This window comes from Amantichitinum ursilacus (genome assembly GCF_001294205.1).
Lineage (GTDB): Bacteria > Pseudomonadota > Gammaproteobacteria > Burkholderiales > Chitinibacteraceae > Amantichitinum > Amantichitinum ursilacus.
Window position 1 is genome coordinate 115,344 of the sequence record NZ_LAQT01000001.1, and the last position, 57,671, is coordinate 173,014.

The 57,671-nt window shown below is 60.2% G+C and carries 50 protein-coding genes (2 of these 50 cut by a window edge); 24 read left to right on the forward strand and 26 right to left on the reverse strand.

Annotated elements, in window-relative coordinates; genetic code table 11:
• The 3 genes from ileS to flgA all read right to left on the reverse strand — a co-directional run.
• Window positions 1-440, reverse strand: partial view of an isoleucine--tRNA ligase gene (gene ileS, locus WG78_RS00505; RefSeq protein WP_053935828.1) — the 5' portion only. 2,425 nt of this gene lie to the left of the window's left edge; 440 of the gene's 2,865 nt are visible here — the first part of the coding sequence; it begins with the start codon at window positions 438-440; its stop codon lies off the left edge, out of view.
• Between the two features lie 77 nt (window positions 441-517).
• Entirely contained in the window at window positions 518-1,453 is a 936-nt protein-coding gene (locus WG78_RS00510) for a bifunctional riboflavin kinase/FAD synthetase (protein ID WP_053935829.1), read from the reverse strand.
• 140 nt (window positions 1,454-1,593) lie between these two features.
• Window positions 1,594-2,310: a flagellar basal body P-ring formation chaperone FlgA gene (gene flgA, locus WG78_RS00515; RefSeq protein ID WP_053935830.1), complete on the reverse strand. Its 717-nt coding sequence runs from the start codon at window positions 2,308-2,310 to the stop codon at window positions 1,594-1,596.
• Window positions 2,311-2,594: 284 nt separating this feature from the next.
• On the opposite strand from flgA, the gene WG78_RS00520 reads away from it, so the two are divergent.
• Window positions 2,595-4,169: a DNA recombination protein RmuC gene (locus WG78_RS00520; RefSeq protein ID WP_083458658.1), complete on the forward strand. Its 1,575-nt coding sequence runs from the start codon at window positions 2,595-2,597 to the stop codon at window positions 4,167-4,169.
• Between the two features lie 99 nt (window positions 4,170-4,268).
• On the opposite strand, the gene WG78_RS00525 is transcribed toward WG78_RS00520, so the two are convergent.
• From WG78_RS00525 to WG78_RS00580, 12 genes are all read right to left on the reverse strand, one after another.
• Complete coding sequence (locus WG78_RS00525; RefSeq protein ID WP_053935831.1) at window positions 4,269-5,303, reverse strand: alpha/beta fold hydrolase; 1,035 nt, start codon at window positions 5,301-5,303, stop codon at window positions 4,269-4,271.
• A gap of 105 nt (window positions 5,304-5,408) precedes the next feature.
• Entirely contained in the window at window positions 5,409-5,828 is a 420-nt protein-coding gene (gene yiaA / locus WG78_RS00530; protein WP_053935832.1) for an inner membrane protein YiaA, read from the reverse strand.
• 149 nt (window positions 5,829-5,977) lie between these two features.
• Window positions 5,978-7,204 (reverse strand): EAL domain-containing response regulator, encoded by a 1,227-nt coding sequence (locus WG78_RS00535; RefSeq protein ID WP_053935833.1) that lies wholly within the window; start codon window positions 7,202-7,204, stop codon window positions 5,978-5,980.
• On the reverse strand, window positions 7,201-8,343 hold the full coding sequence (locus tag WG78_RS00540; protein WP_053935834.1) for a protein-glutamate methylesterase/protein-glutamine glutaminase: 1,143 nt from the start codon (window positions 8,341-8,343) through the stop codon (window positions 7,201-7,203). The genes WG78_RS00535 and WG78_RS00540 overlap by 4 nt, the downstream gene beginning before the upstream one ends.
• Window positions 8,344-8,376: 33 nt before the next feature.
• On the reverse strand, window positions 8,377-8,874 hold the full coding sequence (locus WG78_RS00545; protein WP_083458659.1) for a chemotaxis protein CheD: 498 nt from the start codon (window positions 8,872-8,874) through the stop codon (window positions 8,377-8,379).
• Window positions 8,867-9,682 (reverse strand): CheR family methyltransferase, encoded by an 816-nt coding sequence (locus tag WG78_RS00550; RefSeq protein ID WP_053935836.1) that lies wholly within the window; start codon window positions 9,680-9,682, stop codon window positions 8,867-8,869. Before WG78_RS00550 ends, WG78_RS00545 begins: the two co-directional genes overlap by 8 nt.
• 15 nt (window positions 9,683-9,697) lie before the next feature.
• Window positions 9,698-10,240: a chemotaxis protein CheW gene (locus tag WG78_RS00555; RefSeq protein WP_053935837.1), complete on the reverse strand. Its 543-nt coding sequence runs from the start codon at window positions 10,238-10,240 to the stop codon at window positions 9,698-9,700.
• Window positions 10,241-10,248: 8 nt separating this feature from the next.
• Window positions 10,249-11,937 (reverse strand): methyl-accepting chemotaxis protein, encoded by a 1,689-nt coding sequence (locus WG78_RS00560; RefSeq protein WP_053935838.1) that lies wholly within the window; start codon window positions 11,935-11,937, stop codon window positions 10,249-10,251.
• Window positions 11,938-11,961: 24 nt separating this feature from the next.
• Window positions 11,962-14,121: a chemotaxis protein CheA gene (locus WG78_RS00565; protein ID WP_053935839.1), complete on the reverse strand. Its 2,160-nt coding sequence runs from the start codon at window positions 14,119-14,121 to the stop codon at window positions 11,962-11,964.
• 13 nt (window positions 14,122-14,134) lie between these two features.
• Complete coding sequence (locus WG78_RS00570; protein WP_053935840.1) at window positions 14,135-14,452, reverse strand: STAS domain-containing protein; 318 nt, start codon at window positions 14,450-14,452, stop codon at window positions 14,135-14,137.
• 20 nt (window positions 14,453-14,472) lie between these two features.
• Window positions 14,473-14,841 carry a response regulator gene (locus WG78_RS00575; RefSeq protein WP_053935841.1) on the reverse strand — a complete coding sequence of 123 codons (369 nt, stop codon included), beginning with the start codon at window positions 14,839-14,841 and terminating at the stop codon, window positions 14,473-14,475.
• Between the two features lie 44 nt (window positions 14,842-14,885).
• Entirely contained in the window at window positions 14,886-16,010 is a 1,125-nt protein-coding gene (locus WG78_RS00580; RefSeq protein ID WP_053935842.1) for a methyl-accepting chemotaxis protein, read from the reverse strand.
• A gap of 220 nt (window positions 16,011-16,230) precedes the next feature.
• Between WG78_RS00580 and astA the strand changes: the two genes are divergently transcribed.
• The 4 genes from astA to astE all read left to right on the forward strand — a co-directional run bounded on the left by astA (window position 16,231) and on the right by astE (window position 21,307).
• Window positions 16,231-17,247, forward strand: a complete 1,017-nt coding sequence (gene astA, locus WG78_RS00585; RefSeq protein ID WP_053935843.1) for an arginine N-succinyltransferase — start codon at window positions 16,231-16,233, stop codon at window positions 17,245-17,247.
• Between the two features lie 131 nt (window positions 17,248-17,378).
• Window positions 17,379-18,836 (forward strand): succinylglutamate-semialdehyde dehydrogenase, encoded by a 1,458-nt coding sequence (gene astD, locus WG78_RS00590; protein ID WP_053935844.1) that lies wholly within the window; start codon window positions 17,379-17,381, stop codon window positions 18,834-18,836.
• Window positions 18,837-18,871: 35 nt separating this feature from the next.
• On the forward strand, window positions 18,872-20,212 hold the full coding sequence (gene astB / locus WG78_RS00595; protein ID WP_053935845.1) for an N-succinylarginine dihydrolase: 1,341 nt from the start codon (window positions 18,872-18,874) through the stop codon (window positions 20,210-20,212).
• Window positions 20,213-20,296: 84 nt separating this feature from the next.
• Window positions 20,297-21,307, forward strand: a complete 1,011-nt coding sequence (gene astE / locus WG78_RS00600; RefSeq protein WP_053935846.1) for a succinylglutamate desuccinylase — start codon at window positions 20,297-20,299, stop codon at window positions 21,305-21,307.
• A gap of 754 nt (window positions 21,308-22,061) precedes the next feature.
• Here the strand turns inward: astE and WG78_RS00605 are convergent.
• Entirely contained in the window at window positions 22,062-23,003 is a 942-nt protein-coding gene (locus tag WG78_RS00605) for a C40 family peptidase (protein WP_053935847.1), read from the reverse strand.
• 356 nt (window positions 23,004-23,359) lie between these two features.
• Between WG78_RS00605 and WG78_RS00610 the strand changes: the two genes are divergently transcribed.
• From WG78_RS00610 to WG78_RS00620, 4 genes are all read left to right on the forward strand, one after another.
• Window positions 23,360-25,045: an ABC1 kinase family protein gene (locus WG78_RS00610; RefSeq protein WP_053935848.1), complete on the forward strand. Its 1,686-nt coding sequence runs from the start codon at window positions 23,360-23,362 to the stop codon at window positions 25,043-25,045.
• 103 nt (window positions 25,046-25,148) lie between these two features.
• Window positions 25,149-26,027 carry a DMT family transporter gene (locus WG78_RS00615; protein WP_053935849.1) on the forward strand — a complete coding sequence of 293 codons (879 nt, stop codon included), beginning with the start codon at window positions 25,149-25,151 and terminating at the stop codon, window positions 26,025-26,027.
• 59 nt (window positions 26,028-26,086) lie between these two features.
• Entirely contained in the window at window positions 26,087-26,263 is a 177-nt protein-coding gene (locus WG78_RS22605; protein WP_161805041.1) for a hypothetical protein, read from the forward strand.
• A 207-nt stretch (window positions 26,264-26,470) separates the two neighbouring features.
• Window positions 26,471-28,282: a M61 family metallopeptidase gene (locus WG78_RS00620; RefSeq protein WP_053935850.1), complete on the forward strand. Its 1,812-nt coding sequence runs from the start codon at window positions 26,471-26,473 to the stop codon at window positions 28,280-28,282.
• A 54-nt stretch (window positions 28,283-28,336) separates the two neighbouring features.
• On the opposite strand, the gene trmL is transcribed toward WG78_RS00620, so the two are convergent.
• Window positions 28,337-28,804 carry a tRNA (uridine(34)/cytosine(34)/5-carboxymethylaminomethyluridine(34)-2'-O)-methyltransferase TrmL gene (trmL, locus tag WG78_RS00625; RefSeq protein WP_053935851.1) on the reverse strand — a complete coding sequence of 156 codons (468 nt, stop codon included), beginning with the start codon at window positions 28,802-28,804 and terminating at the stop codon, window positions 28,337-28,339.
• A gap of 142 nt (window positions 28,805-28,946) precedes the next feature.
• On the opposite strand from trmL, the gene purU reads away from it, so the two are divergent.
• The 8 genes from purU to gspK are packed head-to-tail and all read left to right on the forward strand — an operon-like array spanning window position 28,947 to window position 34,476.
• Window positions 28,947-29,798, forward strand: coding sequence for a formyltetrahydrofolate deformylase (purU, locus tag WG78_RS00630; protein ID WP_053935852.1), 852 nt, complete (start codon window positions 28,947-28,949; stop codon window positions 29,796-29,798).
• 7 nt (window positions 29,799-29,805) lie between these two features.
• Window positions 29,806-30,381 (forward strand): hypothetical protein, encoded by a 576-nt coding sequence (locus tag WG78_RS00635; protein ID WP_053935853.1) that lies wholly within the window; start codon window positions 29,806-29,808, stop codon window positions 30,379-30,381.
• The gene (gspF, locus tag WG78_RS00640; protein WP_053935854.1) at window positions 30,378-31,583 is read left to right on the forward strand and encodes a type II secretion system inner membrane protein GspF; all 1,206 of its coding nucleotides are present in this window, start codon (window positions 30,378-30,380) and stop codon (window positions 31,581-31,583) included. The genes WG78_RS00635 and gspF overlap by 4 nt, the downstream gene beginning before the upstream one ends.
• A gap of 5 nt (window positions 31,584-31,588) precedes the next feature.
• On the forward strand, window positions 31,589-32,044 hold the full coding sequence (gene gspG, locus WG78_RS00645) for a type II secretion system major pseudopilin GspG (RefSeq protein ID WP_053935855.1): 456 nt from the start codon (window positions 31,589-31,591) through the stop codon (window positions 32,042-32,044).
• A gap of 7 nt (window positions 32,045-32,051) precedes the next feature.
• Entirely contained in the window at window positions 32,052-32,558 is a 507-nt protein-coding gene (gene gspH / locus WG78_RS00650; RefSeq protein ID WP_053935856.1) for a type II secretion system minor pseudopilin GspH, read from the forward strand.
• Window positions 32,551-32,955, forward strand: a complete 405-nt coding sequence (gene gspI, locus WG78_RS00655; RefSeq protein WP_053935857.1) for a type II secretion system minor pseudopilin GspI — start codon at window positions 32,551-32,553, stop codon at window positions 32,953-32,955. The genes gspH and gspI overlap by 8 nt, the downstream gene beginning before the upstream one ends.
• Entirely contained in the window at window positions 32,933-33,529 is a 597-nt protein-coding gene (gene gspJ, locus WG78_RS00660; RefSeq protein WP_053935858.1) for a type II secretion system minor pseudopilin GspJ, read from the forward strand. The genes gspI and gspJ overlap by 23 nt, the downstream gene beginning before the upstream one ends.
• On the forward strand, window positions 33,526-34,476 hold the full coding sequence (gspK, locus tag WG78_RS00665) for a type II secretion system minor pseudopilin GspK (protein WP_083458662.1): 951 nt from the start codon (window positions 33,526-33,528) through the stop codon (window positions 34,474-34,476). Before gspJ ends, gspK begins: the two co-directional genes overlap by 4 nt.
• A gap of 59 nt (window positions 34,477-34,535) precedes the next feature.
• Here the strand turns inward: gspK and WG78_RS00670 are convergent, their stop codons facing one another.
• The 6 genes from WG78_RS00670 to WG78_RS00695 form a co-directional block, all read right to left on the reverse strand.
• Window positions 34,536-35,921 carry a sensor histidine kinase gene (locus WG78_RS00670; protein WP_053935860.1) on the reverse strand — a complete coding sequence of 462 codons (1,386 nt, stop codon included), beginning with the start codon at window positions 35,919-35,921 and terminating at the stop codon, window positions 34,536-34,538.
• Complete coding sequence (locus WG78_RS00675) at window positions 35,911-36,606, reverse strand: response regulator transcription factor (protein ID WP_053935861.1); 696 nt, start codon at window positions 36,604-36,606, stop codon at window positions 35,911-35,913. Before WG78_RS00675 ends, WG78_RS00670 begins: the two co-directional genes overlap by 11 nt.
• A gap of 82 nt (window positions 36,607-36,688) precedes the next feature.
• Complete coding sequence (hemH, locus tag WG78_RS00680) at window positions 36,689-37,795, reverse strand: ferrochelatase (RefSeq protein ID WP_053935862.1); 1,107 nt, start codon at window positions 37,793-37,795, stop codon at window positions 36,689-36,691.
• 54 nt (window positions 37,796-37,849) lie between these two features.
• A complete protein-coding gene (locus WG78_RS00685; RefSeq protein WP_053935863.1) occupies window positions 37,850-39,787 on the reverse strand; it encodes a transglutaminase TgpA family protein in 1,938 nt (645 codons plus the stop codon).
• Window positions 39,784-40,764 carry a DUF58 domain-containing protein gene (locus tag WG78_RS00690; protein WP_083458664.1) on the reverse strand — a complete coding sequence of 327 codons (981 nt, stop codon included), beginning with the start codon at window positions 40,762-40,764 and terminating at the stop codon, window positions 39,784-39,786. Before WG78_RS00690 ends, WG78_RS00685 begins: the two co-directional genes overlap by 4 nt.
• Before the next feature lie 12 nt (window positions 40,765-40,776).
• The gene (locus WG78_RS00695; RefSeq protein WP_053935865.1) at window positions 40,777-41,688 is read right to left on the reverse strand and encodes an AAA family ATPase; all 912 of its coding nucleotides are present in this window, start codon (window positions 41,686-41,688) and stop codon (window positions 40,777-40,779) included.
• 168 nt (window positions 41,689-41,856) lie between these two features.
• Between WG78_RS00695 and WG78_RS00700 the strand changes: the two genes are divergently transcribed.
• Window positions 41,857-42,804 (forward strand): histone deacetylase family protein, encoded by a 948-nt coding sequence (locus tag WG78_RS00700; RefSeq protein ID WP_236691953.1) that lies wholly within the window; start codon window positions 41,857-41,859, stop codon window positions 42,802-42,804.
• Window positions 42,805-43,185: 381 nt separating this feature from the next.
• Here the strand turns inward: WG78_RS00700 and mfd are convergent, their stop codons facing one another.
• Window positions 43,186-46,590, reverse strand: coding sequence for a transcription-repair coupling factor (mfd, locus tag WG78_RS00705; RefSeq protein ID WP_053935867.1), 3,405 nt, complete (start codon window positions 46,588-46,590; stop codon window positions 43,186-43,188).
• Between the two features lie 326 nt (window positions 46,591-46,916).
• Between mfd and WG78_RS00710 the strand changes: the two genes are divergently transcribed.
• Window positions 46,917-49,445, forward strand: coding sequence for a bifunctional diguanylate cyclase/phosphodiesterase (locus WG78_RS00710; protein WP_053935868.1), 2,529 nt, complete (start codon window positions 46,917-46,919; stop codon window positions 49,443-49,445).
• Window positions 49,446-49,483: 38 nt separating this feature from the next.
• Window positions 49,484-50,236, forward strand: a complete 753-nt coding sequence (rlmB, locus tag WG78_RS00715; protein WP_053935869.1) for a 23S rRNA (guanosine(2251)-2'-O)-methyltransferase RlmB — start codon at window positions 49,484-49,486, stop codon at window positions 50,234-50,236.
• Between the two features lie 109 nt (window positions 50,237-50,345).
• Here the strand turns inward: rlmB and mltB are convergent, their stop codons facing one another.
• A complete protein-coding gene (mltB, locus tag WG78_RS00720) occupies window positions 50,346-51,377 on the reverse strand; it encodes a lytic murein transglycosylase B (RefSeq protein WP_053935870.1) in 1,032 nt (343 codons plus the stop codon).
• A 94-nt stretch (window positions 51,378-51,471) separates the two neighbouring features.
• The gene (gene hrcA, locus WG78_RS00725) at window positions 51,472-52,488 is read right to left on the reverse strand and encodes a heat-inducible transcriptional repressor HrcA (RefSeq protein WP_053935871.1); all 1,017 of its coding nucleotides are present in this window, start codon (window positions 52,486-52,488) and stop codon (window positions 51,472-51,474) included.
• Between the two features lie 159 nt (window positions 52,489-52,647).
• On the opposite strand from hrcA, the gene WG78_RS00730 reads away from it, so the two are divergent.
• From WG78_RS00730 to WG78_RS00745, 4 genes are all read left to right on the forward strand, one after another.
• Entirely contained in the window at window positions 52,648-53,523 is an 876-nt protein-coding gene (locus tag WG78_RS00730; RefSeq protein ID WP_053935872.1) for an NAD kinase, read from the forward strand.
• Window positions 53,524-53,536: 13 nt separating this feature from the next.
• On the forward strand, window positions 53,537-55,192 hold the full coding sequence (recN, locus tag WG78_RS00735; protein WP_053935873.1) for a DNA repair protein RecN: 1,656 nt from the start codon (window positions 53,537-53,539) through the stop codon (window positions 55,190-55,192).
• On the forward strand, window positions 55,185-55,712 hold the full coding sequence (gene tadA / locus WG78_RS00740) for a tRNA adenosine(34) deaminase TadA (RefSeq protein WP_053935874.1): 528 nt from the start codon (window positions 55,185-55,187) through the stop codon (window positions 55,710-55,712). The genes recN and tadA overlap by 8 nt, the downstream gene beginning before the upstream one ends.
• A 251-nt stretch (window positions 55,713-55,963) precedes the next feature.
• On the forward strand, window positions 55,964-57,671 hold the 5' portion of the coding sequence (locus WG78_RS00745) for a glycoside hydrolase family 18 protein (protein WP_053935875.1). Its footprint extends 56 nt past the window's final position; only the first 1,708 of its 1,764 coding nucleotides appear in the window; the start codon lies at window positions 55,964-55,966; its stop codon lies beyond the right edge, outside the window.

A 57,671-nucleotide genomic window follows, 5' to 3' on the forward strand; every position in this document is an offset into this window, starting at 1 on the left:
TTGAAGTCTTTCGGGTCCAGGCCATTGTCTTTGCGATATTGCACAATGCGGGCGTGGATTTGCGGGCTGTTCTTGATGGCTTTGCTGTCGCCTTTGGCCAGCTTTTCGATCTGGTGCTCGATCGGCAAGCCGTGGCAATCCCAGCCCGGTACATAGGGCGCGTCAAAGCCCGCCAGCGACTTACTCTTGACGATGATGTCTTTCAGAATCTTGTTAACGGCGTGACCGAGGTGAATCTGCGCGTTCGCGTACGGCGGGCCATCGTGCAGGATGAACTTGGGGCGGTTTTCTGCATTGGCGCGCGCGCGCAGCTTTTTATACAGCTGCTCGTCTTGCCACGATTTCAGAAAGCCCGGTTCACGCTTGGCCAGGTCGCCACGCATCGGGAACGGCGTGTCGAGCAGGTTGACGGGGTACTTGTTCGACGGCTTGTCGCTCATGGATTTCGTTCTCTCGGTCGCGTATTGCTTTAAATAATCGAATGTTAACGGTGCTATATCGGGGCGCGGAGCGCTGGCTACAACGGCAGCCCCAACGGATGATCTTTGAGCCAGGCCTTCGCGTCGTCGCAATCCCTGTGGATTTGCGCCACTAACGCTTCCAGCCCGTTATATTTTTGCTCGTCGCGCAGCTTGTGCAAAAAATCGACGCGCAGATGTTCGCCATAAATCTGGCGGTTGAAATCAAATAAATACACTTCCAGCACCGGCGCCGCGCCCGCGCCCTTGACGGTGGGGCGCACGCCCAGGCTGGCTACACCTTCATAAACCTGCTCCAGCCCATGCACGCGCACTGCATAAATGCCCATCATCGGCGGGCGGTTATGCCGGATGCGGATATTGGCGGTGGGAAATCCCAATTCACGGCCCAATTTGTCGCCACCCACCACACGACCCGAAATCGAATACGGCCGCCCCAGCAATTGCGCTGCCAGATGCATATGGCCCGCCGCCAGCGCATGACGCACGGCGGTGGAAGAAACCCGCTCTTCGCCCAGTGCAATGGTGGGCACCGATTGCACTTCAAAATCGGTACTGGCTTTCAATAATGCGAAATCGCCGCCGCGCTTACGGCCAAAGCGGAAATCATCGCCCACCAGCACAAACTTCGCGTTCAGATCGTGCGCCAGCACGTTGTCGCGAAAATCCAGCGCCTCGATGCCGGCAAAGGCGGCGTTAAAGCGCTGCAGGACCACATAATCGATGCCTTCGGCCGCCAGAAACTCCAGCTTCTCGCGCAGGCTGGTCAAGCGCGTGGGCGCGGTTTGCGGCGCAAACAGCTCGCGCGGATGCGGCTCGAACGTCAGCAGCGCCGTGGCCAGGTCGCGTTGCGCTGCGGCCAGGCGCAGCTCGGCCAGCATGGCGCGATGGCCGAGGTGCAAGCCATCAAAATTGCCGATGGTCAGTGCGGTCGGGGGCAGTGCGGCGGCATGGGTGCCACGGAGTATGCGCATCAGTCTGGGCAAGGTTGCGTTGCGGAACACGCGATTCTAGCTGGCGGGGGCCGGTTTGTCAGGCGCAGACCGGGTAGTCGGTGCGCCCACGCCTACATCCGGGGATAGGCGCACGCAGCCGCTGCCGGGCGGTGGGCGGCTTATTCGGTCACCTCGACCAGGCCACCGTCACGCGCCAGGCCTTGCACGATGGTCGATTGGCCAATGCGCACGCGCACAGTCTGGCCCGCGCTGGCGCTGTTAAGCGCCACGCCGTCATTGCTGATTTCCAGCGTGTCGCTGCGATAGGTAACACGCACTTTCTGGCCCTGCTGGATGACCAGGGCGGCACGTAGCATTTCGTTGCGCACCGGTGCACCGGCGGCCACAGCGGTGGCCAGCGTGCGGCCCAGTGCCTCGTTGGGATCCAGCACCACACTGCCAGGCAGCGCGCCCAGATCACCGGTAGTGGGGTTCAGATCGCCCTCGGTCAGCGTATGGCCCGCCGCCAGCGGCCGCGCGGCGACGTAATAAGTGGCTTGCACACTGATGGCCACCGGCAGATTGACGGCCCAACTGGCGCCTTGCACACAGCGCACACGCAACATGCTTTTGCCCGCCAGTCGATAACCCGGCGCCACCTGCACGTCCATTCGCTCGCAGGCTTCCAGCCGCAAGCGGGCATCGACTTTGCCAAAGGTATAGGTGCCGGGATTAGGGCCCTGGTTCAGTTGGGTTTCCAGCCAGTCGGCGGCCGTGCGTTGCACGCCCGACATATCCATCTGGCCGCCCGACGCCGCGTAGGCAGGCGTTAGAACGAACAAGACACTGGCCATCATGGCCAGCAGCAGGGTGCGGAAAACGGTAACGGTATGCATGGGGCGGATTATAGCGGGGTTTATCGGGGGGCCGCGCGATGCGGGCGCAGGGGCGCTGTTGTAAATCGGGCGTTTCGTGTTTGCAAAAAAGCCACGGGGCGCTTTCGGTTTTGGTCAGATGGCGGTAACGTCGTCGCTGGGCTTCCGGGATTCAACCCACTCGCGTTGCGATGGACCGCCCCGGCGCGCACCGGTTCAATGGTGTGCAGATTTAGTCCGGCATGCTGGTTGTGCCGGGCCGGGCGGCCTACAATCGCGGGTTTTGCAGGCGGGACTGTACGGTAATGGTCGATATTCTGTTCGCGGTAACCACGCTGGTGGCTTTGCTGGCTGGCGTGCTGGTGGTCATCAAATTGCAGCAACTGTCGCGCACACAGCAGCAAGTGCTGGAGGCGCTGGTCTCTGAAATCCAGGAGCAGCAAAAGGAAACGCTGGCCGAATTCCATCGCGGCCTGGCGCGCCAGAGCGAAAGCATCCATCAGGCACTGGCCAATCACGGCAACCTGCTTAACGAAAGCGTGGCGCGCACTGGCGATCGTCTGCGCGACAGCATGGGTGAATCGTTTGATCGACTGCGTGGCGGCGTCGGTACCGAACTCGGTGCCACGCGCGGCGCGCTCGAAAAAATGCAGGCCACGCAGGCGGAATCATCCAATGCGCTCAAGCTGGCGCAAACCGAGGCCTCCAACGCGCTGCAATTGGCGCAAACCGACGCGGCCAGCTCGCTAAAGCTGTCGCTGGCCGAATCGCTGAGCGATACGCGCGAGCAAGTGGTGCGCCAACTGGGCGAGATCGCCGCCAGTCTGCAACAGCGCCAGGATGCGTTGCGCGAAGAAATCCTGGTCAAGCTCTCCACCATGCTGGCCGAGCAATCCAAACGCGAAATGGACCAGATGCGCGAAGCGCTGGCCGCCTCCAGCACGCAACTAACCACCTCGGTGCAGCAATTGACCGCCACCGCCGATACGCGCCTGGGCGAGATTTCCGGCAAGGTCACCGAACGGCTGGAAGAGGGTTTCAAGAAGACCAACGAAACTTTCGCCAATGTGATGGCGCGGCTGGCCACCATCGACGAAGCACAGAAAAAGATCGATGGCCTGACCACCAACGTGGTCAGCCTGCAAGAGCTGCTGGGCGACAAACGTTCGCGCGGCGCGTTTGGCGAAGTGCAGCTGGAAAGCCTGGTGCGCAATGTATTGCCGGCGCAGGTGTACGAACTGCAGGCCACGCTATCGAACGGCACGCGCGTTGATTGCCTGTTGCGCTTGCCCGAGCCGACCGGGCTGGTGGCGGTGGATGCCAAATTCCCGCTGGAAAACTATCACCGCATGTTTGAGCCGAACGCCGACAAGATCGCCACCCAGCGCTTGTTCAAGGCCGATATCAAAAAGCATATCGATGATATTTCCAGCAAATACATCATCCCCAACGAGACTTCGGATGGCGCGGTGATGTTTGTGCCGGCTGAAGCGGTGTTTGCCGAAATCCACGCCTATCACGCCGATCTGGTGCAATACGCGATGAAAGCGCGCGTGTGGATTGTGTCGCCGACCACGCTGATGGCGGTGCTGAATACGGCGCGCGCGGTGATCAAGGATGTGGAAACGCGCAAACAGGTACACATCATCAAAGAAGCCTTGGGCCGCCTGGGTACCGAATTTGGCCGCTTTGACGACCGTATGAAGCGACTGGCCACGCATATCCGCCAGGCGCACGAAGATGCGCAGCAGGTTTCGATTACCAGCGATAAGATTTCGCGCCGGTTTGAAGAGATCGAGCAGGTGCGGCTGGAAGAACCGGTGGGTGTCGCCCCGGTCATCGAACCGCCGCCACAAACCGCCGCGCTGCTGACGGAATAAGGCATAGGGTGGATCATGACCCACCATTCAAAGCCATCAAGAAGAACGCATAAATTGCGGGTTTAATCGGCGGCTTTGATTGGTGGGTCTTGACCCACCCTATTGCAGCGCACCCAAAAGCGCTTTATGGAATGCCGTCGGGTCTTGCATTTGCGGGGCATGGCCGTAGTCGGGGAATTCAATCAATTTAACGTGCGGAATTTGCCTGGCCGCTTCATGCGCCAATACCGGGTAATTGCCCAATTGGCTCCGAATCTCCGGCGCAGCCAGATCTTTGCCGATGGCAGTATTGTCTTTATCACCAATCAGCAATAAAACCGGCATCTTTAATTGCGGCAATTCATACACCACGGGCTGGGTATAAATCATGTCGTACAGCAATGCTGAATTCCACGCCACCAGTCGATGCCCTGGCCCGCGATTCAAACCCGCCAGCATTTGCACCCAAGGCTCATAATCCTCGCGCCATTGCCCGGCGTAATAGGTATTGCGTTCGTAGTCACGAAGGCCCGCTGCGTTGACTTTTAATTCACGCGCATACCATTGGTCCACGGTGATTGAGGGCACGCCTTTGGCTTTCCAGTCTTCCAGCCCGATGGGATTCACCAGCGCCAATTGCTGCACCTCTTGCGGATACATCAAGCTATAGCGGATACCCAACATCCCGCCGGTGGAATGTCCTAATACTGTGACCTGGTCTATACCCAGCGATTGCAATAATGCATGCGTGTTATTGGCTAATTGCTGGAATGTGTATTGATAATGTTCCGGTTTGCTCGATTTACAAAAGCCTATCTGATCCGGCACCAGTACACGATATCCCGCGTCGCTTAATGCTTTGATACTGCTATCCCACGTTGCGCCACAAAAGTTTTTGCCATGCAATAGCAGCATGGTGCGGCCATTGGCTTTGCCGCTGGGTTGCACGTCCATATACGCCATCTGCAACGCCTGACCTTGCGAGCTAAAGCGATAACGCTGTACCGGATACGGATAATCAAATCCTTCCAGCTCCGCGCCATAAGATGCATTGGCGTGCGGGTCTGGAATGACATTGGCGGCGAGGGCGGGGGCGGGGGCGGGGGCGGCCAGAAACGCAGTAACAGACAGGGCAGTAAACAGTGAGCGCAGCATGGTTCTAAATCCGTGGGCCAGAAAGCCAGCCGTAGCTCCGGGCGTATTAATCAGCGTTGATCAAATCACGCCCGGATCAAAACACGGCTGGCGTCCAGGCGGCCTTTACTCTGAACGCAATGCGCGCGCCGCGTTCAAGTCACGTGTATTTTTTTGTACCGCAATTGCGCCAAACAGGGCCAGCGTAAAGGCCATGGCATAGAAACCCTTTTCGCTGGACTGCAAGCTGGCGTTATACAAACCGATACCCAGCAGGCTGACCGAGGTCAGCACCGAGAACCAGCTCAAGCCGTAATACATTGCGGTGACAGGAATGCCTTCTTGCCGATCACGCACGCTTTTCTGAATCGAAATAGCCGAATACAAACCGTACAACATCACCACCAGGTAATAACCGCGTTCATTCAATTGCATTGCGCCATTCCACAAACCGAGCAAATAAGCGCCCATACCTAGCAATAACGCTACCCATGAAGCGGCGATAAATGCGCCCGTCGGGGCATTGTGGTGCTGTTGGCTATTCATGATCGTTTTCCCGTTGTTTGTTATGCGGTGAGCGCAGTGTATGTGGCACCAGCGTCAATATCCACATGGCATAACAAAGTAGCGAAATACGATACGTTCTGGTGCGTGGGACGGTAAAAACCCAACGAGGGAGTGATATTTTGCTGCGGCTACGGCTGCTGGCACGCCGCCTTCAGCCGGGCGCTGTTCTGTTTAAGCCAGCCCACCAGATCGGGTCCGGGCATCGGCCGCGCCACAAAATAGCCCTGGCCCAGATCGCAGCCCAGCGCTTGCAGCAAGCGCCAGTCTTCCAGCGTCTCCACGCCTTCGGCCACCGAGGTGATCTGCAATTTGCGCGCCATCGCCACCGCGCTTTCCAATATCACGCGCAGCTGCGGCTTTTCTGAGACGCCATCGACAAAGGCGCGATCGATCTTCAACTCGGTAAACGGCACACGGCTGAGCTGCTGCATTGAGGAAAACCCGGTGCCGTAATCATCAATGGATAATCCGATACCTTTCAGGCGCAAGCGCGCCAGCGTGGCCAGCGACGCGCCCAGATCATCCATCACCGCACTTTCGGTAATTTCCATCACCAGCAAATGCGGGTCGACGCCACTGGCCTGCACGCGCCGCACAATGTCGTCGGCCAGATGCGTATTGGCCAGCGAGCGCGCCGACAGATTGACGGCCACAGACAATTTCAGCCCGCCATCGTGCCAACGCCGACACGCCGCCAGCGCCATATCCAGCACGCGCAGTGTTAGCGCATCGACCAGACCGTGTTTCTCGGCCAGCGCAATAAACTGCATCGGCATGATCATGCCCTTGCTGGGGTGCTGCCAGCGCACCAACGTTTCCACGCCTTTGATGACGCCCGAATGCAGCGTCACCTTGGGCTGGTAGTAATTGATCAACTCGCCATTTTCGATGGCCTCGGTCAGCTCCTGCACACTGACGGCGATATCGGGGCTGGCCTGGCGGCGTGCAGGTGGCGTGGGCTGAAATTTGCTCAGCGCATGTTCCAGCGCGCTGAGCGTCAGCGGTTTGCGTAATGCGCCCAGCACCTGCATGCCCACCGCTTGCACCATGGTTTCCACGGTGGAGAGCAGGTTGGATTCGCGCGAGCTGGCAATCACCAGATGAATTGGCAGCGCCAGATGCGCCAGTTGCTGGATCATCTCAATGCCGTCCATATTCGGCATTTCCAGATCGATGATCAGCACTTGCGGCGCGGCGGCCAGGCTTTGCAACATCGCCAGCCCGGCATTGCCGTCGTCGGCTTCGCCCAACAATTGCCCGCCCAGCATGCGGCACAGTTCGACCGCAGCGCGCCGTTGCAGCGTGCTGTCGTCGATCACCGCAAAAGTAAACGAGGCGGGCGCCGTGCCGGTCATTTGGTGGCGTATCCCGTAATCAGCCCGGCAATGCGGTCCAGCGGCACGATGTCGTCCACGCCGCCGAGCTTGATCGCCTCTTTGGGCATGCCAAATACCACGCAGGTGTTCTCATCCTGGGCAAACGTGCGCGCGCCGGCGTCGTGCATTTCCTTCAGCCCGTGCGCGCCGTCGTCGCCCATGCCGGTCATGATAAAGCCGACCGCATTGCGCCCGGCCGACTTGGCCACCGAGCGGAACAACACATCCACTGAGGGCCGATGCCGGCTGACCAGCGGGCCGTCGATCACTTCCACGTAATATTGCGCACCGCTGCGCTTGACCAGCATGTGCTTGCCGCCCGGCGCAATCAGCGCGCGGCCTGGGCGCATGCGGTCATTGTTTTGCGCTTCTTTCACTTCCAGTTTGGACAGCCCGTTCAGCCGCGCGGCAAAGCTCGAAGTAAATTTCTCCGGCATGTGCTGCACGATGGCGATGGCCGGGCTGTGCGAGCCCATCGCGGTCAGGATTTCTTCCAGCGCCTGGGTGCCGCCGGTGGAGGTGCCTATGGCCACGATGCGCTCGGTGGTCTGGATCATCGCGCCGCTGCCGGGGGCGTCGAGGATGGCGTCGGCGGTCAGCTTGGGCGCGTTCATGCGTTCGCCATGCAATGCGGCCTCCGAGGACGCGCGCTTGGCGGCCAGATTGGCAGCGGAGGTTGGAACCTGATTGGCGGTGGGTGCAGCGCGAATGCGGCCCAGCCGGGCGGCGGCAGCGGCGCGGACGGCCTGGATCAGGTCAGAGGCCGAATCCTGAATAAAATCGCGCACGCCGATCGAGGGTTTGGTGATGATCCCCAGCGCGCCGCTGGCCAGCGCCTGCATGGTGGTTTCCGCGCCTTTTTCGGTCAGCGAGGAGCAAATCACCACCGGCGTGGGCCGTTCCGCCATCAGCTGGCGCAAAAAGGTCAGCCCGTCCATGCGCGGCATTTCGATATCCAGCACGATCACATCGGGCCATTCGCGTTCCATTTTCTGGCGCGCAAAGATCGGATCGGGCGCGGTGCCGATAATCTGGATGTCGGCCGCCTTGGACAAGGTTTCCTGCATCACCTGCCGCACCACCGCAGAATCGTCCACGATCATGACTTTAATCGCCATGGGTACTTCCTCCCGGACGCGAGCGTTGGCTCGCTAATCATTCATCATAGTCGGCGCGGGCGGCGCGATTCCCGCGTAATGCACCCAGACGGCGCCCGTGTCCAGATCCAGCACAATGCGGCGCGATTCTTCGCCGCCCACATCCTCCACCGTGGCGCTCAGGCCCTGGCGTTGCAGCCAGCCGCGCGCGCCGGCGATGTTCTTGACGCCCACCGGCGTGTTGTTGCGCCGGGGCAGGCTCATAAAGCTGCCGCCGCCAAACAGCTTGTATTCAAATTCGCGCGCGGGCAGGCGGGCGTCCTGCATATAAGACAGCAGCGCGTCCATGGCGTCATCGCCGTAGCGCGGGTTAAGCAACTGCCCCGGCTGGCGCGCGCGGCCGCTGGTTGGCAGCAGAAAATGGCACAGGCCGCCCACGCGTTGGCCCGGGTGCCAGACCGTCATGGCCAGACACGAGCCCAACAAGGTATGGATGCGGCCCGGCGCCGGGCCAAACCAGATCTCGCCCGGCATTACAAAAATACTATGCATGCGTTTTCCGGTAGATCGCCGTCGTGATTTGCTCCAGTCCGCTATATCGATCCAGCAAAGGCTCGGCGTGGCCCATCATCAGCCAGCCGCCGGGCCGCAATTGTTCGGTCACTTGCTCGACCACGCGCCGCTTGGTGGGCGGGTCAAAATAGATGGTCACATTGCGCAAAAAGATCACATCAAACAGGCCGAGCTCGTGCAAAGCGCCGGTGAGATTAAACGGGCGAAAGCTGACATGGCGGCGCAGGTTTTTATCGATCAGCAAGGTGCCGTCGTAACGGCCCTTGCCTTTAAGACACCACTTTTTGAGATAGGCCGGAGGAATCCGTTCTGCCTGGTCCAGGCTGTACAAGCCACGACGCGCGGTCTCTAGCACCTGCGTGCTGATGTCGGTGCCCAGAATCTCCCACGATTGGCTGGGCGGCAGCACGCCCGCCAACACCATGGCGGCCGAATACGCTTCTTCGCCGCTGGAGGACGCCGCGCTCCACACGCGCACCTTGTCGCGGCCGGTGAGGGTAGGCGGCACCATGGCGTACAGTGCGTCAAAATGTTTGGGTTCACGAAAGAAATACGTTTCGTGCGTGGTGATCAGATCAATCAGGATCTGCAGTTCTTGCGCGTTACGGTCCTGGCGGATCAGCTCAAAATACGCGCCATAGCTTTCACACTGGTTAACGCGCAACCGTTTGCCCAGCCGCTGCGACAGCATCATCTGCTTGCTCTCGGGCAGCGACAGGCCAATGTGCTGATGCAGATAGCGCTGAAACAGTTCGAACTCTTTGCGAGTGATCGGCGTGGTGTGCATGAGCGGGTGGGGGTCTCAGTCCTCAGCCGCAGCCGCAGCCGCAGCGGGCGCGCCGGTGACCAGCGAGCTCATTTCTTCCAGCGACAACACGTGCGCCACATCCAGCAAAATCACAAACTGATTGTTGACCTTACCCATGCCGGCAATAAATTCGGCGCGCAATGGCGTGCCAAAGCTCGGCGCGGGCTCGATCTGGCTGGCGGGGATTTCGATGACGGCATTGACGGCGTCCACCAGCATGCCGACGGCGTGCGTTTCGCCGGCAAATTCCAGATTAAGCACTACCACACAGGTTCTACGGCCCACCGGCGTGGCAGCGCGGCCAAAGCGGATCGACAGATCGATCACCGGCAACACCGAGCCGCGCAGGTTGATGACACCGTGCACAAACGAGGGCATCAGCGGCACCTGGGTGACGGCGCTGTATTCGATAATCTCCTTGATATGGTCGATGACGATGGCGAACACTTCGGCGCCCAGCGTAAACGTCAGGTACTGCTGGTCCTCGCCGGGCAGATTGCTGCCAGCGGTGGTGGCGGGGAGGTTAGCGGCGGGCATGGTCGGCCTCAGAAGCGGGTGAATTCATTTTCGTCCGGATCGCCAGCCACATCATGGCGCGTGCTGGCATGGCGGACCGGGGAACGCGGTGCGGCGCCGTTGCCGTGAAAACTGCGTTTGGCCACGCCGCCCACGCGCGGCGTTACGCCTGCGCTACCGCCGCCGCCCACGCGCCCCGTCTGGCCCTCCAGCCGGAAGAAGCTGACGATGTCCTGCGCCTTGGCCGCATGCGAGCTCAGTTCTTCCGAGGTCGAGGTCAATTCTTCGGCCGAGCTGGCATTTACTTGCGTCACATTGGTCAGCTGGCTGACCGCCATATTGATTTGCTCGATGCCTTGCGATTGCTCGGACGACGCGGCGGCAATCTCTTGTACCAGATCGGCGGTGCGCTGGATCGACGGCAACATCTGTTCCAGCAGATTGCCCGCTTGTTCGGCCTTGTCCACGCTATTGCCCGCCAGTTCGGAAATCTCTTGCGCCGCTACCTGGCTACGTTCGGCCAGCTTGCGCACTTCGGCCGCGACCACGGCAAAGCCTTTGCCATGTTCACCCGCGCGTGCGGCTTCGATGGCGGCGTTCAGGGCCAGCAGATTGGTCTGGTAGGCGATGTCATCGACGATACTGATTTTCTTGGCGATTTCGCGCATGGCCGACACGGTATCGCGCACGGCCTTGCCGCCTTCGGTGGCGTGGCTGGACGATTGCCGCGCAATGCCTTCGGTGACGCGCGCGTTTTCGCTGTTTTGCGACACGGTGGAGGTCAGTTCTTCCAGCGACGCGCTGGTTTCCTCGATGCTGGCGGCCTGCTCGGACGCGGTTTGCGACAGCGATTGCGCCGAGGCGGCCACTTCTTCACTGAGCGACGCCAGCGAATCGGCCGACTGGTGCAGATCGGTCATGATGCCCGCCAGCCGGCTAATGGTTTGCTGCAGGCTGAACAACATGCTGCTTTCGTCGCCCTGGCGCAGATGGATGCGGATCGCCAGATCGCCTTCGGCCAGGCGGCGCAAGGCATCGACGGCGGTATCGGGCTCGCCGCCCACCTGGCGCGTGATAATGCGCGTGACCAGCAGCCCCAGCGCAATTGCCACGATAAAACCAATCAGCATGATGATGATCAGCAGCACCGTCACTTCATGCACCACACCGCCGGCGCGTTCGTGGGCATCTTTGGCGTTCTTCTGGTTTTCGTCATTCAGGCCGGTGATGACGCCCGCCACCTTGTCATACTGCGGCTTGGTCTCATTGCGGATGACGGTAAAGGCATCGTCTTTCTTGTTGTCGCGCAACATCTGCGCCACTTTGTGCGCCGATGTCAGATACACCGGCCAGGCCGAATCAAACTGCGCCAGTAAATCACGCTCATGCGCTGTGGTGACGGTCTGTTTGTCGGCCTCAACCGCCGCAGTCACTTTGCGTTCGGTGTCCAGCATGCGCTGGATCTGGTTGGCGCGTTCGCCGGCGTCAGGCTCCAGCATCGCCACATACAAACGCCGATAGTGTTCGTCGAGCTGGAACTTGCTCTCGCCAAACATGGCCACGGGCACCAGGTTGTCGTTGTAGGTGCTGTCCAGCATATTGCCCAGCATCATGGCCCGGCTAAGCCCGACCACGCCGATCAAGACCCCGATCAACGCCACGATGGTGAAGGTAATGACCAGTTTGCTGGCCAGTTTGAGCTGCAAAAACCATTGCATGGTTTTTCTCCTGGGCTGGCCGCATTAGCGGCCGGGGTTGGGCAGGGTCGTTGTACGGTCGTGAGTGGTGTGATGGATCAGTTGGGCAATATCCAGAATCAGCGCGACGCGGCCATCGCCCAGAATGGTGGAGCCGGCAATCACACGGGCGTGGCGAAACAGCTGGCCCAGCGGCTTGATCACCGCCTGGACTTCGCCCAGCAGTTTGTCCACCACCAGCCCGGCGCGCGCCTGGCCGTATTGCACCACCACCAGGCTTTCGCGCGTGCCTGCGGGCGGGGGCGGCATTTCAAAGAGCTGGCGCAAGCGGATAAAACTGAGCGGCTGGCCGCGCAGATTAACGATGTCATGCAGGATGTCGTGGCTGCCCAGATCGGCGCATTCCACCACCAGTTCCAGCGGAATGACGAACACCGATTCGCCCACCATCACCTGGAAGCCATCGATAATCGCCAGCGTTAACGGCAGGCGGATGCGCAGGGTGGTGCCGTGGCCTTGCTTTGACGACAGTTCAACGTCGCCGCGCAATTCCTGAATGTTGCGTTTGACCACATCCATGCCCACGCCGCGGCCGGACAAGTTGGTGACCTTTTCCGCCGTGGAAAAGCCGGGCTCAAAAATCAGCTGCCAGATTTCTTCGTCGCTAAGCTGCGCATCGGCGTTGATCAGGCCGCGCTCCACCGCCTTGGCGCGGATGCGCTCGCGATTGAGCCCGCGGCCATCATCGCGAATCTCGACCACGATGCTACCCGACTCGTGATAGGCGTTGAGCCAGATGCTGCCGTGCGCGGGCTTGTCCACTTGTTCGCGCTCATCGGGCATTTCAATGCCGTGATCAATGGCGTTGCGCACCACGTGCATCAGCGGGTCGGTCAGCTTGTCGACCATGCTTTTATCAAGCTCGGCATCGCCGCCGTGCACGTGCAGCTCAATCTTTTTGCCGAGCTCTTTCGACACATCGCGCACCACGCGCGGAAAGCGATCAAAGATTTCCTTGATCTGCACCATGCGCAAATCAAGCGCGCTATCGCGGATGCTTTCCACCAGCGTGCCCAGATGCGCGGTGGTTTCCAGCATGGCCAGATCGGCGCTGCGGCTGGCCAGCAAACGCGTGGCCGCGCCGGCAATCACCAGTTCGCCCACCAGCGTAATCAGCTGGTCCAGCTTGCCGGCTTCCACCTTGATGAATTTCTGCTCGGCGCCTTTTTTTTCTTGCACCTGCTTTTGCGTGGACAAGGCGGCGGCGACGACGGGCGCATGCACCACGCGTTGCTCCACCAGCAAGGTGCCCAGCGGCTGGCCGGCGGCCTCGCCCGCTTGCAGCGCCAGAATCTCATCCAGCTCGGCCTGGGTAATCGAACCACAGGCCAGCAAGATTTCGCCCAGCCGCCGTGGTGATTCGGGCAGGTTGCGGATCAGATCGATGTAGTCTTCCACGCGCGAGCGCGGCGGCAGGATGCGGATGGTGCTTTCATCACGCACAAAATCAAACACGCCTTCGATGGTGGCTTTGTCGGCCTCGCTGGCGAATTCGACTTCAAACCCGAGATAACAGATTTCGGCGTCCATCTCGGCGGCGGCGGGCACGCTGTCGGTCAGCGTATAGATATAAACAATCTCGCCCAAACGCCCCAGGTAGCGCAGAAACGACAAGGGGTCCATGCCGTTGCGCAGCACATCGGGCGTAAAGCGCAACGACAAATGCCAGTAATGATTGCCGACGTTGAGCGCATCGCCATCGCGCTCCAGCGGGTCGGCCTGCACGGTAGCGGCCACGCCCATGCTGGCGTGCGGGTGGCCCAGATAATTGTTGAGCTGGTCCAGCAAACTGGCGCGCTCGGTGGGGTCGGGGTCGGTGTCTTCGGTGCCGCTTTCGACGGCGTCGATCAGCTGGCCGATGTAGTCACGACAGTCCAGCAGCAAGGTCACCAGATGATCATCAATCAGCAGTTCACCGGCGCGCACGCGGTCAAGCACGCTTTCGCTGGTGTGGGTAAACGCCACTATGCTGTCCAAACCAAACAAACCGGCCGAGCCCTTGATGGTGTGCGCAGCGCGAAAGGCAGCGTTGACGGCATCGTTGATATCGCCGCCCGATTCCACCTGCAGCAAGGCGTTTTCCATTGCGTCGAGCAGTTCGCGCGCTTCTTCGATCAGCGTGCCGCGGGCTTCCTGCAAATCCATGGCCGGCCTCCGCCTAGGGGCGAGTAAAAATCATCGGGTCGCCAAAATGGCCGCCCAGATTGCACAGCTCGAACACTTCGAGCACCGGCTTGCTGTGGTTGATAAAACTGATGGCTTTTTGCTGGCGTGCCGCTTCTTGTTTAAGCATCAACAACAGCTGGATGCCGGCGGTGTCGATTTCTTCCACTTGCGCCAGATCCACGGTGATGTTTTCCATGGCGCTCAATTCGGCCAGCAATAAGGGCTTGAGCTGATCGGCCTGATAAATATTGAATTCGCCTTCGATGTGCAGCGTGCCTTGCGGGCCGTCGTTTTCGCTACGTAAGGGCATGACAACCTCGGCAGGTGGCGTTACGGCAGGATCAGCTTGGCCACCGCGTCCAGCAAGATGGGCGGCTGAAACGGTTTGACCACCCAGGCGCGCACGCCCGCGGCTTTGCCTTCCATTTTTTTGCTCTCTTCCGCTTCGGTGGTCAGCATGATGACGGGCGTAAATTTGTAGGCGGGCAATTGCTTGGCCGCTTTAACAAAGCTGATGCCGTCCATATTGGGCATGTTGACGTCAGAGATAATCAGATTGAGCTTGCGGCCATCCAGTTTGCTGAGCGCGTCTTTGCCATCCACGGCCTCGACCACGGTATATCCGGCTTGTTTAAGCGCGATGCCCACCACCTGACGCAGGCTGGCGGAATCATCGACGACCAATATGGTTTTGCTCATGCAGGCTCCTGCGGCGGTTGGGCCAATCCTTCAATCAAGCCGGATCAGAAAAAGGTGACTGAGGACGCATTGCTGGCAGCCGCACTCTGGCCACCACCACCGTGGGCGGCTTTTTGCTCCAGCGTGGTATAGGTGCGCTGCAATTCGTCCAGCCAGCGCGCGGTATCGGGCGCTTCGTCGTTATGCCCGCTGCGTTGCAGCTTGGTGATGTCGTTGCCGACATGGTCCAGAATCTGGTGCACGCGATCCTGGAATTGCAGATTGACCAGCACATCCGAGATTTCGCGTTCCACATCGTGACCGTCTTGTTCCAGTCGCTGCAGGTTTTCGTTGAGCGTTTGCGTGGTTTCTTCAAAGCGCGCAATCACCTGGCGGATGATGCCTTCGGCGCCGCCGATCATCCGGCTTTCTTCGCTGGAAAAACGCTGCGTCATGTTTTGCGTGTTCTGCATGGCGGCGTTCACCAGTTGCACTTTTTCGCTGATGCGTTTGCCGGTTTCGCCCGACAGCGTGGACAACTTGCGCACTTCATCAGCCACCACGGCAAAGCCACGGCCTGATTCGCCCGCACGTGCGGCCTCGATGGCGGCGTTCAGCGCCAACAGATTGGTTTGCTGGGCGATGGTGGCGACGTCGGTGGCCATGCGTTGCAGCTCGTCGGTATAGCTGGCCAGGCCGTTGACCTCGGCCAGTAACGATTCGCGCGCGGCAATGGCGTGGTTGAGCGAATCGATAATCCCGGACAGATCGCGTTCGGAATCCTTGATGGTGAGATGGATATTCTGCGTGCCGCCTGCGCCGGAATGCGCCAGCGTGTCGGACAGCTTCTGATTGATATTCGAGAAGCGTTGCACCAGATTGTTGGTCGCATCGCCCATTTGCGTTTGCGCCAGTTGTACGTGCTTGCCCCACAACGGTAATACGGCGCTGAGAAACTGCGGCCAGCCACCGCCTTTGCTGACGGGCTCGGCCGCAGCGGTCCAGCTGTCGGTGGCGACCACCGCACTGGGTTGCGGCAGGCCGCGCGCCAGTAGCAGTAGCGCAATGCCCAGCACCCCGCCCGCAATCAGGCCATACCACCAGATGGTGGCCAACAGCGCGAGGGCGATCGTATTAATGACGGCAAAAGCGATAAAAAGCGACCCAATAACCGGAGAGCTGGTTTTCACGACTTATCCTCTTGTCATAGTCATTTTCTTTCTAGATGAGCCCGCTTACGAACGCAAGCATCCGGGCGGCGCAGATACAACTGGCCTATTGATTGCGCGCATTTGTGACTTTATTTGTAAGATTTACGAATGATTTGGCTGTTTTATTGCAAACGGTTAGTGGTTTACCGAATGGTTGCTTGCGGCAGCCGTGCATTACCCTGCAGTTAAAGGAAATCAAATGCGCATACGTTTTTTGCAAGACTCGGATCTGGATGGTTTGCTGGCGCTGGCCCAGGCGGCGGGCGTGGGCGTAACCACCCTGTCGGCGGACCCGCAGCGGCTGGCCGCCCGTATCGCTGCCAGCACGCAATCGGTGGAAGGCAGCCCCGATCTGGCCGACGCCAGCTACTTTTTTGTGCTGGAAGATGAAACCACCGGTACGCTGGTGGGCACCTCGGGCATTGAAGCCGCCATCGGCATGCACGACACCTGGTACAACTATCGCGTGGGGCTGGCAGTGCATGCCTCGCGTGAGCTGGAAATTTATAAACAGCTGACCACGTTGTTTTTAAATTCCGATCTGACTGGCGCATCCGAATTGTGCTCGCTGTTTTTGCTGCCCGATTGGCGCAAAGACGGTAATGGCAGTTTGTTGTCGCGTTGCCGCTTTTTGTTTATGGCGGAATTTCCGGAACGTTTTTCCGAACGCGTGATTGCCGAAATGCGCGGGGTTTCGGATGAAAACGGCCGTTCGCCATTCTGGGAAAGTCTGGGCCGGCATTTCTTCAAAATGGATTTTGCGCGCGCTGATTTTCTGTCTTATGTCGGCGATAAATCGTTTATTGCCGAATTAATGCCCAGCTATCCGATTTACACCTGCCTGCTGTCCGAAGAAGCGCAAGCTGCCATCGGCGAGGTGCACCCGGGCACGCGGCCGGCGCGCAAATTGCTGGAAGGCGAGGGCTTTAGATATTCCGGCTATGTGGACATCTTTGACGCCGGCCCCAGTCTGGAATCGCCGCTCAAAGATATCCGCGCCATCCGCGATAGCCGCCTGTACCAGGCGCTGGCCGTCAACGCCGAACCCAAAGGGGGCGTGCCGTGGCTGGTCAGCAATCGCAAACTGGGCAGCTTTAAGTGTGCGCTGGCGCAAACGCGGCCGCTGGAAGACAGCCTGCCGCTGACCGCCGCTGTACTGGCGCGGCTGGATATTGAAGACGGCGACGTGGTGCGCGCGGTGCCGCTGTCGGCTTGATCGGCCAGGCGTTATTCTGTTTGTAATCTGACGGTAGTCACACAAGCTGATTTTTATCGACCGCAGGCCCACAAGGCGCTGCGGCGGTTTTGCTATCCAACCTTAGCGATTAACCATTCGGAGCTGGATTCATGCTGATGATCAATGGTGAGTGGCGTGCCGGTAGCGGCGAACGCTGGCAATCACGCAACCCGGTAACGCAACACATCGTGTGGGACGGCCAGGCCGCCAATGCTGCCGAGGTGGATGCCGCCGTGGCCAATGCGCGCGCCGCCTTCAAAAGCTGGGCGCGGCAAGAGCCCGAAGCGCGGCTGGCGGTGGCGCGCAATTTTGCCGAATTGCTCAAGACCAACCAGGCCATGCTGGCCGACACCATCGGCCTGGAAACCGGCAAGCCGCGCTGGGAAGCGCTGACCGAAGTGACCAGCATGATCAACAAGGTGGATATCTCGATCCGCGCGCTGGACGAACGCACTGGCAGCAAAGAGGCCACGCAAGGCGATGCACTGGCGGTGTTGCGCCATCGGCCGCATGGCGTGCTGGCGGTGTTCGGGCCGTATAATTTTCCGGGCCATTTGCCCAATGGCCATATCGTGCCCGCGCTGATTGCCGGCAACTGCGTGGTCTTCAAACCGTCCGAACTGGCGCCCTTGGTGGCACAAAAAACCGCCGAGTTGTGGCTGGCGGCGGGGTTGCCTGCCGGCGTGCTCAATCTGCTGCAAGGCGGGCGCGATACCGGCATCGCCTTGTCGAAACATGCCGGCATTGATGGCCTGTTGTTTACCGGCAGCGCCACCACCGGCTATCACCTGCATCGCCAGTTTGCCGGCCAGCCCGACAAGATGCTGGCGCTGGAAATGGGCGGCAATAATCCGTTGATTGTGGAGCAGGTGGCCGACGTCAACGCGGCGTTGCATCACGTGGTGCAATCGGCGTTTGTGTCGGCGGGCCAACGCTGTACCTGCGCGCGCCGCCTGCTGGTGCCGCAGGGCAGTTGGGGCGATGCGTTTATTGATCGGCTGAGCGAAGTGACGCGCAATCTCACCGTGGGTGCGTGGGATGCCGAGCCGCAGCCATTTATGGGCGCGGTGATTTCGCTGCACGCGGCCGAGCAATTGCTGAAAGCGCAAACCGAGCTGCATGCGATGGGCGCCGCCAGCATCCTGACCATGCGCCGTCTGGTGGAAGGCACGGCGTTGTTGTCGCCCGGCATTCTGGATGTGACGCATGTGGCGCACTTGCCCGACGACGAATATTTCGGGCCGCTGTTGCAAGTGCAGCGCTATGCCGATTTTAACGAGGCGATCACGCTGGCCAATCGCACGCGCTATGGTCTGGCGGCCGGTTTGCTCAGCGACGACGAGGCGCAATATCGCACCTTCTGGCTGGAAAGCCGCGCCGGTATCGTCAACTGGAACAAGCCGTTGACCGGGGCCTCCAGCGCGGCGCCGTTTGGTGGCGTGGGCGCATCGGGCAATCATCGCCCCAGCGCGTGGTACGCGGCCGATTACTGTGCGTGGCCGGTGGCATCGCTGGAAAGCAATGCGCTGACCTTGCCGGGCCAGTTGCCTCCCGGACTGACGCTGTAACTGTTTGTCTTTATCTGATTTTCAGGACTGATTTGATGCGCGCTTTTGAAGCCAATTTTGACGGCCTGGTCGGGCCGACCCATCACTACGGCGGCCATTCGTTTGGCAATGTGGCCTCGACCAGCAACGCCAACAAGGCGGCCAATCCGCAGCAGGCGGCCAAACAAGGCCTGGCCAAGATGAAGGCGCTGGCGGATATGGGCTATCACCAGGGCATTTTGCCGCCGCAGGAACGCCCCGCCGTTGATGTACTGCGCGCGCTCGGTTTTGGCGGTAGCGATGCCGAGGTGGTCGCCAGTGCCGCACGGACTGCGCCGCAACTGCTGGCCAATGTATCGTCGGCCTCAAGCATGTGGACGGCCAACGCCGCCACGGTCAGCCCGTCGGCCGATACGCGCGATGGCAAAGTGCATTTCACCGTCGCCAATCTGCAAAACAAGTTTCACCGCGCCATCGAACACGCACAAACCGGCCGCACCTTGCGCGCGGTATTCAACAACGACGCGCACTTTGCCCACCACGCCGCTCTGCCTATGCATCCGGCCATGGGCGACGAGGGCGCGGCTAACCACACGCGTTTTGCCACCGAATACGGCGCGGCGGGCGTCGAATTTTTTGTGTACGGCCGCCAGCAGTGGGGCGGCACGCAAGAGCCGCAGCGTTATCCGGCGCGCCAGACCCTGGAAGCCAGCGCCGCCGTGGCGCGTTTGCATGGCCTGAGCGAGCAACGCGTGGTGTATGCGCAGCAGTCGCCTTCGGTGATCGACGCTGGGGTGTTTCATAACGACGTGATCGCCGTCGGCAATCTGGATGTGCTGTTTTGCCACGAGCAGGCTTTCGTCAATCAGGCGGGCGTCTATGCTGAATTGCAGCAACGCCTGGGCGCGCCGTTGCGCGTGGTGGAAGTGCCGACCGCAGCGGTCTCGGTGGCGGACGCGGTTAAATCGTATGTGTTTAACAGTCAGTTGCTGGCGGGCCCCAACGGCCGCATGAAACTGGTGGTGCCGCAGGAATGCCAGAACACGCCCGCGGTGTGGGCATGGCTGCAGCAAATGATTAACAGCGGTGGGCCCATCAACGAGCTGCTGGTGTTTGATCTGAAACAAAGCATGCAAAACGGCGGCGGCCCGGCCTGCTTGCGTTTGCGCGTGGCGCTGAACGAAACCGAAGCGGCCGCAGTGAACCCGGCATGCTGGATGAACGATGCGCAGTTTGCCCGGCTGAACGGCTGGGTGGACCAGCATTATCGCGACCGGCTGACCGAAGCCGATCTGGCCGACCCGCAATTGTTGCTGGAAGTACGCACGGCGCTGGACGAGCTGACCGGCATTCTGCAAACGGGCTCGATCTATCCGTTCCAGTTGGCCGGGGCATAAGCAGGAGCACTTCCCACGGCAATCCGCCCGCAAGATCAACTCGCAGCGGCGCAAGCCGCTTCGCCATTAAAGAGGATGACATCGATGTTCCAGGGATCGTTTCTGGCTCAAACACTGGCCGGCAAGACCACGCTGGGCCTGCCGTTCTATCTGCCGCATGGCGCGAATGTGCAGATCATGGACGAGGGCGTCATCCGCTTCGGGCCGCGCGACCCGCAAAGCAGTCCGCTGCATCTGGTGATTTCGTGCGGTGTGCATGGCAACGAAACTGCGCCGGTGGAGCTGGTGGAGAGGCTGATCGCCGCGTTGCTGAGCGGCGAACTGAAGCCGCGTGCGCGTGTGATGTTTGTATTGGGCAATGTGGCGGCCTTGCGCGCGGGCACGCGCTTTGTGCAACAGGATATGAACCGGCTGTTCTGCCGCATTCCGGAAGCCAGCGACGACGACGAAAGCCGTCGTGCCACCATGCTGGAAATGCACTTGATGCGCTTTTTCAGCCGCGCCATCCAGGATGACAAGCCGCGCCTGCATTACGATTTGCACACGGCCATCCATGGCTCGCAGATCGAAAAGTTTGCGATCTACCCGCGGCCGAACGAAGGGCAGAACTTTCAACCGGCGGCGGTGGCGCGGCTGGCGCGTGGCGGGGTGTCGGCGGTATTGCTGCAGACCAGCACGGCGCCGACGTTTTCATATTTCTCGTCGCGCCATTGTGGCGCTACCGCCTTCACCGTCGAACTGGGCCGCGCCGCGCCGTTTGGCCAGAACGCGGCGCTGGACCTGAGCCAGATGGAAGCGCATTTGCGCGCCTTGATTGGCGGAGAAGTGCCCATGGACGACAGTGCGCCGGCCTCGATGCAGGTGTTCCGCGTCTCACGCGAGATCATCAAGCGCAGCGAGGCGTTTGAGCTGTTTATCGATGCAAAAACGGACAACTTCACCCCGCTGATCCAGGGGCAGCCGCTGGCGCGCGATGGCGACCAGACATGGACCGTGGACGAAGTGGGAGCGCGGATTATTTTTCCGAATCCGGATGTGGCGGTGGGGCAGCGGGCGGGGTTGGTGATTGTGCCGACGGAGAGTTACGCGCGATGATTTTTGCGGCGGGAAGTGGTTGGCGATGCTGGGCGGGCTTTAAACGCTTGAGCCTGCGGCGCATGGTTTGATACCCGGGGTGCCCGGGAGCACGTTGGTTTTCAGTGAAGACTTATCGTGCAACTTTGCTTCGCCAAAGAAAAAGTAACCAAAAGAAAGGCGACCCCACTCGCGAATCCTTCGCTCGCCAGGGGGCCCGCAAGTCAAAAGCCGAATCGGACCGCCTTGCACTTCCATAGCTCAGCTGCCGCTCCGCGGAACTTCGGTCGGACGGAGCCCCAAAAAAACGGGTCTCCCTTCCCCTCCCTCGCCAGGTAATGCCTGCTGTCTGGATGCCGGGGTTGCCTCGTTGCTGCGCAACATTGGGTGGGCGTGGTTGCGACAGGAACATCCGCACCGCCCGCTTAACGCACCTATCCCGCACGGCCACCGCTGTCTAACTTGTCACCGCTCCCGCCACGAACCGCCAACGTTCATAGGGTGGGTCAAGACCCACCACCCAAAGCCGCAAGCAAGAATGCTCACTCCAATTACTCGACAATTCACTACCGCTCGTACGCACCCTACGTTTCTTGCATGCCTCCGCGAGAACGCAAGCATGCGGGCGATTCGGCCCGGGTGTTCTTGTTTGCCACTTTGGCTGGTGGGTCTAGACCCACCCTATGGGACCGCAGCAGCCCAAAGCGTTAAGCACGCGCATCACAGGCTAAACGTTAAGGGTTTATTGCAGCAAACACCGCGCATCCAACCCTCATCAGCGCTTTTTCTTCTTGCCGCTCGACTTCTTCACCGGCGCAGCCTTCTTGCCCGACTTGCTGGTGCTCGTCGCCGCTTTCGCGCTGGTCGTCTTGGGTTTGCTGCACACCGATACCACGCGCTTGTGTTTGCCTTTGCCCTTGGTGATTTTGCGGCAGCTGGCCTCGCTGGGCGCATCGGCGGTGGTGATGCCCGCTGCGGCCGACGACTGATCGCGATTTTCTTCGCGCGCAGTGCCTGCCATGGTCAGCAAGCTGGCCAGATTGGGCGCGTCGCCCGCCACGCCTTCAATGCGCCGTGCGCCGTCAAAGCGGCTGGTCCAGTACGACTGCTGCATATTGGCCACTTCGATATCGCGACCGGTACGCGGCGAATGAATAAAACGGTTGTCGCCCAGATAAATGCCGACGTGTGAAAAACGGCGGCGCAAGGTATTGAAGAACACCAGATCGCCAGGTTTGAGTTCGGTTTTATCTACGTCGCGGCCGGACTGGCTCATTGCCAGAGCATTGTGCGGTAGGGCGATATTGAGCGCGTTCTGGAATACGTAGCGCACAAAGCCGCTGCAATCCAGGCCCTGTTCGGGCGTTTTGCCGCCCCATTTGTATTTGACGCCAATCAGGCTCATGGCCTGCAGCAGCAAGTTCTGCGCAGGGGCATTGGGGTTGGCCGGGTTGGCCGGATCGTTCGCGGCGGTGTTGCCGCCTGTGTTGGAATTGGTATTGCCGATGGCCTCCTGGGCACTTTCGGCGCTGCCTTTACGCGTGCGTGGCGTGGTCGTGCTGCTACTGCCGCTGGGCGCCGCAGTGGCATTGGAGCTGGACCCCCAACCGCCGCCCTGCGCGCTGGGCGCGGAAGCCGCAGCGGGAAGGTCGTCCGCCCAAACCCCGCACATCGTCAAGCCCAAGGAGAGGGCGATAATCAACCGTAAGCATTTCATGGGGCCAGACTGTATCGGATGAGCGAAAACGCTGTAAAGCCTTAGCGTCACGAACGGTTTCGTGCCAAGGCGCATTTTTGCTGGGTTTGCAGGCGCGCAATGCGGTGAGGTTACGGCGCGAAAAGCGGTGCTGGATGGCTGCGCCGGAGCGCGTTCGATACCGCCTGTCGAGGTTGGTTCCCGTTTTAAAACGCGGGTTTGCAATTTTTTCAGCCCGTCGTGCCATCGCGCTGGGGTAGGGCGGCACAGGATGGTGTTTTGCTCAAAATAGTTTATCTTTGACACCGTTCGAGTTAGCGGGCCGTCAGCCCGTTGCCAGCCCACCCTCATACGTTCTGAAAATTCACCGGAATCCCATGCTCAAGGAAACATTCACCGTCATGCGCGATCTGCCGCGCGTCCGCGAAATCATTGCGGTGTTGATGCGGCATGGGCTCGGCAATCTGGTGCAGCGCTTAGGCCTGGCGCGCGGGCTGGAACGCGCCGGCGATTTGTTGCGGCTGCCGGGCGACCATGGCATTGAATTGCTGGACCCCCCGGTGCGGGTGCGGCGCGCACTGGAAGAATTGGGGCCGACGTTTATCAAACTGGGCCAGGTGTTGGCCACCCGCGTGGACGTGTTCACACCCGAATGGATTGTTGAATTTGAAAAATTGCAAAGCGCCGTGCCACCGGTGCCGTTTGCCCAATTGCTGCCCGAACTGACGCTGGTGCTGGGCCGCGATCCGCACGAAATCTTTGATGAGCTGGACCCGATTCCGGTGGGCTCGGCCTCGATTGCGCAGGTGCATCGGGCGCGGCTGAAAACCGGCGAAGAAGTGGTGCTTAAAATCCGCCGCCCTGGCATCGTCAGCAAAATTGATTCGGATTTGCGCATCCTGCGGCAGATTGCTGCGCTGATGGAGTTTGAATTTCCCGAATCGCGCCGTTATCAGCCGGTGCGCATCGTTGACGAATTTTCCAAATCATTAAAACGCGAACTCAATCTATCGGTGGAAGCGCGCAATCTGGAGCGCTTTCAGCAAAACTTTGCGGGTTCGGCCGATATTGAAATCCCGACCATTCATTGGGAATACACCAATGAATGGATGCTGGTGCAAACCTGGATAGGCGGCCTGGCGGGCAATGATCTGGCCGGGCTGGAGCAGGGCGGTTATGACCGCGCGTTGTTAGCGCGCCGTGGCGCCGATGCGGTGCTGAAAATGGTGCTGATTGACGGCTATTTTCATGCCGACCCGCATCCGGGCAACGTTAAATATCTGCCGGGCGACCGGATTGCGTTTCTTGATTTCGGCATGGTGGGGCGCTTGCCGCATCAGCGCCGTGATCAGATTGTTGATTTGCTGGCTGCCCTGGCCAAGCGCGATGAGCACGGCATTCTGGAAGTATTGATGGAATGGACGGGCGATACGGTGGTCGATGAAGAATCGCTGGCCAACGATATTGCCGGCTTTATCTTTAATTATGAAAACCTGCCGCTGCGCGATATCCAGTTTGGCGCTTTGCTGAACGACGTGGCGATGATCATGCGCGAACATGAAATTACGCTGCCCGCTGATTTAACCTTGCTGTTTAAAGCGCTGATTACGTTGGAAGGCCTGGGTCGCCAGCTTAATCCGGGCTTCCAGATGATCGAGCATCTCACGCCGTTTGTGCGTCAGGTGATGATCGAACGCTACAAGCCCGAAGCCCTGCTCAAGCGTGGGCGCGCCGGGCTGACCGAGGCGCTGGATTTGATCAGTGGCTTGCCGCGCGATATCGGCAAGCTGATCCGCCAGGCGCGGCGCGGCAATGTCAAAGTGGATCTGGACCTGAAACGGCTGGATCGCTTTGGTACGCAAATCGCCAAAAGCGCCAACCGGTTGACCATGGGCATCGTCACGGGCTGTCTGATTATCGGGTCGTCGATTGTGATGACGGTGAAAGCTGGGCCGACCTTGTTTGGCCTGCCGCTGCTGGGTTTTTTCGGTTTCATGATCGCGTTCTTTAATACGCTGTGGCTGATCTTTTCGATCTGGGTTTCGGGCAAAGAAGAACGCTAAGCCCACCGCCAGGCGGGCGTGGGTTTGCCGAGACGAAACGGTAATGCACCGTGACGGCGCATCGATTATCCTGCGCGCTTGATTATCACCGGAACCCATCGCCATGCCCGCATTGGAACTGATTGTGTTGGGCGCCATCTGGGGCGCATCGTTTTTATTCATGCGCGTGGGCACGCCCGAGTTCGGGCCGCTGCCACTGATCCTGGTGCGCGTGGGTGTGGCCTGCCTGGTGTTGCTGCCGGTGATGGCGCAAGCTGCGGCGCGCCAGCAAGTGCGTAAAAACTGGTGGGCGTTGCTGGTGGTGGGCGCAACCAATTCGGCGCTGCCGTTTTGTCTGTTTGCCTGGTCCACGCTGTACCTTAATGCCGGGATGGACGCGATCCTGAACGCCACCACGCCGCTGTGGGGTGCGCTGATCGCCTATGTGTGGCTAAAAACGCCGCTGACGCGCGATCAATCGTTGGGCATGTTGCTGGGCGTGACGGGCGTCATCATTCTGGCGTGGCCCACCGTGCAGCACGGCCAGGCGTCCACCTTGCCCGCGATGCTGGCGGTGTTGCTGGCGACCGCCTCTTACGGTTTCTCCGGACATTATTCGCGCCGCCATCTGGGCGATGTTTCGCCTTATGTAAATGCCTGGGGTAGCCAGTTTTTTGCCACGCTGTTGTTGGCGCTGCCTGCGTTATGGCTCTGGCCGCAACACGCGCCGGACACTCATGCGTGGGCGGCGGTGCTGACGTTGGGCTTGTTATGCACCGGCCTGGCTTATGTGATTTTCTTCCGGCTGATCCGTGCCCGCGGTGCGGCATTTGCGATTTCGGTAACGTTCTTGATTCCGCTGTTTGGCGTGACCTGGGGTGCGCTGTTTCTGGCTGAGCCAGTGGGTTTTGAGCTGGTGATTGGTGGCGCGGTCATTCTTGTCGGCATTGCGATGACGACGGGTAAGCTGAAGCTGCTACCGCAACGCTGGGCCACGGCCTAAGCTGGGAACATCCGACCGGCGCGTCCGGTCCTAACTGCGTTGATCACCAGGAGAACAAAATGGCCCAGGATCCAAACCGCCAGTCCGAAGAACTCGATTATCCCGAACGCAAAGAAGCCAACCTGCATCAGGATATCCTTAACAAAGGTCGTGCCTCGCATGGCGAAAAGCCACAGTACGGCCAAGTGCAGGATCCGCCGCCTGCGGCCGATACTGATAAAAAGCAGTCATCCTGACTGAGCGCTGCGGCGTTGAAGCAAAATCTGGATTGAAGGCGGGTGCAGACCTGCCTTCAATGTTGTTTGCCGCAGCGAAATGCAGGGTCGCTTGCCCGGGCAAGTATCGACGCCGCTGCGAGTGGCCATGCAAACGATTGCGGCGCGTCAAAACGCGTTGCATAGTTCTGCCTTCGTTGATCAGCCCGCCCCCGTTTCAGGAAAGCCATGCCCCACTATCAGATCCAGCCCGCCGACCTTAAAGCCCACTATTTTGACGTCACCCTGACCATCAATAATCCCGATCCCAAGGGGCAGGTGGTGTGGTTGCCGGTGTGGATACCGGGCAGTTATCTGGTGCGCGAATTTGCCCGCAACATCGTCTCGATGGCAGCACAGAGCAAGGGCAAGCCGGTGGCGATCACCAAACTGGACAAGCATCGCTGGCAAGCCGAGCCGGTTAAGGGCAAGTTGCAGCTGATTTATCGCGTCTACGCGTGGGATTTGTCGGTGCGTGGCGCGTATCTGGATGAAACGCGTGGATTCTTTAATGGCACCAGCACATTTCTGGCGGTCGCCGGGCAAGAAAGCGAAGCCTGCAGCGTTGAGCTGTTGCCGCCGTCCGACGCCATCGCCAGCAAATGGAAAGTGGCGACTACCTTGCCGCGTGCGGGGGCCAAGGCGGGCAAGTTTGGCGAATATGTGGCCAGCAATTACGACGAGCTGATCGACCATCCGGTGGAACTGGGTGAGTTCAACGAAGACAGCTTCAAGGCCTGCGGCGTGCCGCACCAACTGGTGTTTGCGGGGCGCCATAGCGTCGATATGAAGCGGCTGAAGCAAGACCTGAAAAAAATCTGCGAATACCAGATCAAACTGTTCGGCGAACCCGCGCCGTTCGATGAATACACCTTTATGACCATGGTGACCGGCGATGGCTACGGCGGGCTGGAGCATCGCGCATCGACCGCGCTGATGGCCGGCCGCGATGACTTGCCGCTGCCGCACGAAACCACGATGAAGCCGGCTTATCGCCAGTTCCTGGGCTTGTGCAGCCACGAGTATTTCCACAGCTGGAACGTCAAACGCATCAAGCCCGCCAACTTTGCGCCGTACGATCTGCATCGCGAAGGCTACACGCGCTTGCTGTGGGCGTTTGAGGGCATCACCTCGTACTACGACGATTTAACGCTGGTGCGCGCTGGCGTGATCAGTCAGCAGGATTATCTGGATCTGATCGCCAACACGTTGACCGGCGTGGAACGTGGCGCGGGGCGGCTGAAGCAAACATTGTCCGAGTCCAGCCTGGACGCGTGGGCCAAATATTATCGCCAGGATGAAAACAGCCCCAACGCCATCGTCAGCTATTACACCAAAGGCGCGCTGGCCTCGCTGTGCCTGGATCTGACCATCCGCGAACGCACGCACGGCGCCAGGAGTCTGGACGACGTGATGCGCGCCTTGTGGCAGCGTTTTGGCAAGGATTTCTACGGCGCCAATGGCGGGCGCGGTGTGGGCGAAGATGAATGGGAGCGGGTGGCGATTGAAGTCACTGGCGTGGATTTGCGCGATTTCTTTGATATGGCGCTGCGTTCCACCCAACCATTGCCCGTGGCCGAATTGCTGGCGCGCTTTGGCGTGGAAAGCCAACTGCGTGCACCGGCCGGTGGCGCGGACAAGGGGGGCTGGAAAGACGTGGCTGCGCCGGGCAACAGCTTGGGCGCACGCGTTGCGAACGATGCGGCGGGCGTCAAACTGACCCACGTGCTCGATGGCGGCGCGGCGCAACAGGCGGGCTTTAGCGCGGGCGATGTACTGATCGCGCTGGCCGGGCTGAAACTGACCGCAGGCAATCTCGAAGCTGCCCTGGCCAATCGCCCCGCCGGCACTGAAGTCGAAGTGCATGCCTTCCGCCGCGACGAACTGATCAGCCGCAAGCTGGTTATCCAGGCGGCCAATGCGGATACGTGGGGTTTGCGCATCAATGCGGTGGTCGAGGCCGAGGTGGCTCAGGCGCGCAAGGCCTGGCTGGAAGGCTGACCGCAGCGACGTGCCCGGCGTCTGTCGGGCACGTCGTCATTAATCAATTTGCGCTTAAACGCCGCCGCTGTAGCCCAGTTGCCGCCAGGCTTCATACACCGTGACGGCGACGGCGTTCGACAGATTCAGGCTGCGCACTTGCGGCAGCATCGGCAGGCGGATGCGGCGCGCGGCTTCAAAGCGCGCCAGCATGTCATCGGGCAGACCGCGGGTTTCGGGACCGAACACAAACGCATCCCCCGCCTGATAGGCCACGCTATCAAAACGACTGCTGCCTTTGGTGGTCATGGCAAAGTAGCGTGTCTCGGGTGGCAGGCTGGCCAGCAGCGCCTCAAAATCATCGTGCACGCGCATTTCGGCGAACTCGTGATAATCAAGCCCGGCGCGGCGCATGCGCGCGTTGTCCAGCTCAAAACCCAAGGGTCGCACCAGGTGCAAGGTGCAGCCGGTGTTGGCCGCAAGACGGATGACGTTGCCCGTGTTGGGCGGAATTTCTGGTTGAAACAACACGATATGAAACATGGATGCCGTAGTGTCACGCCGACACAGTAAAAACAAGGTCCGACATAATGCCATGACAGCACGGTTAAGGCCTGGGTAAACGCCCGAGCGGACAAGGTTGCTGCTAGAATCGCTGCGAATAGAACAAACCCGGACTGCTGTAATGAACACCGCAACGCTGCTGATCAGCTGCCCAGACCAGAAAGGTCTGTCGGCGGCCATTGCCAATTTTCTGTTTACCTATAACGCCAATATCGTTCACTCCGATCAACACCAGGACAGCACGGACGATTTGTTCCTGATGCGCGTGGAATGGGATCTGACCGACTTTACGCTGGATATGGCCAGCTTTGCCCCGGCGTTCCAGCCCATCGCCGATCGTTTCAGCATGAAGTGGACGGTGGCCTTGTCGGCCGAGCGTCCGCGTGTGGCCATTTTTGTGAGCAAGTACGACCATTGTCTGGTGGATTTGCTGCATCGCCATCAAAGCGGCGAACTGGCTTGCGATATTCCGCTGGTGATCTCCAATCATGAAGATTGCCGCGCCGTTACCGAATTCTATGGCGTGCCGTTTCACGTTATTCCGGTCAGCAAAGACAACAAGGCCGAAGCCGAAGCCGCGCAACATGCGTTGCTGCAGGCCAACCACGTCGACCTGATCGTGCTGGCGCGCTATATGCAAGTGTTGTCGCATGATTTCACCGCGCAATGGCCGCAGCGCGTCATCAATATCCATCACAGTTTTCTGCCCGCATTTGATGGCGCCAAGCCGTATCACCGCGCATTTGCCCGCGGCGTAAAGCTGATCGGCGCCACCAGCCATTACGTCACCGAAATCCTGGATGACGGCCCGATCATTGAGCAGGACGTACAACGCATTTCGCATCGTGAAGACGTGGAAGACCTGGTGCTGAAAGGCCGCGATCTGGAGAAAGTGGTGTTGTCGCGCGCGGTGAAATGGCATCTGGAAAACCGCGTGCTGGTGTATGCCAACAAAACCGTGATCTTTGCCTGATCCCCGCATGAACGGCTTTCTGCGCGATGTGCTCGATGTGTGCCTGCTGCGATTCAAGTCGCTGGAGCAGTACAGCTATGCGCCGTGGATTACGGCGCTGTGGCTGACGCTGGCGGGCGTCACCGACGCGATGTCCAACGACGACATCATGGGCGCGTGGCCGTTGCGATTGCTGTTTTTTGTGGTGGTGGACTGGACCCAGGCGGTGGCCGCGGCGCTGTGGCTGGGCGCGTGGTTCAAGCTGATCGAGCGCAAGCCGGTGGAGTTCAGTTTCTTTCCGCTGGTTGTGCTGGCGGGCACGCCGCAAATGATTGCGCCTTTGATCAACGGCATCGGCGAACCACTGGGCAGTTATGTGCGCACCAGCCTCGCGCTGTATGGTCTATTTGTTTTGATTTATGCGATATCGCGCAGCACGGGCAAGCGCGTGGGTTCGGCCGCCATTGCCGCGCTGGCGTTTATCCCGGTGGCGTTTGTATTGATGGGGGGCACCACCGCCATCGCGGAAAGCATGGGCTGGGTTAACCTGCCGCCGCTGACGGCCGATGCCCCCGATACTTCTAATCCGGAGACTGACCTGTGACCGCGTTCCGATATGTGGCCGTGCAACAGGACGGCGGCAACAAACGTGGCCTGATCGAGGCCGATACGCCGCGCCAGGCGCGCCAGTTGTTGCGCGACCAGGGTATGTGGGTCAGCGAGCTGGATGCCATCAGCGCGCAACCCAAACGCCGCTTTGGTGCGTCGCGCAGCCTGGGTACGCAAAAGCTGGCGATCTGGACACGCCAGTTTGCCACGCTGCTGGATGCCGGTCTGACCATCGAACAAGCGCTGGCGGTGTTGCTGGAGCAAAGCGAGGACGACAAGGAAAAGCGTTTGTCCGCTGCGCTGCGCAGCGAAATTTTGTCCGGTTCGTCGTTGTCCCAAGCCTTGACGCGCCAGACCGGCGCTTTCCCCGAGTTGTATCGCACCATCGTGGCAGCTGGCGAAGAGTCCGGCAAAGCCGGCACCGTTATGCAACGGCTGGCCGATTACCTGGAAAGCCGTGCCGCATTGGGCAGCAAAGTGGCGCTGGCGTTTGTGTACCCGGCGGTGGTGATGTCGGTATCGATCCTGGTGGTGGTGGGCCTGCTGACGTGGGTGGTGCCGCAGATGGTGACGGTGTTCCAGAGCGCCAAACAGCAACTGCCGTTTTTGACGGTGGCGATGCTGTGGCTGTCGGCGGCGGTGCGCTCGTGGGGCTGGCTGATGCTGATTGTGGCGGTGGCGGCGGGCTTTCTGGGCTGGCGTGCGCTCAAGCAAGAAGCGGTGCGGCGCACGTTTGATGCCTGGGTCTTGCGCCTGCCCTTGTTTGGCCGCTTTGTGCGCGCTGGCAATACCGCGCGGCTAGCGTCGACGCTGGCTATTCTGGTGGGGAGCGGCGTGCCGCTGCTGAAGGCCATGCAGGCGGCTGTGGGCGTCATCGGCAATATGCCGCTGCGCGAGGCGGTGCAAGAGGCGTCGCGCCAGGTGCGCGAGGGCATGACGCTGTCGCGTGCGCTTAACGAAAGCAAGCTGTTTCCGCCGGTGCTGATCCATCTGATCGCCAGCGGCGAGGCCACCGGGCGGCTGGAATATATGCTGGATAAAGCCGCCGCGCAGCAAAGTCAGGAGCTGGAAAACCGCGTGGCCACGTTCACCAGTCTGCTGGGCCCGATCATGGTGTTGCTGATGGGGATTGTGGTGTTATTGATCGTGTTGGCGATTCTGCTGCCGGTCTTTGAAATGAACCAACTCGTAAAATGAGGTCAATGATGTCTGCTGCAGTGTATGGCCGTGCACAACGCGCGGCCCAGCGTGGTTTTACGCTGATCGAAATTCTGGTTGTGATTACCATTCTGGCCATTCTGGGTGCGCTGATCGTACCCAAGATCATGGACCGCCCCAACGATGCGCGCGTGGTGGCGGCCAAGCAGGACATCCGCTCCACGGTGCAGGCGCTCAAGCTGTACAAACTGGATAACGGCCGTTATCCCACCACCGAACAGGGCCTGAAGGCGCTGGTGGAAAAGCCGACTTCGCAGCCCACGCCGAACAACTGGAAAACCGGCGGCTATCTGGAAAAGCTGCCCAAGGATCCGTGGGGCAATGATTATGTTTATCTGAATCCGGGCCTGCACGGCGAAATCGACGTGATGAGCTACGGCGCGGATGGCCAGTCCGGCGGCGAAAACTACGACGCCGATATCGGCTCCTGGCAGCAGTAATCGTCTGATGACGGCCCAGCGCCCGGCGCATGCGCGCGCCTCTGGCTTTACGCTGATCGAGATATTGGTGGCGATTGCGGTGATCGGCATCATTCTTGGTCTGGCGGCGGTCAAGCTGGGCCAGTCTGATGGCCAGATTGCCGAACGCGAAGCACAGCGCCTGGCCGCCGTGCTGGAAGACGCCCGCGACGAAGCCATCAGCGGTGGCCATAGCGTGGGCTGGTCCAGTGATGGTCATGGCTATCAATTCTGGATTCAGGATGGCAATGGCGATTGGCAGGCCATTCCCAATCACGAAGTGCTCAAACCCTACCAGTTGCCTGACATCCTTAAAGTCAGCGCGCAAACCGTTAACCTGCGTGATCGCCGTTTAGGCGAGCGCATCGTGTTTGATTCTTCCGGCGTTAATCAGCCCTTTACCATTGACCTGGTCACGCAAGAAGGGCGCTGGCATCTGGAAGGCGACGTGATGGGCCGCGTCACCGAGCAACAGGCGACTGATTCGCATGGCTGAGCGCGCTTTTTGCCTGCCGCACGGCGCGCGCCCTGGGCGCGGCTTTACGCTGATTGAAGTGATGGTGGCGCTGGCCGTGGTCGCCATCGCGCTGATGGCGGCGCTGAAGGCCACCAGTTTCAGTACCGATTCCGCCATCGATTTTCGCACGCGCATGCTGGCGGGCTGGGTGGCGCAAAACCAGATCGATACGCTGACCGCGCGCCGCGACTTTCCCGAGATGGGTGAACAGGACGGCCACGAAGACGAGGCCGGTTACAACTTTCATTGGCATATGACGATCGGCGGCTCGCCCAACCGCTCGTTTCGCCGTGTTGAAATCCGCGTGTATGAAGGTGACGCCACCGACCATGCCGCCGCTACCCTGGTGACTTATGTCGCGCGCGTCGGCACCTGATCGCCATCGCGGCTTTACGCTGCTCGAAATCCTGATCGCACTGAGCATTTTTGCGGTGGTGATCCTGATCGCCTATCGCGGGCTGTCGACCATGATCGACGCCAAATTGCGGCTGGACGCGGAAACCACGCGCTGGCGCGAAATGAGTCTGGTGATGAGCCGTTTTGGCGATGATCTCACGCAGTCCGTCAACCGCAGTTATCGCGATAGCGCCGGTGCGGTGCAACCGCCGATGGCGGGCAACCAGCAGCCCAATACGCCCGAATGGCCCAAACTGGATCTGGTGCGCGCGGGCGGCGATGGCGGGCCGTTTCATGTGGCGTATCGGCTGCGCGAAGGCCAACTGGAAATGGAATTATGGGATGCGCTGGACCAACCGCCGCGCGCCCAACCGGTGGTGCACATGATGCTGCAAAACGTGGAGCGCTTTGAAGTGTCGTTTCTGGATAGCTCGCTCAACTGGCAAGCGGCGTGGCCCGTCACTGGCAGCACTGATGTATTGCCGCGCGCCGTGCGCATTACCTTGCAGCAAGCGGGCCAAGGCGCAATTGAACGGATTTACGCGCTGCCATGATGCCTAACCGTCGCTCTGCTTCGTCCCGTTCGCGTCGGCAGCAAGGGATCGCCATTCTCACCGCCGTCGGCATCGCTGCGCTAGTGGCCGCGCTGGCCGCGTGGATCGCCTGGCGGCAGGCCTTGTGGTATCGCCAGCTGGAAAACCAGTTTGATCAGGCCGAAGCCATCGGCGTCATCCGCGCCTCCATCAACCTGGTGCGGCTGACGCTGCGTGACGATGCGCGCAATAACCAGATCGACCATATGCTGGAACCGTGGAATATTCCAATCCCGGCGATTCCGGTGGAAAACGGTCGCGCAGGCGGGCGCATTATCGAGCAGGGCGGACTGTTTAATCTGAACAATCTGGTCGATGACAAAGGTGCCATCGTCGACGACCAGGTGCAGTGCTTCAAGCGCCTGCTGACCACGCTGCAGTTGTCGACGGATCTGGCCGATGTGCTGGCGGACTGGGAGGATGCGGATTCCGATCTGTCGTCATCCAGTAGCGCCGAAGACAATGCCTATCTGGGCATGTCGCCGCCGTATCGTGCTGCCAATCAGCGGCTGACGGACCTGGGCTCGTTAACGCGTGTGCGCGGCTTTACCCCGGACATCATCGCCCGGCTGCAGCCGTTTGTGACGGTGGTGCCGTTGCAAACCAAGGTCAACGTCAACTTTGCTTCGGCGGAAGTGTTGACAGCGGTGGTGCCGAATATGTCTTTGTCGGTGGCGCAGAGCGTGATTTCGAAGCGCGCCGGGCGTTATTTCAAAGACATCGGCGAGTTTCGCGATACCTTGCCGGACAGCTTCAAAGCACAGGCCATCACGTCGATTACCGTGCAGACCACCTACTTTATCAATGAGGTGGAGGCGCAGTTCGGGCGGGTTACGCTGCGTTATCAGGCGTTGCTGGAACGCACCAGCACTGACCTGCCGCGCATTGTGTGGATGCGCCGCGAGTAGCTTGTTGATGGGGTGATGGCGTGATGGCCCACTGGCGCTTGCGCTGCGGGCTGAGGTGTTTATTGCGGATTGAGCGGAAGGGTAACGCGCACGATCAGGCCGTGCACCGGGGCGTCCAGCAAATCCACGCTACCGCCATGGCGTTCGGCAATTTCCTTGACGATGGCCATGCCAAGACCACAGCCACTGCCGGTTTGCTCGCGTCGATAGAAGCGTTCAAACACGCGATGTTTGTCTTCGTCGGGAATGCCAGGGCCGTCGTCTTCGACTTCCACCACGTAGTTGCTGCCTTCCTGGGTTAACCGCACCGTGACATTGCCGCCGCGCGGAATGTACTTGATGGCGTTTTCCACCAGGTTGACGAACAGCTCGCGCAATAGCGCCGAGTTGCCTTCGATGACTGCTTCATTCAACGACGTGTCACAGCCCAGATCCATGCCTGCTGCCAGCGCACGCGGCACCGATTCCGCGGTCAAGTCGCGGATCAGTTTGGCCAGATCAACCTTCACGCGCGGCATGCCGCTTTGCGTGCCGGGCTCGGAGCGCGCTAGCGTCAATAGCTGATTGACTAGATGAATGCTGCGGGTGGCGCTGGTGTGCACCATGTTCAGACGATCGCCCAGGCCTTTGACGGTGGTCTCACGCATGGCCAGTTCGGTTTGCGATTTAAGACCTGCCAGCGGCGTGCGCAGCTGGTGGGCGGCATCGGCAATAAAACGGCGTTGGCGCGCCACGCTCTCGTTGGTGGTGGAGAGCAACTGATTAAGCGCGTGCGTGAGCGCATGTACTTCTTCAGGCGCATCGCTGAGTTCAAACGGCGCCAGATTTTGCGCGCGGCGCGTTTCCAGCAGCTTTTGCAATCCATGCAGGGGCTTGAGGCCGCGATTGATACCCACCCACACCAGCACGCTCATCACAATCAACAGTCCGCCCAGGGGCAGGCCAATGGTAAGCATGATCTGGTTGGAAAGCTGCTTGCGGCCTTGCTGATTGCGCGCGACTTCAACGCGCAGCCAGTGATTGCCGGTTTTATCGATCGGATAAAACACCGACAGCGCGCGATTGGTTCCGGCGGGAGTTTTGCTGGTATAGAACTGCGGTTGACTGGCCGCCGGCATAGGCGGGGCCACATCATCGAACTGGCCGTTGCTGGCCAGTACGCCACCAGGCAGGGTGCTGATGCGGTACATCAAGGCGTCGTCGAGCGAGCCTTGCAACAGATCACGTGCTGCAGGTGGAAAATCAAGGGCAACCTGACCGTCCTGCCGCACATGCACCTGGCGCGCGAGCGCATTGGCGGTTTGTTGCAGCGAGGTATCGGTCATCACGTTGGCAACGTGGCTGGCCACCTGAAAACTCAATAGCGCCCCAGCTAGCCATAGAACCAGCTGGGGGATCAGCAGCCATAACAGCAGCTGGCGTTTGAGCGAGTACTTAGCCTGCATCGAACGAATGCGGTTGCTGCTTTTCCAGTAGATAGCCCAGACCACGGATAGTACGAATCACCACACCGCACGGTTCGAGCTTCTTGCGCAGACGGTGAACGTAGACTTCGATCGCATTCAGGCCGACTTCGGCATTATCCGAACCCAGTTCGGACACGATTTGTTCTTTGGTCACCACGCGATCGATGTTGGACATCAGGATCTCGAGCACCGTCAGTTCACGGGCGGACAGATCGAGCGGTGTGTCGTTACACCAGGCGCGTTGGCCAGCGCGGTCAAGGCGCAGGTTACCCAGTTGTTGTACCGACTGCGGCAGAATCTGGCTGCGACGCAACAGGGCGCGCAGACGGGCTTCGAGTTCGGCAAATTCGAACGGCTTGGCCAGGTAATCATCGGCACCGGCGTCCAGACCTGCAACACGGTCTTCCAGACCATCCAGCGCCGTCAAAATCAGGATCGGCAGCGACGGTTTGTGCTGGCGAATATTCTTGAGCACGGTCAGGCCGTCCATATTGGGCAGGCCGATGTCGAGGACGACGACGTCGTAGTCGTTGTGAAGAAGAATCTGCAGCGCCAGCGAACCATCATTGACGCAATCAACCTGAAAATCGGCTTGCGACAAACTGGTCTTGAGGGCATCCGCAAGAATGAGATCGTCTTCGGCGAGAAAGAGCCGAGTGCTCATGGTTGGAAACCTCCGGTTGTAAGATTAAGCTTACCGCTGAGTTTAACTGCTATTTCACAAAGGCCCAAGTTATTTTTTTTCATTATTGTTTCGCGCCCATCTTACGAGATCGTGATGTGGCTATTCTAGCGGCTTCCAGCCTGTTTTCGGGGGTGTCGAGGGGGTGCTCCCAGCCTGTAAGTTGCTGGGTGGTCAAGTCAGCTAACGCGCGAATCCACAACGCCGAGTCATTCAGACAAGGGATATGCTGATACTCCCGCCCCCCCGCCGCGAGGAAGGTCTGCTTGCCTTCCATGGCAATTTCTTCCAGCGTTTCAAGGCAGTCCGCCACAAAGCCGGGGCAGAACACATCCACGCGTTGCGTACCTGCCTTACCCAGCTGTTGCAGCACTGACGCCGTGTACGGTTCCAGCCAGCGGGCGCGGCCAAAGCGCGACTGGAACGACACCGTGTATTCCGATTCTTCCAGCTGTAACGCACTGGCCAGCAAGCGCGCGGTTTTCTGGCAATGACAGAAGTACGGATCACCGCGATCCAGCGTGTAGCGCGGCAAGCCGTGAAAGCTCATTACAAAGTGTTCGGGGCGGCCGTTGTTCATCCAGTAGTCACGCACTTGTTGAGCCATGGCTGCAATATAGCCAGGATGATCGTGAAAACTACGGATTGAACGTACGGCGGGCTGATTTCTGTATTCAAGCAGATGAGCGAACGCTGCATCACACGCTGTGGCGGTGGTGCTGGCGGCATATTGGGGGTACAGCGGCAGCAGCAGGATCTTGTCGCAACCGGCTGCTTTCAGCTCATCCAGACCTGCGGCAATGCTCGGGTTGCCATAGCGCATGCCGAAGGTAATCACCGGTTGCTCGCCACCGCGTTCGCCCAGATAGCCCTTCAACAACAGCGTTTGTTTGCGCGTCCACGTCAGCAGCGGCGAGCCCTCGCGTTTCCAGATCAACTGGTATTTGGCGGCCGATTGTTTGGGGCGCGTGGTCAGCACAAACAGGTTGAGGATGATCAGCCACAGCAGCCGTGGGATTTCGACCACGCGCGGGTCGGACAGGAATTCGCGCAGATAGCGCCGCACCGCCGGTGCCGTCGGCGCGTCGGGCGTGCCCAGGTTGATCAGCAGCACGCCAGTGCGGGCCACCTGGCCGTGTTTGAATTCTGGCTCTTTCAAGTAACGAGGCATAACGCATCCCGCAGGCACAAGGCAAAGGCGGCAATCATAGCAGCGACGCGCCAATCACGGACGGAAGCCACGTACGGACTGCAAAAGCCGCTGCGCCGCCGCCGCATCCTGCCCATAGTGCGCAGCCAGATACAGGTTGGCGATGCGGTCGATATGGGCGCGATGCAGGGGCAGCGCGTTGGCGGCGCGTTGGGCAAAGCGCTGCGGCGGTTCACCCGCGTGCGGCGTCACCCCGGCGCGCGCCAGTCGCCGCACAAACAATCGCCACGCTTTCTGTTGCGCATCCAGCACGCGCCGTTGCGTGGCGCCGCGGAGAGACAGCAGATAAATCAACAACATCGCCAACGCTGCGCCCAGCAGCCAGATCACAAATTGCGGTGACAACAGGCTCTCGATGCCGAGCTGGTTAAGCACCTGCATTTGCCGACGCGCATCGTAGCCGATCACCCATTTATCCCAGCCGTGCATGGCGGCGTCCCAGCGCAGCCGCAGCTGGCTGATCGCCGTATTGTCGTCCCGCACCAGCGCGGGCAGGCGATCGGTCTGACGCAGGCTTTGCGCGAGGCCGCGGCTGATGCGATCTGGTGCGATGGCCGAGGTCGGGTCGATCCGCTGCCAACCCTGACCCGGCAGCCAGACCTCGCTCCACGCATGCGCGAACGCCTGGCGCACGATGTAATAATCGCCATTGCGGTTGTATTCCGCGCCCAGATAGCCGGTGACCACGCGGGCCGGCACGCCCGCCGCGCGCATCAGAAAAGTAAACGCCCCGGAATAGTGTTCGCAAAAGCCGGCGCGACTGCTGAACAGCAGCTCGTCCACCTTGTCGCGCGATTCCAGCAACGGCGGCGACAGCGTGTACTGGAAACCACCGGTGCGTAAAAACTGCATCGCCGCGGCAACGCGTTGCGCAGGCGGCAGATTGCTCCAGCTGGCGGCCAACTGGCGCGCACGCGGGTTGATCTCGGCGGGCAGACGCAAGTCGGCCTGCAGCTCGCGCGGATTGGCATCCAGCACCCGCCAACTGCTCTGGCTGGTCACGCTAAAACGCTGACGTTGCGTGATCGGGCCGCGCGTAAATGCCTGCATTGCATTGTTGACGTGTGCGCCGTCGGGCAATTCCACCGGCAAGTCCAGCGCCATCAACCAGTTGTGCTGATTGGGTTCCAGCGTCACCGTATAGCGCCAGCGCGGACCGCTGGGCACGATGCCAGGCGGTGGCGACGGGTCGGGCCGCTGCGTCCAGGTCAACCCGTCAAAATATTCGAGCACCGGTCCGCGCCAGTACATGCTGGTGCGCGGCGGTGGCTTGCCCTCAAAGTCGACGCGAAACGCAACCGTGTCATCCAGCGTCAGGTCGCTCATGCTGCCCGGCGTCATGTCTTCTGATAGCCCGGTGTGCGCGCTCGGGCCGCTGTCGGGCATATGCCACAGCGGACCGTTCAGCCGCGGAAACAGTACAAACAGTATCAGCGCCACCGGCAGCGCTTCCAGCAGCATGCGTCCGGTTTTGCGCGCATCGGCTGCCTGCAGCTTGCCGTCGCCCCGATGCCATGCGGTCAGCTGCGTCATGATCAGCGCCAGCACGGCAATCGAATACACCAGCATCGCCACGGATTGCGACACCAGAAAACCCGTGCTGCAGGCAAAGCAGGCCAGCAGGCTGAGTACGCGTGCATCGCGCCGGGTGGCGGTCTCTAAAAACTTGACCGCGATCAGGCTGGTCAGCACGGCCACACCGCCTTGTCGCCCCACCAAGGAGTGGTATTGCACAAACACCAGCACAAACAGAAAGCAGGCGTAGCCAAAGCGCAGCGACCAGTGCGGCAGCGCTTTGCGTTGGGCCGCCAGGCGCAGACGCCAGAACACCGGCAGGATAATCAGCGCGGCGTGCCAGACGGGTAGCTGGATCAGCGCGGGCAGCAGCGAGGCAATCACCGCCGCCACCAAGCCATACAACGGACCGCGCGGCAGTACCGGTGGATTTTTCATCGCGCCGGCTCCGCATCGTCGTGGCCAAACAAGGCCAGCGCGGTCAGGCAGCGCGCTTCGTGCAAGGGGCCATGCCCGGCTTCGATATCGGCGCCCGGCAGGGTGAGGGCGTAGCGTTCGCCTGCGGCCTCGGCCTGCAAGATCCATGCAGCCAGCCGCGACAAGCGCGCCTCGGCGTTGTTCAGCGCCACCTGGTCCCATTTAAAATGCCGCGTAATGGTCCAGGGGGTTTCGAAGGTGCGCACGGCCAGGTTTTCCTGGCGCGCCGATTGTTTCCACGCAATATGCCGCGGCGTATCGCCCGCCACATACGGCCGCAAGCCGGCGTATTCATCATCGCCCTTGCTGTTGATCTGGCCTTGCTCGTTGTTATCGGGCGCGCCGGTCCACGGCGGCGGGTCGGTTTCCGGGTGCGGATACACCAGGCAGCGGGCCTCCAGGCTGGCGTAGCTCCAGGCGCGACACCATCCGCTGGGGTAGGCCGTTTCAAGCGTCACGCGCGGCAAGCTCAGCCAGCCGCGATGCTGTGCCGGAACGCCCACGCCGATCACTTCTTCGCCCCCCACGGCCACGCCAACCGGATTGCCAGGCAGGCTGCGATGCGCGGTCAGCACCAGCGCATGCCGGTCCAGCTTGTTGCTGACGCTTAGCCGCAGCGGAAACCACGCGGTCTGCCCGACAAACACCGCGCGCGGCGCTTCGACCTGGATTTTAAGGCCCAGCAGATTACGAAACGCCTGGATCAGGCCGGAATGTCCCAGTCCCAGCATCAAAAAGGCAAACAGATACGCCAGGCTAAGTTGATAGTTGATCGCCCCCACCAACACCAGAATCGCCGTCGCGCCGTAGGCAAAGCCAAAGCCGCTGGGCAATACATAGATGCGGTTTTGCCGCAGCACAAATTCGGTGCCGGCGTTGGGATGACGGCGCGCCATCCAGCGCTGCCAGGTGGGCAAGAGTCGCGGGGGAATCAGCATGCGGTGCGCGACTTAAGGGATGGCGACGCTGGCCAGCAACTCTTGCGCCACGCGCGGGTCGGCCTGGCCGCGGCCACGCAACTGCAAGCGATGGCCTGCCACGCCGGGAAACACCGCCTGCACATCATCGGGGATGGCGAAGTCGCGGTTCTCCAGCCACGCCCAGGCGCGCGTCACGCTCACCAGGCCCAACAAGGCGCGCGGCGACAGCCCATAACTAAAGCGTTCGCTGGAGCGGGTGGCGGCGGCCAGCGCCTGGATGTAATCGAGCAAAGCGGGCGCCAGTTTGACTTGCTTGATGGCTTGTTGCGCTTGTTGCATCTCGGCGGCCGTCAGACACGGCTTGAGATGCGCAAGCGTGTCGCGGCGGTCTTCGCCCGCCAGCAGGGCGCGCTCGGCCTGGACTGAGGGATAGCCTAATTCGAGACGCATCAAAAAACGATCGAGCTGCGATTCCGGTAAGGGAAACGTGCCAATCTGATATTGCGGATTCTGCGTGGCGATCACAAAAAACGGCTCGGGCAGCGGATGCGTTTTGCCGTCGACCGTGACCTGGTATTCTTCCATCGCTTCCAGCAAAGCCGACTGCGTTTTGGGTGGCGCGCGGTTGATTTCGTCGGCCAGCAGCACCTGACTGAAGACAGGCCCGTGATGAAAGCGGAAGGTGTCGCTATCGCGGGCATAAATCGAAACGCCCACCAGATCGGCCGGCAGCAGATCGCTGGTAAATTGCACGCGCTGGAACTGCAAACCCAGCGTGCCCGCCAGCGCGTGCGCCAACGTGGTCTTGCCTACGCCGGGCAAGTCTTCCAGCAATAAATGTCCCTGGGCCAGCAAGCAGGCCAGCGCCAGACGAATCTGGCGCGGCTTGCCCAGGATAATACTGTTGAGTTGATCGATGGCGGCGGCAAACGAGGGCGTCATGCAACATCCTGTGTAGTGAACGGGCGCGCTATGGTAGGGTTTCAGCGCGAACAGACCGGGCTGCGCACTGCCGGCCAGCCACGCTGGCGGCACTGCGACACACACACTCTGCAAAATTCTTGTAAACGCTGCGGTCTGAATTATAAGCATGCTCCGGGAGTACATCGTTTGTTTTCCACGGCTGTTGCGGGCGGCATGACCGCCTATATCACGCATCCGGCGTGCGCCATGCATGACATGGGGCGCGGCCATCCCGAATGCGCCGAACGCCTGGCCGCCATTCAGGACCGACTGATCGCGGCGGGCCTGTGGGACGCCTTGTTGCACCTCGAAGCCCCGGCCGCAAGCCGCGCCCAGCTTGAACGCGTGCATTCGGGCGAGTGGCTGGACCGGCTGGGTTCGCTCTCGCCCACGCATGGCTATGTGCACCTCGACCCCGACACCGCCATCAATCCCTACAGCTTGCGCGCCGCCTGGTTTGCCGCCGGCGCTGGCGTGCTGGCCGTTGATCAAGTGATGACTGGCGCGGTGCAAAACGCGTTTTGCGCCATCCGCCCGCCGGGCCATCACGCGGGACGATCGCAGGCCATGGGCTTCTGTCTTCTAAATAACGTGGCAGTGGCGGCCGCGCATGCGCTGGCGGTGCACGGCGTGGAACGCGTGGCGATCGTCGATTTTGATGTGCATCACGGCAATGGCACTGAAGATATTTTTTGCGGCGACGCGCGCGTCAGCATGGTGGGGATGTTTCAGCATCCGTTCTACCCGTACAGCGGCGATGTGGCGCTGGGGCCGAATATGCATAATTTTCCGTTGCCGCGCGCGACCACGGGCGCCGCGTTTCGCGATCTGGTGCGGGATCAGTGGCTGCCGCTGCTGGATGAATTTGCGCCGCAACTGATCCTGATCTCGGCGGGCTTCGATGCGCACCTCGAGGACGATATGGCGTCGATGGGCTTGGTGGAGTCGGATTACGCCTGGGTCACGAAGCAAGTGATGGCAGTGGCCCAGCGGCATTGCGGCGGACGGATTGTTTCGATGCTGGAAGGGGGGTATGACCTGTCGTCGCTGGGGCGCAGCGTCGCGGTGCATGTCAAGGAGCTGGCGGGGCTGTGAAGCGTAGCCTGCGGGGGGATTTGTGTCCGGCTTTGCCGGACCTTGAATCTTTGACTGCTTAGCCTGCGACGCATGTTTTGATACCCGGGGTACCCGGGGGCACGTCGGTTTTCAGTGAAGACTTATCGTGCAACTTTGCTTCGCCAAGGAAAGGCGACCCTCCGCGCGATGAAACCGCGCAGTGCTTTTAGCGCTTTGGCCAGTCAAGCTGCGATCCGATAGGGTGGGTCAAGACCCACCTCCTCAAGTGATAAGCAAGAACAACCGGCCCAAACGCCTGCGGTTTCAATTTCTCGCGGAGCCATGCAACATACGGCGGGGAGATGCCAGACACCCTCACTCCCTCACTCCCTCACTCCCTCACTCCCTTACCCCCTGACCTCACGCTGGCTTGCCCAATTCTCCCAGCAGCTCTTTCACCCGCGCTGCGCGCAGCGGGGCTTCGGGCCAGTTGCCTTCCAGGCGCAGGCGGTCTTGTCCGGCCAGGCGATAGTTCTTTTTGTTCTGGATCAGCGTGATGATTTTCATCGGCTCGACGGACGTGTTCTTGGCGAAGTTGACCACGATCGCCGTGTCGGCCGCGTCGATTTTGGTGATGCCCATCGGTTTGGCCAGCATGCGCAGTTTGTGGCAATCCAGCAGCACTTTGGCCGGGTCGGGCAGCAGGCCGAAGCGGTCGACCAGTTCTTGCATCAGGTCGTCCAGATCATCCGTGGTTTCGCAGTTGGCCAGGCGTTTGTACAGGCTCAGGCGTTCGTGCACATCGGGGCAATAGGCTTCGGGCAGCAAGGCGGGCGAGTGCAGATTGATTTCGGTGGTCACGCCCAGCGGTTGCGACAAATCGGGCTCGATGCCTTTTTTGAGCGCCTTCACCGCCTCGTTCAACATTTGCGAATACAGCGAAAAGCCAATCTCCTGCATTTCGCCCGATTGCGAATCGCCCAGCACTTCGCCCGCGCCGCGAATTTCCAGATCGTGCATGGCCAGGTAGAAGCCAGCGCCGAGCTCTTCCATCATCTGGATGGCTTCCAGCCGCTTGCGCGCTGATGCGGTCATGCCTTCCAGATCGGGCACCAGCAAATACGCGTAGGCCTGGTGATGGCTGCGGCCCACGCGGCCGCGCATCTGATGCAGCTGCGCCAGGCCGAACTTGTCGGCGCGATTCATGATGATGGTGTTGGCGTTGGGGATATCGATACCGGTTTCGATAATCGTGGTGCACAACAGGATGTTGAAGCGCTGCGCATAAAAATCGCGCATCACGTGTTCCAGATCGCGTTCGCGCATCTGGCCGTGCGCCACGCCGATGCGCGCTTCGGGCAACAGCGCGGTCAGCTTTTCGCGCACGTTTTCGATGGTCTCGACTTCGTTATGCAAAAAGAACACCTGGCCGCCGCGCTTCAGCTCACGCAGTACGGCCTCGCGGATCACCCCATCGCTGAATTTGGCGACAAAAGTTTTGACCGCCAGCCGCTTGTTCGGCGCGGTGGCAATCACCGAGAAATCGCGCAAGCCTTCCAGGCTCATCGCCAGCGTGCGCGGGATCGGCGTGGCGGTCAGCGTCAGCACGTCGACGTTGGCGCGCAACGCTTTCAGTTGTTCTTTCTGGCGCACACCAAAGCGGTGTTCTTCGTCGATGATGACCAGGCCGAGGCGTTTGAACACCACGTCCGGCTGCACCAGCTTGTGCGTACCGATGACGATATCGACGGTGCCGTCTTCCAGGCCCTTGAGCGCGGCGGCGACTTCTTTGCTGGAGCGAAAGCGCGACAATTCGACGATCTTGATCGGCCAATCGGAAAAACGATCGGTAAAGGTCTGGAAATGCTGTTCGGCCAGCAAGGTGGTCGGCACCAGCACGGCCACCTGTTTGCCACCCGCCACGGCGGCGAAGGCAGCGCGCAGGGCGACTTCGGTTTTGCCAAAACCGACATCGCCACACACCAGCCGGTCCATCGGGCGGCCCAGGCGCATGTCCACCAGCACGGCCTCGATCGCGGCGGCCTGGTCGGCGGTTTCCTCAAAGGCAAAGCCTTCGGCAAACGCGGCGTAATCGTTGAAGTTCCAGTCAAATGCATGGCCTTCACGTGCGGCGCGGCGCGCATATAGATTAAGCAGCTCGGCGGCGGTATCACGCACTTGCTCAGCGGCGCGGCGGCGGGCTTTGTCCCATGCGCCGGAACCCAGTTTGTGCAGTGGCGCAGCCTCGGGCGCACCACCGGAATAGCGGCTGATGACGTGCAGTTGCGACACCGGCACATACAGCTTGTCGGTGCCTGCGTATTCAATCAGCAGCAGTTCGGTCTGGCCTTCGCCCAGGTCCATCGAGACCAGACCTTTGTACAAGCCGATGCCATGCGCTTCGTGCACCACCGGGTCGCCAATCTTCAGCTCAGACAAATCACGCAGCATCGAATCGGTATTGCTGCGCTTTTGCGCCTTTTTGCCGCGCGCTTGCGCCACGGTGGCGTACAGATTGGCTTCGGTGATGACCGCTTGCTGATCGCCCACCAGAATAAAGCCCTGGTAGAGCGGCGACGCGGTCAGCATCACTGGCGCTTTGCTGTCCAGAAACGCCTGCCAGTTGTCCGCGATCTCGGGCTTCAGATGATTGTCGGCAAAAAACTGCGACATGGTCTCGCGCCGGCCCATGCTCTCAGCGCAGATCAGCACGCGCCCGGCATAGCTGCCCAGAAACGCCTGCAATTTGCTGATCGGATTCTCGGCGCGACGGTCCACATCCAGCGCGGGCAGTGGCGAGGTATTGGGATTGTCGCCCGCTTGCAGTTCCAGCCGCGCGTAGTCTTTCAGCGTGGCGAACAGCGTGTCGGGCTGCAGATACAGCGCGGCCGGAGTCAGAATCGGCCGGTCTTTTTCGCCGGACAGATTGCGGTAGCGATCCTGCGTATCGGCCCAGAAACGTGCCGCGGCCTCGTGCACCGCGCCGTGCAACACGGGCAAGGTGCCCTGCGGCAAATAATCAAACAGCGTGGCCGTGTTTTCAAAAAACAGCGGCAAGTAGTATTCGATGCCCGCCGGCGTCGCGCCGTTGGAGACATCTTTATATAAGCGCGATTTGGACGGGTCGCCTTCAAATACTTCGCGAAAGCGCTGGCGAAAGCGCGTGCGGCCGCCTTCATCCAGCGGAAATTCACGTGCAGGCAACAGCCGCACTTCGGGCACGGGGTACAGGCTGCGCTGGGTGTCGACGTCAAATGTGCGGATGGTTTCGACTTCGTCGTCAAACAGATCGATGCGATACGGCAGCGTCGAGCCCATCGGAAACAGATCGACCAGGCCGCCGCGGATCGAGAATTCGCCGGGGCTGTAAACCTGGGTGACATGGCTGTAACCGGCAAACGCCAGATCGGCGCGCAGCTTGTCCGGATCAAACTTCTCGCCCTTTTTGATAAAGAACGTGTAGCCCGCCAGATATTCCACCGGGGCCAGCCGGCCCATGGCGGTTTGCACCGGCACGATCAGGATATCGGCCTGACCCTGGCGCACTTGCCACAAGGTGGCCAGCCGTTCCGAAATCAGATCCTGATGCGGCGAAAAATGATCGTAGGGCAGGGTTTCCCAGTCGGGCAGCATCGCCACCACCTTGCCGGGCGCCACCCACGCCAGTTCGTCGCGCAAACGCGTGGCGCTGTGGGCGGTGTCGGTCAGGATCAGCAACGGCCGGGCGGCCTGGGCGTAACGCGCCAGCAGCACGCTATCAGCGGAACCATGAGGAAGTGCGATCTGCAGGCGATCGCCGGTCTTGGGCAGGGCGGGAAGGGACACGGGATTCGGATTCAGGCAGCTGCAAAGACATCATTATACCTGGCCAGCGGCTGCTGGCGCGGCGCTGACACAAGAAGCAGCCATACAAACACGCCAGATACATTGCGCTGATAAGGTCGGCAGCCTGTGCGTGCGCGCTGCGGGAACCTTTGGTGCGCCAATTAATACACCGTGTACTGCGCGCGGTTGCTTTTTTGGCTCGCTTCCCGAATCATGCCGCTGGAATAACTACGCCTTGCCGTTTTAAACGGTCGTTTAGAACCGTGATATCAGGATCGCAGAGCCGATCCGGCAATAGAAATGGTTCTACGGAGATGTACTCGCTCATGCCTTACCGGTGGCTCGGCCCGACCCTGTTTGCCGTTGCTTATGCAGTGTGCAGTCTGGTGGTCTGGCAGATCAGTCCTGCAACCTCGTATTCGACTCTGATTGCGCCGCAAGCCGGCGTTGCGGTGGCGGCTTTGTCACTGCTGGGCGTGCGCTATTGGCCCGGTCTACTGGCGCTGGGCTGGATCACGCCCGCGCTGCACGGACTGGCGCCACTGGCGTGCCTGGAACTGGATGCCATCCAGGCGCTGCAAGCCTTGCTTACCCTCAGTTTGTTACCTCAATTTGCTCACGATGGCGGCTTTCGGCTGCGCGATGCTTTGCGCTTTTTAGTGGCAGGGCCGCTGGTGTCGGCCTTGCTGGGCGCCAGTTTCTCGGCCGTGGTGCTGGGCGCTTTCCAGCACGGCTTGCCCGGCGGCGCGCCGGAATGGCTGACGCTGTGGCTGGGCGACGCCTTTGGCATGATCACCGTGCTGCCGCTGTGCTACGCGCTGCGCCAGGATGCGCTGCGTATACGCGCCAACTGGCTGATCGAACTGGTGTTATTGATTTGCGTAGGCGCGGTGACGGCGATGCTGGTGTACCGGCATTTCGAGCTGGGCTACACCGATATGCAGTTTCTGCTGTTCCCCCTGGTGATCTGCACCGCCTTGCGCCTGGGGCATATTGGTAATGGCAGCGTGTTGCTGGTGGTTGGCGCGATTGCGCTGGTACAACTCAGCAGCTTGGGCGTTGCTGGCGCGGGGCTGATCCCGGTGGCGGTGGTGCTGGTAACGGTCGCCATTGCCGGCATGGTGCTGGCGGCGTCGCATCATGAAGAAGCGGTGGGTGCGCGGCGCGCGCGGCTGGCGGCGCAGGTATTTCATAACGCTACTGAAGGCATTCTGATTACTGATGCCAATGCGCGCATCATCGCGGTCAACCCGGCCTTCAGTCAGATTACCGGCTACGACTCGGATGAATCGCTGGGCAAGATTTCGCGCATGTTTCACAAAACCGGCCCGGTGCGCGAGGTGAATCGCGACATGCTCAGCGAACTGGCCACGCAAGGCCGTTGGCAAGGCGAGATGCTGGATCGGCGCAAAACCGGCGAGGCGTATCCGGCCTGGTTATCGATCAGCGCGGTGCGCGACGACAACGGCGCCATCGCCAATTATGTGGGTGTGTTTTCCGACTACACGCATCGCAAAGAAGCTGAACAACGTTTGTTTTTTCTGGCCAACCACGATGCCCTGACCGCTTTGCACAATCGCGTGGCGATGAACGAAGCATTGCAACAAGCAGTGGCGCGCGCGGGCGAAGAAGATCGGCAACTGGCTTTGTTGTTTATCGATCTGGATCGCTTTAAAGGCATTAACGACACGCTGGGCCACGATGTTGGCGATGAGTTGCTGAAAGTGATTGCGCAGCGTTTGCGCGGCACTTTAAAAGAAACGCAGTTGATTGCGCGCCTGGGCGGCGATGAATTCACCATCCTGATTGATAACGTGCGCGATGCCGACGAAGTGGCGCATGTAGCCGAGCGGGTATTGGCTGAATTAAGCCGCGCCGTGGTTATTAAAGGCCAGGAATTGTTTGTCACCTGCTCGATTGGTATCAGCCTGTATCCCGGCGATGGCAATAGCCCGGCGCAATTGCTGAAGAACGCAGACGTGGCAATGTATCGCGCCAAAGAACTGGGCAAAAACAATTTCCAGTTTTTTGCGCCCGATATGAATGCGCGCGCGTTCGAGCATCTGGTGCTGGAAAACAGCCTGCGTTATGCGCTGGAACGGCGCGAACTGGTTTTGCATTTCCAGCCGCAAATCGATCTGGCCACCGGCGAATTGTCGGGCGTGGAATGTCTGATTCGCTGGGAACACCCCGAACTGGGCCTGGTGCCGCCGTCGAGTTTTATTCCGCTGGCCGAAGAGAACGGTTTGATCGTGCCGATCGGCGAATGGGTGTTGCAGGAAGGCTGCCGCATGATGCGTTTGTGGCAAGTGGCCGGTTATCACATTCCAAGGATGGCGATTAATTTGTCGGCGCGGCAATTCCAGCGCGAACAACTGGCCGGGCAAGTGCGAAATGCGCTGGAATCATCCGGTATTGCGCCCGAATTGCTGGAGCTGGAAATCACCGAAAGCATGATCATGCAAAATCCGCATCGCGCAGTGGCGGTGCTGGAAGAACTGAAACGCATGGGCGTGCAATTGGCGATTGATGATTTTGGCACGGGCTATTCTTCGCTCAGCAACCTCAAACACTTTCCGCTGGATACCTTGAAGATTGATCGCTCGTTTACCGTGGGCCTGCCCGACGATAGCGACAGCGCCGCCATTACCGAGGCGATTGTGGCAATGGCGCGCAAGCTGCGACTGAAGGTGGTGGCCGAAGGCGTTGAGACGGTTGAGCAAATGCTGTTTATGCGCCGCGCCGGCGCGCACGCCGTGCAGGGCTATCTGTATGCGCCTGCCATGGACGCCGATAGCCTGCTGCGCTATCTGTTGCGCGAGGGTTTTGCGGCTGCTTCGAGCGGGCTGGGGTAAACTGCCGGGCTATTCACTGAATCGCCGGACCCGCAGTCATGCAGAACAAAGTTGTCATCCATGGTTTCCACGCCGTAGGCACGCGCCTGAAACGCTTTCCCGATAGCGTTAACGAGCTTTATCTGAACAGCGCACGCATGGATCAACGCGCCAAAGATCTGGCGCGACTGGCCGAAGCACAAGGTTGCAAGGTGCTACTGGTGGATTCGGCGCGGTTGGACGGCCTGACCCATGGCGGTCGGCATCAAGGCGTGGCTGCGTTGATCGACGCGGGCAAGTCGTATATCGAAGTCGATGACGTGCTGGAAAACCTGGGCGATGAACCGCCGTTTTTGCTGATTCTGGATGGCATTACCGATCCGCATAACCTCGGCGCCTGCCTGCGCGTGGCCGATGCCATGGGCGTGCATGCGGTGATCGCGCCCAAAGACAAATCGGTGGGGCTGAACGCCACCGTGTCGAAAGTGGCCTGCGGCGCGGCCGAAGTGGTGCCGTATGTGATGGTCACCAATCTGGCGCGCACGCTGCGCGATCTGAAAGACCGCGATATCTGGATTGCGGGCACCGCGGGTGAAGCGACGACGGACTTGCATCACTTTAACCATACCGGCCCGCTGGCGTGGGTAATGGGCAGCGAAGGCGAGGGCATGCGCCGGCTGACGCGCGAACATTGTGACGTGCTGGTCAGCATTCCGATGTTTGGTTCGGTGGAAAGCCTGAATGTGTCGGTGGCCAGCGGCATCGTCTTGTCCGAGACGCGCCGCCAACGCACGGTGGCGGCTGGCAAGTAACTGATAGGGTGGGTCGTGACCCACCCATCAAAGCCTTCAAGACGAACGCGGGCGCATGCGCTCCGGTTTTCCTGGCGGCTTTGAATGGTGGGTCGTGACCCACCCTATGTTATTTGTGCTTCTTTTTGCTTGTGGGTTTGGCTTTGGGCTTGGGTGTTGGATCGGGTTGCAGATCATCGTTGGCGTCGTACGCCGTCTTGATCGCATCGGCCAACTGGTACACCACGGTGGCGTATAGCGTGCTGCGGTTGTAGCGCGTCACCACATAAAAGTTGTTAAAGCCCGCGTAATAGTTAGTTACGCCCGCCGTGGTTTCCAGCGCAAACAGCACTGCTTGTTGCTGCGTATCTACTTCAGTAATCGGCTGCACGCCACGCTGCATCAGTTCCGCCATCGTGTAATGCAGGTTGAACTTGTCGGCCAGCAATTCCTGTTCGTCACCCGTCACGTTGACGCCCACATAGCCTTTGCCACCGCGTTGCCAGCCTGATGCCGCCAGGAAATTGGCGACGCTGGCGATCGCGTCTTCGGGCGTGCCCCAAATGTCGCGATGGTGATCACCGTTCCAGTCCACCGCGTATTGGCGAAAGCTGGATGGCATGAATTGCGGCATGCCCATCGCGCCAGCATACGAACCCATAAACGTAAACGGATCCTGGTTTTCTTCGCGCGCCAGCAGCAGGAATTGCGTCAACTGGTCTTTAAAATAATCAGCGCGGCGCGGGTAATTAAATGCAATGGTGCTTAGCGCATCAATCACGCGAAAGCTGCCGGTATTGCGGCCATACAAGGTTTCGACGCCAATAATGCTGGTGACGATTTCGGGCGGCACGCCATAACGGTCTTCCACTTCGGCCAGCGTGTCGTGATAACGCCGCATAAAGCGCGCGCCACCGATAATGCGTTGCGGGCTCATAAAGCCATTGCGGAATTCGTACCACGGCCGCGAGGTAGATGGTTTGTCCAGCACGGCGATGATATTGGGCTTGGGCGTAATCTTCTGGAACACCGCCGTCAGGTCGGTGCGATTGAAATCCTGCGTGCCCACCAGTTGGTCGATATAGCTTTGCACTTCCGGCCGCTGCAGCAATTCATCATCAGCATGGGTAGTGCTAGCAAAAGCGGCGAGGGCGGAAAACATTGCGGTCTTAATATAAGTGCGGATCAAAGCGGATTTCCGGAGAAGAAAAGAATGACGCCGACGGCCCGAGATCATCAGCCCGCCGCTTCAAGGTTTATTGGGAGAGCGCACTACTTAACAGGCGCGCCGTCACATCGACGATCGGAATAATCCGCTCGTAGGCCATGCGGGTCGGGCCGATGACACCCAGCGTGCCGATGACTTCACCATTGGCGTGATACGGCGCGGTGATAATCGAACAATCATCCAGTGGTGCCAGGCCCGATTCGCCACCGATAAAAATCTTGACGCCTTCGGCACGGTTGCCGGCTTCCATCAATTGCAGCAAAGCGGTTTTGCGCTCGAACAATTCAAACAGCTGGCGCAAGCGGCCCATATTGGCGGCTAGATCGTCGCTATCCAGCAGATTGCGCTCGCCCGAGATCACCAGGTTTTCGGTGTCGCCGCTTAATACATCCTGGCTGTAGACCACGGCGGTATTCAACAACGCGGCCAGCTCGCCTTTTACGGCGCGCACTTCGTTTTCCACCACCTGGCGCAGATTGTGCCAGGTGCGGCCGGTGCAATGCGCATTCAGGAAATTGGCGGCTTCAGACAACTCGGACTGGCTGAACAAACTGTTGGTCTGAATGATGCGGTTTTGCACGTCGCCATCGCTGGTCACCAGAATCAGCAACACGCGCCGATCGGACAACGGCAGAAACTCGATATGTTTAAGCAGTACATCCTGCCGCCGCGGCGTGAGCACCACGCCGGCAAAATGCGTCAGTTGCGACAGCAGTTGCGATGCGGCGGTGATGGTGCGTTGCGGATTGTCGACTGGCAGGCCGTTGCTGAGCGGTTGCAGTTTGTCGGCATGCAGTTGTTGTACCGACAACAACGAATCGACAAAAAAACGATAACCCAGCGAGGTGGGAATGCGCCCGGCCGAGGTATGCGGACTCGCCACAAAACCCAGTTGTTCGAGGTCAACCATCACATTGCGGATGGTGGCGGAGCTGATATCCAGGCCCGAATAATGCGAAAGCGCCTTCGAACCAACGGGTTGGCCGTCGGCGATATAACGCTCGACCAGGGTTTTGAGCAGGATTTGTGCGCGATCGCTAAGCATGCGCAGATTCTAATCGTTAACCGGCGCAAACTGAACAACGCATTGCGTTTGCACGCGTCATTGGCCCAGGCCGTGCGGCGACAGTGAAGTAGGCCGTCGTCCACGTGCCTTGGGGTCGTGCTTGTGGTTAAATGCTGCCGTACTTCACCGGACCCCGACATGCAAAGCCTGTTCAAAACGATCGTACTGGTTGGTCGCTTCAATACGCCCACACTCGGTGGGCCGTTGCGCCAACTGGCGGCCACCTTGCAGGAGCTGGGGGTGCGGGTACTGATAGAAAGCGAAGTCGCTGCCGAACACGGCATTACCGAGATTCCCGTGGTCGAGCGCATCGCCATCGGCAAGCTGGCTGATCTGGTGGTGGTGCTGGGCGGCGATGGCACCATGCTGGGCGTGGCGCGGCTGGTGGCGCCGTACCGCATTCCATTAATCGGCGTAAACCAGGGTCGCCTGGGTTTCATGACCGACATCCCGCTTAGCGACATGGAACGCACCATCAGCGGCATGCTGGCCGGCGCGTTTGTGCCGGAAGAGCGCATCTTGCTGGAAACCACGGTACGGCGCGAAGACAAAGAACTGGTGTCGGCGCTGGCGTTTAACGACGTGGTATTCAGCCGCGGTTCCACCGGCGCAATGATTGAATTTGAAATCTTTATCGATCGCCAGTTTGTCTACAGCCAACGTTCGGACGGCCTGATCGTATCAACCCCGACGGGTTCGACTGCGTACGCGCTGGCATCGGGCGGCCCGATTCTGCACCCCAGCCTGCCGGCGATTACGCTGGTGCCGATTTGCCCGCAATCGCTATCCAACCGCCCGATCGTCATCAACGACACCAGCGAAGTGGAGTTCCGCTTGACGCGTAATTCCGATGCGCGCGTGTACTTTGATAACCAGAGCGACTGCGAACTGCACGAAGCCGATCGTGTGATCATCCGCCGCCATCGCAATACGCTGCGCATTCTGCATCCGGTGGGGTACAACTATTACGATATGTTGCGTGACAAGTTGCACTGGGGCCAAAAGCTCAACTGATCTGACCAGACCGATGCTGCTATCTCTGAATCTTAAAAATTTTGTGATCGTCGACAAGCTCGCGCTCGAGTTCGGCCACGGCTTGAGCGTATTTACCGGCGAGACCGGCGCGGGCAAATCCATCGTGATGGATGCGCTGGGCCTGCTGCTGGGCGATCGCGCCGATGCCGCGCTGGTGCGCCACGGCGAAGACAAGGCTGATCTGCTGGCCGAATTTGATTTGTCGGATCGACCGCAGGCGCAAGCGTGGTTGGCCGAAAACGAACTGGCAGGCGACGACGCACAACACGCCATCATCCGCCGCACCCTGGATAGCCAGGGCAAAAGCCGCGCCTTTATCAACGGCACGCCCGCCACGCTGGCGCAGCTGAAAGGCCTGGGTGAAATGCTGGTGGATATCCACGGTCAGCACGCGCATCAACAATTGCTGCGCCCGGAAAACCAACGCGATCTACTCGACCATTTTGCCGGCGCCAGCACGCAGGCGAGCAAAGTGGCGCAGCAATGGGCGCATTGGCGCACGTTGCAAGAAGAACTGGCGGCGGCGCAACGCGATGCGTCGACGTTTGAAGCCGAGCGCGAACGCTTGAGCTTCCAGATTGAAGAAGTGTCCGGCCTGTCGTTAACCGACAACGAATGGCCGGAACTGCAAGCCGAACACAAACGTCTGCAACACGCCGCCAGCCTGATCGATGGCGTGCAAGTGGCACTGACCACGCTGGCCGACGGCGACGAAAACTGCCAGAACTGGCTGGGCAGCACCGCGCATAAATTGCAGGCGCTGGGCGACTATGACGAGCAGCTGTTGCCGTCGCTGCAATTGCTCGAAGGTGTGGAGGCGCAACTGGCCGAAGCGGTGAGCGAACTACGCCGCTACGCCGATCATCTCGAACTCGACCCCACCCGGCTGGAAGAAGTGGAAAGCCGGCTGGATGCCATCTGGCGCATGGCGCGCAAATATCGCACCGAGCCGGAACAGCTGCCGATTCTGCTGCAAGGCTGGCAAGACCGGCTGGAAGCATTGGGCGGCAGCGAAGGGCTGGCGCGTTTGCAGCAAGCCGAAAAAGCCGCTGGCGAAGTGTGGCAGAAAGAAGCCGCCGCGCTGAGCAAATTGCGACAGCAACATGCCGGCAAACTGGCGCAGGCCGTTACCCAGGAAATGAAGCCATTGGCGCTGGCCGATAGCCGTTTCGAGATCGCACTCGAAGCCGCCGCACCGGGCCCGCACGGCGCAGAAAGTGTCGATTTCCGCGTGGCGCATGCCAATACCCCCGCGCGACCGATGGGCAAGATTGTGTCGGGCGGGGAGTTGTCGCGCATCAGTCTGGCCATCCAGGTCATTGTCAGCGAGTTGTCCGGCGTGGGCACGCTGGTATTCGATGAGGTGGATGTGGGTATCGGCGGCCGCGTGGCTGAGATTGTGGGCCGCATGTTGGCCGATCTGGCCCAGCAGCGTCAGGTGCTGTGCATTACCCATTTGCCGCAGGTGGCCGCGTGTGGCCAGCATCATTATCAGGTGAGCAAAGCGCGCGCCGGGGCGGGCATGATCAGCCAGGTGCACGAGCTCGATAACAACGCCCGCGTCGAAGAAATCGCCCGCATGCTGGGCGGCGTTGAAATCACCGAGACCACGCGCCGCCACGCCGCCGAATTGCTGGGCCATGCCTGAAGATCCGCAACTCGAACCCCCTGCCGCGCCGGTCTGGACGGCGGCGGAAGAAGCGTTTATGCGCTTGGCGCTGGACGAGGCCGCACAAGCGCAAGCGTTGGGCGAAGTGCCCGTCGGCGCAGTGCTGGTGTACCAAGGCCAGGTGATCGGACGCGGGCATAACCAGCCGATCAGCGGGCATGACCCGAGCGCGCATGCCGAAATGCTGGCCCTGCGCGCGGCGGCCCAGCACCAGCAAAACTATCGTCTGCCCGGTTGCGAACTGTATGTCACGCTGGAGCCGTGCATCATGTGCGCGGGCGCGATGATGCATGCGCGGATTGCCCGCGTGGTGTACGCCACCACCGACCCCAAGACCGGCGCGGCGGGCAGCGTGATCAACCCCTTTCTTGATCGCCGTCTGAACCATCACACGCTGGTGCAAGGCGGCCTGCTGGCGGACGAAGCCGCCGCGCAACTCAAAGCCTTCTTTGCCGAACGCCGCCGCGCGCAAAAATCCGCCCGCAATCCAGCGCCTTAGGCTGGTCGTCGCCGGTGGCGCCTGGCGCGTGCGCTCGCTGCATTTGTCCGGTGTTGCTGTTTTGTTGCGCTTCGCCGACTCGGTTTCCTGCCTTATGCCACCTGCATGCTAAAGTGACTCGCGCTGCAAGGTGCGCTCAGCCCTTGCCGCCCTAAAACACAAAAAAAGTATGCCGTCCCCCGGGATGCGCTGCGCCCGGTCGGCCGCGCACAGACGTGGCAAACCATAAAACAAACCGATAGAGGATCGATATGAAACGCTTTGTGCTGCTTCCGCTGGCACTGCTGGCGGCTGCCTACGCGCACGCCGCCGATACGGTGGTGTTCCAGGATGATTTCGAGAAAGACCTGTCGCAATGGGTGGGCCAGAACGGTGATGGCACCACGCCCATCCACGCCACACTCGTCGATGATCCGCTCAAGCCCGGTAATAAAGTGCTGCGCTTTGATCGCAAAGTGTTCGGCGGCGATGCCTTCAGCAAGCAGGGTTTTCCGGCAGGCGCTTCGTACACGCTAACGTTTGATTACCTCAGCACCTGCGGTTCCAATTGCGGCGGCGTGATCGGCTATACCGCCGAATTCCCCGGTCGCGATAACTGGCTGGCCGGCACTGCACGCTCCGGCTTTCCCGACCGGCTTAAAGACAACGGCAAATGGCAAAGCTATAGCCTCGACTTTAAAGGCAAGTTCGACTTCCACCTGGCGCTGGAACAATGGGTGCAATCGGATGGCGAAGGCAAAGACGTCTATTTCGACAATATCAAGCTGATCAACCATGACGGTGGCGCCGCCGCCGCGCCCGCGGCCGCCGCTGCGGCACCGGTGGTCATCACGGGCGGGGTGGCCGCACCCACCTCGCCGCAACTGGTGGGTTATTACGTGGCATGGGCGCCGGGCAAAGGTTATCCGGTGAAAATGCTGGATAGCAGTGGCGCAGCCAGCCGCATGACCGTGCTCAACTACGCCTTCGCCAACGTCAGCGCCAACAAATGCGTGATCGGCGATCCGGCGGGCGATTACCTCAATCCGGTGGATGCGGCCACCTCGCTCAGCGGCAAAGCCGACGAAGCGGGCAAGCTGGCGGGCAACTGGGGCCAGTTGCGCCAGCTCAAGCAAAAACATCCCGATCTGAAGATCGTGATTTCGCTGGGCGGCTGGACCTGGTCGAAGTACTTCTCTGATGCCGCATTGCCCGCCAATCGCGTTGCATTTGTGAAGTCGTGCGTTGATCAATTCATCAAGGGCGATGTGCCTGATGCCAGCGGTAAAGTCGTGGCTGGTTATGCGGCGGGCGTGTTTGACGGCATCGATATCGATTGGGAATATCCGGCCTCCAGCGGCAACGAAGGCAATGTGGTGCGGCCGGAAGACAAGGAAAACTACGTCGCGCTGCTGAACGAATTCCGCAAGCAACTTGATGCGCAAAAGCCGGGGCTGCTGCTGACCAGCGCGCTCAGCGCTTCGGCACAGGTTTATAACAATCTGGATCTGGGGCAAGTGCAATTGCCGCTTAACTGGATGAACCTGATGACCTATGACTTTGCGGGCCCGTGGGACAGCCGCACCGCTCCGATGGCTAACCTGATCGCCGGCAAGCAAGACAAGCTGTCGATTGATATCGCGGTCAATGACTATCTGGAAAAAGGCGTTGCACCGGCCAAGATCGTGATTGGCGTGCCGTTCTATGGCTATGGCTGGGTGCCGGAAAAGATGGACAACCATGGCCTGTATCAAGCCGTAAAAGCCAAGGCCGTTGGCAAGCCTGATGCCGGTATCGCCACCTGGCCCGAGATCAAGGCCAAAGCCGGTGAAGTGTTTACCGACAATGTGACCAAATCCATCGTCAAGGTCAGCAACGGCGAAGTCTGGACCTACGATGATCCCAGCGTGCTGAAAGAGAAAGTCGCCTATATCAAAGCAAAAAAACTGGGCGGTGCGATGGTGTGGGAATTGTCGCAAG

What these genes read in the sequence shown, in the direction of transcription:
- WG78_RS00510 (WP_053935829.1), bottom strand. Translation starts at nt 1,453, where the DNA reads ATGCGCATACTCCGTGGCACCCATGCCGCCGCACTGCCCCCGACCGCA.
- flgA (WP_053935830.1), bottom strand. Translation starts at nt 2,310, where the DNA reads ATGCATACCGTTACCGTTTTCCGCACCCTGCTGCTGGCCATGATGGCC.
- WG78_RS00520 (WP_083458658.1), top strand. Translation starts at nt 2,595, where the DNA reads ATGGTCGATATTCTGTTCGCGGTAACCACGCTGGTGGCTTTGCTGGCT.
- WG78_RS00525 (WP_053935831.1), bottom strand. Translation starts at nt 5,303, where the DNA reads ATGCTGCGCTCACTGTTTACTGCCCTGTCTGTTACTGCGTTTCTGGCC.
- yiaA (WP_053935832.1), bottom strand. Translation starts at nt 5,828, where the DNA reads ATGAATAGCCAACAGCACCACAATGCCCCGACGGGCGCATTTATCGCC.
- WG78_RS00535 (WP_053935833.1), bottom strand. Translation starts at nt 7,204, where the DNA reads ATGACCGGCACGGCGCCCGCCTCGTTTACTTTTGCGGTGATCGACGAC.
- WG78_RS00540 (WP_053935834.1), bottom strand. Translation starts at nt 8,343, where the DNA reads ATGGCGATTAAAGTCATGATCGTGGACGATTCTGCGGTGGTGCGGCAG.
- WG78_RS00545 (WP_083458659.1), bottom strand. Translation starts at nt 8,874, where the DNA reads ATGCATAGTATTTTTGTAATGCCGGGCGAGATCTGGTTTGGCCCGGCG.
- WG78_RS00550 (WP_053935836.1), bottom strand. Translation starts at nt 9,682, where the DNA reads ATGCACACCACGCCGATCACTCGCAAAGAGTTCGAACTGTTTCAGCGC.
- WG78_RS00555 (WP_053935837.1), bottom strand. Translation starts at nt 10,240, where the DNA reads ATGCCCGCCGCTAACCTCCCCGCCACCACCGCTGGCAGCAATCTGCCC.
- WG78_RS00560 (WP_053935838.1), bottom strand. Translation starts at nt 11,937, where the DNA reads ATGCAATGGTTTTTGCAGCTCAAACTGGCCAGCAAACTGGTCATTACC.
- WG78_RS00565 (WP_053935839.1), bottom strand. Translation starts at nt 14,121, where the DNA reads ATGGATTTGCAGGAAGCCCGCGGCACGCTGATCGAAGAAGCGCGCGAA.
- WG78_RS00570 (WP_053935840.1), bottom strand. Translation starts at nt 14,452, where the DNA reads ATGCCCTTACGTAGCGAAAACGACGGCCCGCAAGGCACGCTGCACATC.
- WG78_RS00575 (WP_053935841.1), bottom strand. Translation starts at nt 14,841, where the DNA reads ATGAGCAAAACCATATTGGTCGTCGATGATTCCGCCAGCCTGCGTCAG.
- astA (WP_053935843.1), top strand. Translation starts at nt 16,231, where the DNA reads ATGCGCATACGTTTTTTGCAAGACTCGGATCTGGATGGTTTGCTGGCG.
- astD (WP_053935844.1), top strand. Translation starts at nt 17,379, where the DNA reads ATGCTGATGATCAATGGTGAGTGGCGTGCCGGTAGCGGCGAACGCTGG.
- astB (WP_053935845.1), top strand. Translation starts at nt 18,872, where the DNA reads ATGCGCGCTTTTGAAGCCAATTTTGACGGCCTGGTCGGGCCGACCCAT.
- astE (WP_053935846.1), top strand. Translation starts at nt 20,297, where the DNA reads ATGTTCCAGGGATCGTTTCTGGCTCAAACACTGGCCGGCAAGACCACG.
- WG78_RS00605 (WP_053935847.1), bottom strand. Translation starts at nt 23,003, where the DNA reads ATGAAATGCTTACGGTTGATTATCGCCCTCTCCTTGGGCTTGACGATG.
- WG78_RS00610 (WP_053935848.1), top strand. Translation starts at nt 23,360, where the DNA reads ATGCTCAAGGAAACATTCACCGTCATGCGCGATCTGCCGCGCGTCCGC.
- WG78_RS00615 (WP_053935849.1), top strand. Translation starts at nt 25,149, where the DNA reads ATGCCCGCATTGGAACTGATTGTGTTGGGCGCCATCTGGGGCGCATCG.
- WG78_RS22605 (WP_161805041.1), top strand. Translation starts at nt 26,087, where the DNA reads ATGGCCCAGGATCCAAACCGCCAGTCCGAAGAACTCGATTATCCCGAA.
- WG78_RS00620 (WP_053935850.1), top strand. Translation starts at nt 26,471, where the DNA reads ATGCCCCACTATCAGATCCAGCCCGCCGACCTTAAAGCCCACTATTTT.
- trmL (WP_053935851.1), bottom strand. Translation starts at nt 28,804, where the DNA reads ATGTTTCATATCGTGTTGTTTCAACCAGAAATTCCGCCCAACACGGGC.
- purU (WP_053935852.1), top strand. Translation starts at nt 28,947, where the DNA reads ATGAACACCGCAACGCTGCTGATCAGCTGCCCAGACCAGAAAGGTCTG.
- WG78_RS00635 (WP_053935853.1), top strand. Translation starts at nt 29,806, where the DNA reads ATGAACGGCTTTCTGCGCGATGTGCTCGATGTGTGCCTGCTGCGATTC.
- gspG (WP_053935855.1), top strand. Translation starts at nt 31,589, where the DNA reads ATGATGTCTGCTGCAGTGTATGGCCGTGCACAACGCGCGGCCCAGCGT.
- gspH (WP_053935856.1), top strand. Translation starts at nt 32,052, where the DNA reads ATGACGGCCCAGCGCCCGGCGCATGCGCGCGCCTCTGGCTTTACGCTG.
- gspI (WP_053935857.1), top strand. Translation starts at nt 32,551, where the DNA reads ATGGCTGAGCGCGCTTTTTGCCTGCCGCACGGCGCGCGCCCTGGGCGC.
- gspJ (WP_053935858.1), top strand. Translation starts at nt 32,933, where the DNA reads ATGTCGCGCGCGTCGGCACCTGATCGCCATCGCGGCTTTACGCTGCTC.
- gspK (WP_083458662.1), top strand. Translation starts at nt 33,526, where the DNA reads ATGATGCCTAACCGTCGCTCTGCTTCGTCCCGTTCGCGTCGGCAGCAA.
- WG78_RS00670 (WP_053935860.1), bottom strand. Translation starts at nt 35,921, where the DNA reads ATGCAGGCTAAGTACTCGCTCAAACGCCAGCTGCTGTTATGGCTGCTG.
- WG78_RS00675 (WP_053935861.1), bottom strand. Translation starts at nt 36,606, where the DNA reads ATGAGCACTCGGCTCTTTCTCGCCGAAGACGATCTCATTCTTGCGGAT.
- hemH (WP_053935862.1), bottom strand. Translation starts at nt 37,795, where the DNA reads ATGCCTCGTTACTTGAAAGAGCCAGAATTCAAACACGGCCAGGTGGCC.
- WG78_RS00685 (WP_053935863.1), bottom strand. Translation starts at nt 39,787, where the DNA reads ATGAAAAATCCACCGGTACTGCCGCGCGGTCCGTTGTATGGCTTGGTG.
- WG78_RS00690 (WP_083458664.1), bottom strand. Translation starts at nt 40,764, where the DNA reads ATGCTGATTCCCCCGCGACTCTTGCCCACCTGGCAGCGCTGGATGGCG.
- WG78_RS00695 (WP_053935865.1), bottom strand. Translation starts at nt 41,688, where the DNA reads ATGACGCCCTCGTTTGCCGCCGCCATCGATCAACTCAACAGTATTATC.
- WG78_RS00710 (WP_053935868.1), top strand. Translation starts at nt 46,917, where the DNA reads ATGCCTTACCGGTGGCTCGGCCCGACCCTGTTTGCCGTTGCTTATGCA.
- rlmB (WP_053935869.1), top strand. Translation starts at nt 49,484, where the DNA reads ATGCAGAACAAAGTTGTCATCCATGGTTTCCACGCCGTAGGCACGCGC.
- mltB (WP_053935870.1), bottom strand. Translation starts at nt 51,377, where the DNA reads ATGTTTTCCGCCCTCGCCGCTTTTGCTAGCACTACCCATGCTGATGAT.
- hrcA (WP_053935871.1), bottom strand. Translation starts at nt 52,488, where the DNA reads ATGCTTAGCGATCGCGCACAAATCCTGCTCAAAACCCTGGTCGAGCGT.
- WG78_RS00730 (WP_053935872.1), top strand. Translation starts at nt 52,648, where the DNA reads ATGCAAAGCCTGTTCAAAACGATCGTACTGGTTGGTCGCTTCAATACG.
- recN (WP_053935873.1), top strand. Translation starts at nt 53,537, where the DNA reads ATGCTGCTATCTCTGAATCTTAAAAATTTTGTGATCGTCGACAAGCTC.
- tadA (WP_053935874.1), top strand. Translation starts at nt 55,185, where the DNA reads ATGCCTGAAGATCCGCAACTCGAACCCCCTGCCGCGCCGGTCTGGACG.